The sequence below is a fragment of the Pseudomonas sp. BP11-1-1 genome, assembly GCF_052112105.1.
Lineage (GTDB): Bacteria > Pseudomonadota > Gammaproteobacteria > Pseudomonadales > Pseudomonadaceae > Aquipseudomonas > Aquipseudomonas alvandae.
The window spans coordinates 1-57,132 of record NZ_JAUTYU010000008.1 but is presented as its reverse complement, the minus strand read 5'-3'; the positions used below and the strand labels follow the sequence as shown (position 1 = coordinate 57,132).

At 59.3% G+C, this 57,132-nt stretch carries 54 protein-coding genes (1 of these 54 only partly in view); 17 read left to right on the top strand and 37 right to left on the bottom strand.

Going from position 1 to position 57,132, the window contains the following annotated elements; all coding sequences use genetic code 11:
- The 8 genes from Q7C33_RS17115 to Q7C33_RS17080 form a co-directional block, all read right to left on the bottom strand.
- Positions 1-169: the start of an AI-2E family transporter gene (locus Q7C33_RS17115; protein WP_030138355.1), read on the bottom strand. The gene continues 869 nt to the left of window position 1, outside the view; 169 of the gene's 1,038 nt are visible here — the first part of the coding sequence; the start codon lies at positions 167-169; its stop codon lies off the left edge, out of view.
- 62 nt (positions 170-231) lie between these two features.
- Positions 232-1,050 carry a DUF4892 domain-containing protein gene (locus tag Q7C33_RS17110; RefSeq protein WP_323154576.1) on the bottom strand — a complete coding sequence of 273 codons (819 nt, stop codon included), beginning with the start codon at positions 1,048-1,050 and terminating at the stop codon, positions 232-234.
- A 129-nt stretch (positions 1,051-1,179) separates the two neighbouring features.
- A complete protein-coding gene (locus tag Q7C33_RS17105) occupies positions 1,180-2,031 on the bottom strand; it encodes an alpha/beta hydrolase (protein ID WP_258649976.1) in 852 nt (283 codons plus the stop codon).
- On the bottom strand, positions 2,028-2,822 hold the full coding sequence (locus tag Q7C33_RS17100; RefSeq protein WP_030138352.1) for an alpha/beta fold hydrolase: 795 nt from the start codon (positions 2,820-2,822) through the stop codon (positions 2,028-2,030). Before Q7C33_RS17100 ends, Q7C33_RS17105 begins: the two co-directional genes overlap by 4 nt.
- Before the next feature lie 279 nt (positions 2,823-3,101).
- Positions 3,102-3,545, bottom strand: coding sequence for a hotdog fold thioesterase (locus tag Q7C33_RS17095; RefSeq protein ID WP_407683834.1), 444 nt, complete (start codon positions 3,543-3,545; stop codon positions 3,102-3,104).
- A 46-nt stretch (positions 3,546-3,591) separates the two neighbouring features.
- Positions 3,592-4,044, bottom strand: a complete 453-nt coding sequence (gene sixA, locus Q7C33_RS17090; protein ID WP_217861465.1) for a phosphohistidine phosphatase SixA — start codon at positions 4,042-4,044, stop codon at positions 3,592-3,594.
- Entirely contained in the window at positions 4,041-4,388 is a 348-nt protein-coding gene (locus tag Q7C33_RS17085; protein WP_030138349.1) for a DUF4389 domain-containing protein, read from the bottom strand. The genes sixA and Q7C33_RS17085 overlap by 4 nt, the downstream gene beginning before the upstream one ends.
- 29 nt (positions 4,389-4,417) lie before the next feature.
- A complete protein-coding gene (locus Q7C33_RS17080) occupies positions 4,418-5,443 on the bottom strand; it encodes an NAD(P)H-dependent glycerol-3-phosphate dehydrogenase (RefSeq protein ID WP_030138348.1) in 1,026 nt (341 codons plus the stop codon).
- 199 nt (positions 5,444-5,642) lie between these two features.
- On the opposite strand from Q7C33_RS17080, the gene Q7C33_RS17075 reads away from it, so the two are divergent.
- The 5 genes from Q7C33_RS17075 (at position 5,643) to fabB (ending at position 12,594) form a co-directional block, all read left to right on the top strand.
- On the top strand, positions 5,643-7,766 hold the full coding sequence (locus Q7C33_RS17075) for a TonB-dependent receptor plug domain-containing protein (RefSeq protein WP_407683833.1): 2,124 nt from the start codon (positions 5,643-5,645) through the stop codon (positions 7,764-7,766).
- On the top strand, positions 7,767-8,699 hold the full coding sequence (locus Q7C33_RS17070; protein WP_407683832.1) for an ABC transporter substrate-binding protein: 933 nt from the start codon (positions 7,767-7,769) through the stop codon (positions 8,697-8,699). It abuts the gene before it with no gap.
- Positions 8,696-10,597 carry an ATP-binding protein gene (locus Q7C33_RS17065; protein ID WP_407683831.1) on the top strand — a complete coding sequence of 634 codons (1,902 nt, stop codon included), beginning with the start codon at positions 8,696-8,698 and terminating at the stop codon, positions 10,595-10,597. Before Q7C33_RS17070 ends, Q7C33_RS17065 begins: the two co-directional genes overlap by 4 nt.
- 249 nt (positions 10,598-10,846) lie before the next feature.
- Positions 10,847-11,362 carry a 3-hydroxyacyl-[acyl-carrier-protein] dehydratase FabA gene (gene fabA / locus Q7C33_RS17060; protein WP_030138344.1) on the top strand — a complete coding sequence of 172 codons (516 nt, stop codon included), beginning with the start codon at positions 10,847-10,849 and terminating at the stop codon, positions 11,360-11,362.
- Between the two features lie 11 nt (positions 11,363-11,373).
- Positions 11,374-12,594, top strand: coding sequence for a beta-ketoacyl-ACP synthase I (fabB, locus tag Q7C33_RS17055; protein WP_030138343.1), 1,221 nt, complete (start codon positions 11,374-11,376; stop codon positions 12,592-12,594).
- Positions 12,595-12,823: 229 nt separating this feature from the next.
- On the opposite strand, the gene Q7C33_RS17050 is transcribed toward fabB, so the two are convergent.
- Both Q7C33_RS17050 and Q7C33_RS17045 read right to left on the bottom strand, forming a co-directional pair.
- Entirely contained in the window at positions 12,824-13,288 is a 465-nt protein-coding gene (locus tag Q7C33_RS17050) for a DUF3859 domain-containing protein (protein WP_030138342.1), read from the bottom strand.
- A 226-nt stretch (positions 13,289-13,514) separates the two neighbouring features.
- A complete protein-coding gene (locus Q7C33_RS17045) occupies positions 13,515-14,510 on the bottom strand; it encodes an amidohydrolase family protein (protein ID WP_407683876.1) in 996 nt (331 codons plus the stop codon).
- Between the two features lie 144 nt (positions 14,511-14,654).
- Here Q7C33_RS17045 and Q7C33_RS17040 point away from each other — a divergent pair, with 144 nt between their 5' ends.
- Entirely contained in the window at positions 14,655-15,515 is an 861-nt protein-coding gene (locus Q7C33_RS17040; RefSeq protein ID WP_217861463.1) for a pirin family protein, read from the top strand.
- 126 nt (positions 15,516-15,641) lie between these two features.
- On the opposite strand, the gene Q7C33_RS17035 is transcribed toward Q7C33_RS17040, so the two are convergent.
- Together Q7C33_RS17035 and htpG are read right to left on the bottom strand one after the other, a co-directional pair.
- Positions 15,642-16,370, bottom strand: coding sequence for a dienelactone hydrolase family protein (locus Q7C33_RS17035; protein WP_030138339.1), 729 nt, complete (start codon positions 16,368-16,370; stop codon positions 15,642-15,644).
- A 70-nt stretch (positions 16,371-16,440) separates the two neighbouring features.
- Positions 16,441-18,345 (bottom strand): molecular chaperone HtpG, encoded by a 1,905-nt coding sequence (gene htpG / locus Q7C33_RS17030; protein WP_030138338.1) that lies wholly within the window; start codon positions 18,343-18,345, stop codon positions 16,441-16,443.
- A 537-nt stretch (positions 18,346-18,882) separates the two neighbouring features.
- Here htpG and Q7C33_RS17025 point away from each other — a divergent pair.
- Both Q7C33_RS17025 and Q7C33_RS17020 read left to right on the top strand, forming a co-directional pair.
- Positions 18,883-19,794: a LysR family transcriptional regulator gene (locus Q7C33_RS17025; RefSeq protein WP_407683830.1), complete on the top strand. Its 912-nt coding sequence runs from the start codon at positions 18,883-18,885 to the stop codon at positions 19,792-19,794.
- A gap of 20 nt (positions 19,795-19,814) precedes the next feature.
- Entirely contained in the window at positions 19,815-20,672 is an 858-nt protein-coding gene (locus Q7C33_RS17020; RefSeq protein WP_407683829.1) for a DMT family transporter, read from the top strand.
- Between the two features lie 42 nt (positions 20,673-20,714).
- On the opposite strand, the gene Q7C33_RS17015 is transcribed toward Q7C33_RS17020, so the two are convergent.
- The 7 genes from Q7C33_RS17015 to Q7C33_RS16985 form a co-directional block, all read right to left on the bottom strand.
- On the bottom strand, positions 20,715-22,169 hold the full coding sequence (locus Q7C33_RS17015; protein WP_407683828.1) for a glutamine synthetase family protein: 1,455 nt from the start codon (positions 22,167-22,169) through the stop codon (positions 20,715-20,717).
- A 26-nt stretch (positions 22,170-22,195) separates the two neighbouring features.
- The gene (locus Q7C33_RS17010; protein WP_407683827.1) at positions 22,196-23,374 is read right to left on the bottom strand and encodes an aminotransferase class V-fold PLP-dependent enzyme; all 1,179 of its coding nucleotides are present in this window, start codon (positions 23,372-23,374) and stop codon (positions 22,196-22,198) included.
- 14 nt (positions 23,375-23,388) lie between these two features.
- Positions 23,389-23,859, bottom strand: a complete 471-nt coding sequence (locus Q7C33_RS17005; protein WP_407683826.1) for an ester cyclase — start codon at positions 23,857-23,859, stop codon at positions 23,389-23,391.
- Positions 23,850-24,272: an adenosylmethionine decarboxylase gene (gene speD / locus Q7C33_RS17000; RefSeq protein WP_407683825.1), complete on the bottom strand. Its 423-nt coding sequence runs from the start codon at positions 24,270-24,272 to the stop codon at positions 23,850-23,852. The genes Q7C33_RS17005 and speD overlap by 10 nt, the downstream gene beginning before the upstream one ends.
- Positions 24,273-24,305: 33 nt before the next feature.
- The gene (locus Q7C33_RS16995) at positions 24,306-25,067 is read right to left on the bottom strand and encodes a 2OG-Fe dioxygenase family protein (protein ID WP_407683824.1); all 762 of its coding nucleotides are present in this window, start codon (positions 25,065-25,067) and stop codon (positions 24,306-24,308) included.
- 421 nt (positions 25,068-25,488) lie between these two features.
- Positions 25,489-25,950 (bottom strand): PaaI family thioesterase, encoded by a 462-nt coding sequence (locus tag Q7C33_RS16990; RefSeq protein ID WP_407683823.1) that lies wholly within the window; start codon positions 25,948-25,950, stop codon positions 25,489-25,491.
- Positions 25,947-26,423 (bottom strand): PaaI family thioesterase, encoded by a 477-nt coding sequence (locus tag Q7C33_RS16985; RefSeq protein WP_407683822.1) that lies wholly within the window; start codon positions 26,421-26,423, stop codon positions 25,947-25,949. The genes Q7C33_RS16990 and Q7C33_RS16985 overlap by 4 nt, the downstream gene beginning before the upstream one ends.
- Before the next feature lie 158 nt (positions 26,424-26,581).
- On the opposite strand from Q7C33_RS16985, the gene Q7C33_RS16980 reads away from it, so the two are divergent.
- Complete coding sequence (locus Q7C33_RS16980; protein WP_030138335.1) at positions 26,582-26,833, top strand: hypothetical protein; 252 nt, start codon at positions 26,582-26,584, stop codon at positions 26,831-26,833.
- A gap of 77 nt (positions 26,834-26,910) precedes the next feature.
- Here Q7C33_RS16980 and Q7C33_RS16975 read toward each other — a convergent pair whose 3' ends face one another.
- From Q7C33_RS16975 to sdhC, 11 genes are all read right to left on the bottom strand, one after another.
- Complete coding sequence (locus Q7C33_RS16975) at positions 26,911-27,648, bottom strand: DUF599 domain-containing protein (protein WP_030138334.1); 738 nt, start codon at positions 27,646-27,648, stop codon at positions 26,911-26,913.
- Between the two features lie 277 nt (positions 27,649-27,925).
- The gene (gene brnQ / locus Q7C33_RS16970; RefSeq protein ID WP_030138333.1) at positions 27,926-29,239 is read right to left on the bottom strand and encodes a branched-chain amino acid transport system II carrier protein; all 1,314 of its coding nucleotides are present in this window, start codon (positions 29,237-29,239) and stop codon (positions 27,926-27,928) included.
- A gap of 414 nt (positions 29,240-29,653) precedes the next feature.
- Positions 29,654-30,538 carry a succinate--CoA ligase subunit alpha gene (gene sucD, locus Q7C33_RS16965; RefSeq protein WP_003179236.1) on the bottom strand — a complete coding sequence of 295 codons (885 nt, stop codon included), beginning with the start codon at positions 30,536-30,538 and terminating at the stop codon, positions 29,654-29,656.
- Positions 30,538-31,704, bottom strand: coding sequence for an ADP-forming succinate--CoA ligase subunit beta (gene sucC / locus Q7C33_RS16960; RefSeq protein WP_003179235.1), 1,167 nt, complete (start codon positions 31,702-31,704; stop codon positions 30,538-30,540). Before sucC ends, sucD begins: the two co-directional genes overlap by 1 nt.
- Before the next feature lie 196 nt (positions 31,705-31,900).
- Complete coding sequence (gene lpdA / locus Q7C33_RS16955; protein ID WP_407683821.1) at positions 31,901-33,337, bottom strand: dihydrolipoyl dehydrogenase; 1,437 nt, start codon at positions 33,335-33,337, stop codon at positions 31,901-31,903.
- A gap of 107 nt (positions 33,338-33,444) precedes the next feature.
- Positions 33,445-34,668: a 2-oxoglutarate dehydrogenase complex dihydrolipoyllysine-residue succinyltransferase gene (odhB, locus tag Q7C33_RS16950; protein ID WP_030138331.1), complete on the bottom strand. Its 1,224-nt coding sequence runs from the start codon at positions 34,666-34,668 to the stop codon at positions 33,445-33,447.
- A 44-nt stretch (positions 34,669-34,712) separates the two neighbouring features.
- Entirely contained in the window at positions 34,713-37,544 is a 2,832-nt protein-coding gene (locus Q7C33_RS16945; protein ID WP_198798353.1) for a 2-oxoglutarate dehydrogenase E1 component, read from the bottom strand.
- 262 nt (positions 37,545-37,806) lie between these two features.
- Positions 37,807-38,511, bottom strand: coding sequence for a succinate dehydrogenase iron-sulfur subunit (locus tag Q7C33_RS16940; RefSeq protein WP_039594133.1), 705 nt, complete (start codon positions 38,509-38,511; stop codon positions 37,807-37,809).
- 11 nt (positions 38,512-38,522) lie between these two features.
- Positions 38,523-40,295 carry a succinate dehydrogenase flavoprotein subunit gene (gene sdhA / locus Q7C33_RS16935; protein ID WP_030138328.1) on the bottom strand — a complete coding sequence of 591 codons (1,773 nt, stop codon included), beginning with the start codon at positions 40,293-40,295 and terminating at the stop codon, positions 38,523-38,525.
- A 3-nt stretch (positions 40,296-40,298) separates the two neighbouring features.
- Entirely contained in the window at positions 40,299-40,667 is a 369-nt protein-coding gene (sdhD, locus tag Q7C33_RS16930; RefSeq protein WP_030138327.1) for a succinate dehydrogenase, hydrophobic membrane anchor protein, read from the bottom strand.
- Entirely contained in the window at positions 40,661-41,035 is a 375-nt protein-coding gene (gene sdhC / locus Q7C33_RS16925; protein ID WP_003179220.1) for a succinate dehydrogenase, cytochrome b556 subunit, read from the bottom strand. Before sdhC ends, sdhD begins: the two co-directional genes overlap by 7 nt.
- A gap of 365 nt (positions 41,036-41,400) precedes the next feature.
- On the opposite strand from sdhC, the gene gltA reads away from it, so the two are divergent.
- Positions 41,401-42,690, top strand: coding sequence for a citrate synthase (gene gltA / locus Q7C33_RS16920; protein ID WP_003172803.1), 1,290 nt, complete (start codon positions 41,401-41,403; stop codon positions 42,688-42,690).
- 304 nt (positions 42,691-42,994) lie between these two features.
- On the opposite strand, the gene Q7C33_RS16915 is transcribed toward gltA, so the two are convergent.
- The 3 genes from Q7C33_RS16915 to Q7C33_RS16905 form a co-directional block, all read right to left on the bottom strand.
- Positions 42,995-44,653, bottom strand: coding sequence for a cation acetate symporter (locus Q7C33_RS16915; protein WP_030138325.1), 1,659 nt, complete (start codon positions 44,651-44,653; stop codon positions 42,995-42,997).
- Complete coding sequence (locus Q7C33_RS16910; protein ID WP_030138324.1) at positions 44,650-44,961, bottom strand: DUF485 domain-containing protein; 312 nt, start codon at positions 44,959-44,961, stop codon at positions 44,650-44,652. Before Q7C33_RS16910 ends, Q7C33_RS16915 begins: the two co-directional genes overlap by 4 nt.
- A 315-nt stretch (positions 44,962-45,276) precedes the next feature.
- Positions 45,277-46,131, bottom strand: a complete 855-nt coding sequence (locus tag Q7C33_RS16905) for a glycine betaine ABC transporter substrate-binding protein (protein WP_030142304.1) — start codon at positions 46,129-46,131, stop codon at positions 45,277-45,279.
- 427 nt (positions 46,132-46,558) lie between these two features.
- Between Q7C33_RS16905 and Q7C33_RS16900 the strand changes: the two genes are divergently transcribed.
- Positions 46,559-47,857, top strand: coding sequence for a serine/threonine protein kinase (locus tag Q7C33_RS16900; RefSeq protein WP_030142305.1), 1,299 nt, complete (start codon positions 46,559-46,561; stop codon positions 47,855-47,857).
- Positions 47,850-48,638 carry an MlaA family lipoprotein gene (locus Q7C33_RS16895; protein WP_407683820.1) on the top strand — a complete coding sequence of 263 codons (789 nt, stop codon included), beginning with the start codon at positions 47,850-47,852 and terminating at the stop codon, positions 48,636-48,638. Before Q7C33_RS16900 ends, Q7C33_RS16895 begins: the two co-directional genes overlap by 8 nt.
- Positions 48,639-48,720: 82 nt before the next feature.
- Here the strand turns inward: Q7C33_RS16895 and Q7C33_RS16890 are convergent, their stop codons facing one another.
- Positions 48,721-49,077: a DUF805 domain-containing protein gene (locus tag Q7C33_RS16890; protein WP_225936115.1), complete on the bottom strand. Its 357-nt coding sequence runs from the start codon at positions 49,075-49,077 to the stop codon at positions 48,721-48,723.
- Between the two features lie 151 nt (positions 49,078-49,228).
- Positions 49,229-50,143 (bottom strand): DUF808 domain-containing protein, encoded by a 915-nt coding sequence (locus Q7C33_RS16885; protein ID WP_407683819.1) that lies wholly within the window; start codon positions 50,141-50,143, stop codon positions 49,229-49,231.
- 131 nt (positions 50,144-50,274) lie between these two features.
- On the opposite strand from Q7C33_RS16885, the gene Q7C33_RS16880 reads away from it, so the two are divergent.
- Positions 50,275-50,880, top strand: coding sequence for a TetR/AcrR family transcriptional regulator (locus Q7C33_RS16880; RefSeq protein WP_407683818.1), 606 nt, complete (start codon positions 50,275-50,277; stop codon positions 50,878-50,880).
- Positions 50,881-50,903: 23 nt separating this feature from the next.
- Here the strand turns inward: Q7C33_RS16880 and Q7C33_RS16875 are convergent, their stop codons facing one another.
- Both Q7C33_RS16875 and Q7C33_RS16870 read right to left on the bottom strand, forming a co-directional pair.
- Complete coding sequence (locus Q7C33_RS16875) at positions 50,904-51,974, bottom strand: alpha/beta hydrolase (protein ID WP_407683817.1); 1,071 nt, start codon at positions 51,972-51,974, stop codon at positions 50,904-50,906.
- A gap of 96 nt (positions 51,975-52,070) precedes the next feature.
- A complete protein-coding gene (locus Q7C33_RS16870; protein WP_407683816.1) occupies positions 52,071-52,511 on the bottom strand; it encodes a GlcG/HbpS family heme-binding protein in 441 nt (146 codons plus the stop codon).
- A gap of 268 nt (positions 52,512-52,779) precedes the next feature.
- Between Q7C33_RS16870 and gcl the strand changes: the two genes are divergently transcribed.
- The 4 genes from gcl to Q7C33_RS16850 form a co-directional block, all read left to right on the top strand.
- Positions 52,780-54,555 carry a glyoxylate carboligase gene (gcl, locus tag Q7C33_RS16865; RefSeq protein ID WP_030142311.1) on the top strand — a complete coding sequence of 592 codons (1,776 nt, stop codon included), beginning with the start codon at positions 52,780-52,782 and terminating at the stop codon, positions 54,553-54,555.
- A 138-nt stretch (positions 54,556-54,693) separates the two neighbouring features.
- Positions 54,694-55,476 carry a hydroxypyruvate isomerase gene (gene hyi, locus Q7C33_RS16860; protein WP_198798358.1) on the top strand — a complete coding sequence of 261 codons (783 nt, stop codon included), beginning with the start codon at positions 54,694-54,696 and terminating at the stop codon, positions 55,474-55,476.
- A gap of 42 nt (positions 55,477-55,518) precedes the next feature.
- The gene (locus tag Q7C33_RS16855) at positions 55,519-56,409 is read left to right on the top strand and encodes a 2-hydroxy-3-oxopropionate reductase (RefSeq protein ID WP_217861457.1); all 891 of its coding nucleotides are present in this window, start codon (positions 55,519-55,521) and stop codon (positions 56,407-56,409) included.
- A 147-nt stretch (positions 56,410-56,556) separates the two neighbouring features.
- Positions 56,557-57,132 (top strand): glycerate kinase type-2 family protein (locus Q7C33_RS16850; RefSeq protein ID WP_407683815.1); only part of this gene is annotated, 576 nt, incomplete at its 3' end.

The window sequence follows — 57,132 nt, the reverse complement described above, 5'->3', positions numbered from 1 at the left end:
ATTCGCGCCCGTTGACCCAACGGGTCAGCAGGCGCATCAGTGGCCAACTGGCAAACGCCAGCACCGCGCCCCAGAACAGCGCCGACCAGAACGGAGCCATCACCCAGAGGCTTGCACCGAACAACACCAGGAGCAGGATCTGCACCAATAGCCGATCGTTATTGAGCATGAAAGATCTCGGAAAATGAAAGATACGGGGGTAACCAATTCAAGCGCCGCCCCCGCAACAGCTTATCGCAGCAATTCAAGATGCAGGCCCGCCGCCTCAGCGCTGGCCGCCTCCATTCGAGCGGCGCGCACACCCTGGCCGATCAAGCCCTGACGCCACGCCTCGGCTTGCGGCCCGGCGATGCTGACTCGCAGCCCAGTGTCCAGGTTCAACGCCCGGGACAGCAGGCGCAGCCAGGTATCGTCCGGTTCACCGGCCAGGCGCGGCAGGTCCAGCACGCCGGTGTCCTTGAGCTGGCGCAGCAGGGTCGCCGAGGTCGGCAAGACATCGCCCAGCGGCGCATTGGCTTCGAACTGTTCGACGTGCAGGTAGGCCTTGCGATTGCCACGGGTGATGGCATACAGCGCGATGAGCGTGTTGTCCGTTGGCGGCGCCAGGCGCAGCAGCAGATAGGCCTGGCCGTTGTCGGCGCCGTAGAGCTTGGCATTGCCGAACACTTCGTTGGCCCACAGGCTGCTTTCGCCGCAGTCGCGGGCCTGGCACCAGAACAGCAGCTCGGCGCCCTGTTTCTGCAGCGCTTCGCGGGCAGCGGTAAAGGCCTGTGTGGCGGAATGCTCGGGCGGCAGCTCGTAGGTCACCGAGGTGGCGTTGCCCCGGGCATCGATTTGTCCGTCGAAACGCAACTGGCCGCTGATCTTGCGGATCGAACCCATGGGGTAGATCCGCTCCAGGTCGCTGGTTTGCCGATAGTCGACGATTTGCGCGTCGGGCATGCGTGGCACACGCTCCAGGTCCTGGCTGCCAGGCACATCGGCGGCCAGCACTGCCGGCGCGAAACAGGCCAGCGTCAGCAGGACGAATGAGTGGACGGATGATTTCATTGGATCGGCTTCGCCTGGATCCGCGCGACGCAAAGGCGTTCGTCAATGCGCAGCAAGGCGAGTGGACGGTTATCAGTCATGGTTGGCTCCCTTTCAACCCGCCCAGCCTCGACACTTGCCCGGCGCAAGTCAAGAAACGCTGAAGAACCGATTGAAACAGTCTGCTACAAGCGCCGCCCCGGACTCATCGTTCAGGTGCAAATGATGGCCGCCGGGCAACTGTTCATGACTGAAGGGTAGACGTTCCAGCAATTCGGGGTGGTGGGCCAGCATACCGTCCGCCGCCACCACCAGATGAGCAGGACAAGCGATCCGCGCCACGAAGGCCATGGCCTGTTCGTCGGTCAGGCGCAGCGGTGAGGGCAAGGTCAGGCGATTGTCGGTGCGCCAGGTGTAGCCTCCCGGCACCGGCATCAAGCCGCGCTGGGCCAGCAACTCGGCGGCCTCGCGACTGACCGCCACCAGACCCTTCATGCGGGCTTCGATGGCCCGGTCAAGGGTTTTATAGACGGGTTTGCGTTTTTGCTGCAACTCCAACTGCGCCTGTAAGGCCATGCCCATGCGCTCCGCCGCATTATCGCCTTTCGCCGTAGGAGGAATCACACCATCGATCAGGCCCAGGTGCGTGATACGTTCCGGCAACGACCCGGCCAGCACCAGCGAGACAATGGCCCCCATGGAATGGCCCAGCAGGGCAAAACGCTTCAATCCCAGTTGCTCGGCCACTTGCAGCACATCGTGGGCATAGTCCCACAGGGCATAGCCGGCGCCAGGCGGACGATGCCCGGAATGACCGTGGCCGGCCATGTCCAGGGCGATCACCCGCACGCCCTGCAACCGGGGCGCCAGTCGGGCGAAACTGTTGGCGTTGTCCAGCCAGCCATGCAAGGCGATCACCGGTCGGCCGTCTTCCGGGCCAAACAGATGAGCCGCCAGTTCGATATGGGGCAGGCTCAGGCGGACTTCTTCAACGACGCTCATGGGCGGCGTCCTTCCCAGCGCTGGAAGAGGTCCTTGAGCAGATTGGCGGTGTCCAGTGGGCGCTCCAGAGGAAACATGTGGCCGCCCGGCATGCTCAGCGACTCGCCGAAGGGCATGCGTCCCACCGACCGGGCGTGATGACGCATCACCACCCGACTCTGCCGCCCCCGCACCACGGCCAGCGGGATTTCGAGTTTTCGAGCCCTTCCGGGGCTGGTGTGCGGCACACCTCGGTAGATGCTGATTTCCGTGGCCGGGTCGAAGCGCAGTCGCAACCGATCGCCGACCGGCTGCAAGCCATGTTGCAGGTACGCTTCGAAGCACTCTGGGTCGAAACCGCGAAACAGCGTCTTGCCAGCAAAATAAGTCCGCGCCGATTCCAGGTCGCTGAACTCCTCCCGCCGCCCCAGGGTTCGCCCCGCCGGCGTCAGGCGATCGATGAAGCCCAGGCGCTTGGCGGCCAGGATCAGCCAGCGATCCACACGGGTCAGCACCGGAGAATCGAGCATGACCACGCCCCGATACAACCAAGGGCTGCGCAACGCCGCGTGCAGATGCAGCACGCCCCCCAAGGAATGCCCCACTCCCCAGACCGGTTCCGGTTGCTGCTCCAGATGATGAATCAGCTCGTCCACCAGGTTGTTCCAGTTGTCATCGACGGGGAAGCGCGGGTCGTGCCCGTGCAATTCCAGATGCGCGACCTGGTACTGCGGCGCCAGCGCGGCGAACAGCTTGCCGTACGTGGCCGAGGGGAAACCATTGGCGTGAGCGAAAAACACCTGTTGCGACATGTTGGGCCGATCCATTGCGAGAACTGCGACCGATTCTGCGCAGAACCCGGCGGCGCGGCAATGACCGTAACTGACAGGAATGATGACAGTCGGGGTTGGGATATGGGCTCGTGCCACTGCCCCATGGCGAGGGAGCTTGCTCCCGGTGGGCTGCGCAGCAGACCCGAAGATGGGCAACACGGTGTGCCCGGTTGATCGAGTCACGAGACCGAGGGCCGCTTCGCGCCCCAGCGGGAGCAAGCTCCCTCGCCACAATGGACTGCTCCAACCCCGCAGGCATCAACGCGCCGATGGCTGCTCCCCCAACGGCACAACCGCCATGGTCAGGCGCGATACGCAGTTGACCTTGCCGTCATCATTGACCAGGCGGATGTCCCAGACCTGGGTGGTGCGGCCCAGGTGGATCGAGCGGGCCGTGGCCGTGACCCGGCCGCTGCGCACGCCACGCAAATGGTTGGCGTTGATCTCCAGCCCCACGCAGTAGAACTTGCTGGTGTCCACGCACAGGTAGGCGGCCATGGAGCCGACCGTTTCGGCCAGCACCACCGACGCGCCGCCGTGCAGCAGGCCGAACGGCTGGTGGGTGCGGTGATCAACAACCATGCTCGCAGTCAGGGACTCGTCGTCGAAGGACTCGAAACGAATGTCCAGCACTTCGCTGATGGTGTTTTTACCAGCGGCGTTCAGTTGTTCAATATTCGGGGTGGTGCGCCACAGACTCATCGTTGCCGTTCCTTGTGATTTTTATTTTGCCTTGGGACCGTTCGTTTCAGGGATGCTTGAGGCTCTTGAGCTTCATCGCACCGGCCAGCGGCAGATCACCTTCCAGCTCGGCCAAGCCAGCCGTCGAAACCTGTTCCGGTTGCTGCAAGTGACCGTGCTGCAAAAAGCCCAGCAGGCTGCCCACCAATGGGTTATGGCTGACCAGCAGAACGTTGCCCTGATCGTCCAGGTGTTTCAACACTTCAGCCGGGCGAGTCTCCGGCGTCAACCAGTTCACGGTGATCAACTCAGGCTCGAATCCGAGGGCCTCGCGTACCAGTTGCGCGGTCTGCTGGGCGCGCACGTAAGGGCTGGCATAAATGGCCCGCAACGGCTCGCCTATCAATCGACCGGCGCTGAGCAGCACTTCCTCGCGCCCATGAATCGTCAACACCCGCTCCGGATCGGGACGGGCTCCGTGGGGCTCGGCCTCGCCATGACGCAATACCCACAGTTTCATAGCTTCGGCTCCTCGTCCCGGACCGGGTGCGGTGCCGGCGCCACGGTGTGGGGCGCTTCGCCTTCCGGCGTGCGTGGGGTCGGCCAGTCGGCGAATGGCCAAGGCTTCTGGTCACTGTGAAAGGTGCCAAAACGGCCGATCTGCGCGAGGAACTGGCTCAGGCTGTCGCCAAAATTCATCAGGCTGGCGCTCGGTGCGCCGTAGATCAGCCGGTAGATCAACTGCACCAGCACCACGGCGCCGAGGATGAATTGCGCCACCTGCCAGACCAGCAGGTAAATCACCATCCACAGCACGCGCAGCAGGATGGATTCGTATTGAGGCTGCCCTTTCGGATCGTTCATGGTTCGCTCCTGCTTGCGGTCAAAGGGAATCAGTTGAAACCGCTGGTGGAAATAAAATCGACGTCGGTCTTGGGTTCGCCACGCATCAACAGTTCGATCACCTGTTCCAGCGTGCGCCCTTCGAACAGGATCGCATGCAGACCGGCGACCAGCGGCATGTACACGCCGGCCTCCTGGGACTTGGCCTTGAGCACCTTGAGGGTGTTGACCCCTTCCGCCACTTCACCCAGGCGCGACACGGCCTCGTCCAGGCTCAGGCCTTGGCCGAGGGCGAAGCCGACCTGGTAGTTGCGGCTCTTGGGCGAAGAGCAGGTAACGATCAGGTCGCCCACCCCGGCCAGCCCGAGGAAAGTCATCGGATTGGCGCCCTGGCTGACGGCGAATCGGGTCATTTCCGCCAGCGCCCGGGTGATCAGCATGCTCTTGGTGTTCTCGCCCATGCCCAAGGCGACCGCCATGCCGGCGATGATCGCGTAGACATTCTTCAGCGCCCCGCCCAGCTCCACGCCGAAACGATCCGCGCTGGCATAGACGCGGAAAGTGCGGCCATGCAGCGCGGCCTGGACCCGTTGGCACAACTCTTCATCTTCGCTGGCGACCACGGTGGCGGTCAGGGCATGCTCGGCAATCTCGCGCGCCAGGTTCGGCCCGGAGATCACGCCGATTCGCGCCTTGGGGGCGATGTCTTCGAGGATCTCGCTCATCAGCTTGAAGGTTTGCGCCTCGATACCTTTGGTCAGGCTCACCAGCAGTTTGCCGCTCAAGCGTTCGGCATGGGGCGCCAATACCGAGCGCAAGGCGCTGGAAGGCAAGGCCACGAAGAACAGGTCGCTGCCTTCAAGTGTGGCCTGCAAGTCAGTGACCGGCTCCACTTCAGGCCGGACCTTGATGCCCTTGAGGTAACGCGGATTCTCCCGGTTGACCCGGATGGCCTCGGCCTGTTCGGGGTCACGCATCCATTGGCGCACCGCGTGGCCGTTTTCCGCCAGCAGGTTAGCCACGGCAGTGCCGAAACTCCCGCCTCCCAGGACCGCAATCGGGCGCTGTTCAGTCATATGCAATCCGCTCTTCCGTACCAAGTGGCAATGCGGGGCATTATACGGAGCAGCCGGACCGCGACCAGCCCCGTCAGTAATTACCCATAGCTGTAGGAAGCTGACCATCAATTCCTAGGAAAATGCTGTCAACGTGAATGGAAAAGTCGTTCGGCTCGGTTAACATGCCTGCCATCCTTCCATTATCCAAGGCTGTGCCGTGTTCGTTGGCCCCTCCCGTCCAGGTTCTTCACTGCTATTGGCGCTGATCATCAGTCCGCCGGTAGTGGCCGACGACTTGTTCGTGGACAGCCAGGCCGTGCCCCAGGTGTTGACCGCCACGCGCCTGAAACAGTCGCCCGCCGCAGTGCCGGGCAGCATGACCGTGCTCGATCGTGAATTGATCAAGGCCAGCGGCGCCCGGGACATCAGCGAACTGTTGCGCCTGGTGCCGGGCATGATGGTCGGCAATCTCAGCGGCAACCAGGCCACCGTCAATTACCACGGGACCAACGCCAGCGAAGCGCGGCGCATGCAGGTGTTGATCGATGGCCGTTCGGTGTATCGCGCCGGCCTGGCGACCGTGGATTGGAGCGATATTCCGGTCGCCATGGAAGACATCGACCGAATCGAAGTCTTCCGGGGCCCGAACACCGTCAGCTACGGTGCCAACGCGTTGATGGCGGTGGTCAACATCATTACCCGCGCCCCGGCCAACAGCCACGGCACCCGACTGAAGATCACCCGGGGCCAGCGAGGGATTGGCGACTGGTATGCCAGCCAGGGCAGCGGTTGGGAAAACGGCGATTTCCGACTCTCGCTGTCCGGCCAGGAAGACGACGGTTTCGACAGTGACCGCAACGGCGCCGATTACCGCGACAGCCGGCGACTGGACCGCTTCAACCTGTCCGTCAGCCAAACCCTGGACGAATCCCAGAGCATCGATTGGCAATTGAACGCCAAGGACGGGACCAATCAGCGGCCCTACACCTATCGCCCTGTGTTCGCCGGGATTACAGCGGCTGGGGATAATTCTGACGTCATCGCCAAGGATTACGCCGGTTCGCTGCGCTGGAACCTGGACCTGAACCCCAATCACAGCCTCTATGTACAAGGCTCGATCCAGCATTGGGATCGCCAGCAAACCTGGCGCGCCTGTGATGCCGAGGTGTCCTTCAGCCCGCAATTGACCGACCTCTGGCAGCTCAACCCCAACTACGCCGAGAAGCTGGCCCGCAACATTCCGAGCTTCCTCGGCTCGGGCGCGCCGCCCGGTACCGCACAGGAACAGGCACTGGCCAATCAGGTGCTCGATCAGTGGCGCAACGGCGCTTCCCAGACACTGTGCGGCGACATCGACCAAAGCGCCCGGGAGTCGCGCTATGACCTGGAGATCCAGGACACCCTCAGCCTGTCCGACAGCCTGCGGCTGGTCACCGGGGCGAATTATCGCTACGACCGGGCCGACTCGGAGACCTACTTCAACGGTACGCTGGACGACACCACCTACCGTTTGTTCGGCCAGCTCGAATGGCGAGCCAGCGAACACTGGCTGCTGCAGGGCGGCGCGATGTTCGAGGACACGCGCCTGACCGGCAGTTCGCTGACACCGCGGATGGCGGTGAACTACCTGATCACCCCGCGACATGGCCTGCGGGCGGTGTATTCCGAGGCGGTGCGTTCGCCGGACATGTTCGAGAACAACGTCAATTGGAGCTATCAAGTCTCCAACCTGCAGCCGTCCGCGTTCGGCCAGGACAGTGCACGCTATTTCGTACGCACGCGCGGCCCGGGGAACCTGGATCAAGAGCACATGCGCTCCCGAGAGCTCGGTTACAACGGCTATTTCATGGACCTTGGCCTGACGATGGATGTGAAGCTGTTCCATGACGAAATCACCGGCATGATCAGCGAGCCGCTGCGCAACAACCAATACATCGCCAGCAACAGCAACGAATCGCAATTCACCGGTGCCGAGACCCAATTGGACTGGCGCGTGGCCCTTGCCGATCGGCTGCGCCTGACTTACGCCTACGTCGATGCTCTGGCGAGCAACCCCCTCGACGAACAACTGACCGCCCGCAACAGTGGTTCCGCCGGCTGGCTGCGCGATTGGGGCCAGGGTTGGAACAGCGCGGTCTTCTATTACGCCGCCGATGCCCTCAATGGTTATCGCTACGAGCGGGTCGACACCCGCCTCGCCCGGCGAATCCCCTTGGGCAAGGCCAGCCTGGAGCTGGCGGGGGTGATGCAACAGCGCCTCGACGATCAACCGACCACCTACGTCGATAATCGCTACGACTCCCGTCACGTCCTGTATTTCAGCGCAGAGTTGTCCTTCTAGATGTCTCGGCGCCAACCACACAAGACGCCATCCCGTGGCCGCCTGTCGCTGCTGCTGTGGGTGGCTTTTGCCAGTCTGCTGAGCGTCGTTGAGGCCCGCGCTGCGGAGATCCTACTGACCGGCGCCCAGGACAGTCCCGGCGTGCAGTCGTTTACCCAGGCCTTGCAGGCCCGACGCCCCTACGACAATGTTCGGTTTGCCCCCGTGGCCGGCCTGCCGGCGCCGGACCGGTTACCCGGCGACCTGCGCCTGGTGCTGCTGGATTTGCCGAGCCTTGACTGGCGGCTGCAAAAGATCCGCGGACCGGCGACCCTGGTGCTACGGATCAGTCGCCAGCAAGCCCGCGATCGCCTGGGCGATGCAACGCCCGAGCACCTGAGCCTGCTCTGGAGCGATCCGCCGATGGCGCGGCAATTGCGCCTGATTCGCCAGATCCTGCCGCAAGTGCGACGGGTCGGCATATTGTTCGACAAGCACAGCGAGTTCCTGCTCAAGGATGCTCATCAGGCGGCGCTTGCCCTGGGCCTGGAAATTGTCGGCGAGCGCTGGGACGACAGCAGCGACAGCCGCCCGTTACAGAACCTGCTGGGCCAGAGCGACGTGTTGCTCGGCCTGGATGATCCCGACCTGTACAACCCCAAGACGGTGAAGAATCTGTTGCTCAGCAGTTATGCCCGGCAACGCGCGCTGATCGGCCCGAGCCCGGCCTTCGTCAAGGCGGGCAGCCTGGCCAGTACATACAGCGACCAGGAAGACTGGCTGGCGATTCTCGATGATCTGCTCGACCGCCCCGCCACCACCTGGCCGCGCACCCTGTACCCGCCCCGCTTCAAAGTCCTGAGCAATCAACAGGTCGCCCGTTCCCTGGGGATCGAACCGATCGATGCCGAATCCGTCGCTGCGCAGTTGGCAGAAGGAGAACACCGCCCATGACCTTGCGTCGTCGTTGGGATATCCACACCCGCACCCAGCTCATCGCCCTCGGCCCGGCCTTGTTGTTGACCGTGTTGCTGATCGGCTTCTTCACCTTCGTGCGGATCCAGGACTTGCGCCAGGAACTCAACCACACCGGGCAACTGATCGCCAACCAACTGGCGCCGGCAGCGGAATACGGGGTCATTTCCGGCAACAACGAAGTGCTGGAAAGCCTGCTCACCGCGACCCTGGCCACGCCCCACGTGCGTTTCCTCGAGGTCCAGGACCGCACGGAGCGAGTCCTGGTGTACGTCGAGCAACCGGCCCAGGCCCGCAACCATTCACAACAGGTGGAAGTGTTCCAGGCCCCGGTTCGCCTGCAGCGCATTGCCCTGAACAATGACTTCCTGCAAGGCAATAATCCGACCACCGAAACGCCCGGCGAGGATTACCTGGGCCGGGTGATCGTCGGCATGTCCAGCGACGCCTTCAGCCAGCGTCAGCAGGAAATCCTGCTCAAGGCCGCGATCCTGGCGTTGTTCGCCCTGCTGTTCACGTTCCTGGTGGCGCGGCGCCTGGCGGCCGACCTGTCACGGCCGATCCGCGACATCGGCAACGCGGTCAAGGCGATCCAGCAAGGCGACTACAACGCCCCGCTGCCGATCGTCGACGACGGCGAACTGGGGGCATTGTCGCGGCACATCAACAACCTCGCCGACGGCCTCGAGCAGGCCAGCCGTGAACAGCACCAGGCCATGGCCCAGTTGATCAAGACCCGGGAAGAAGCGGAAAAGGCCAACAGCGCCAAGTCCGAATTCCTGGCGATGATGAGCCATGAGCTGCGCACGCCGATGAACGGCGTGCTGGGCATGCTGCAACTGCTGGAAACCACCCACATGACCGACGAGCAGCACGAGTACACCGCGCTGGCCTCGGAGTCCACCGAGCACCTGTTGAAGGTGATCAACGACATCCTCGATTTCTCGCGTATCGAACGCTCCGCACTGGAGTTGGAACACATTGCGTTCAACCTGGCGGAGCTGGTGGGCAGTTGCGCCCAGTCGTTCCAACACAGCGCCGCGCAACGCAAGCTGGGCCTGGACCTACTTATCCCCGACGACCTGAAGCCGCTGCGGGTACAAGGCGACCCGACGCGGATCCGGCAGATCCTGGTGAACCTGATCGGCAACGCGCTGAAGTTCACCGACCAGGGCCGCGTTACCGTGCAATGCCAATGGCAAGCCCTGGACCACGAACTACTCTGGTTCACCTGCACGGTACGTGACAGCGGCATCGGTATCCCGGCCGAGAGCCTGGAGCGGATGTTCGACGCGTTCCAGCAGGCCGACAGTTCGATTTCCCGGCGCTACGGCGGCACGGGCCTGGGCTTGCCGATCGCGCGCACCCTGGCCGAACGCATGGGCGGCACGCTGCGCGCCCAGAGCGAGGAAGGCCAGGGCTCGGTGTTTACCCTGGAGATCCCCCTGGCCCTGTCGCGCCTGGCCCCACCGCCGTTGCCTCCACGCCTGCCTGGCGGAAGCCGTGATGGAGAAGGCCGCAATGTCCTGCTGGTAGAAGACAACCCGGTGAACCAAACGGTGATCGAAGCCATGCTGCGCAGCCTGGGTTTCAAGGTCAGCGTCGCCACCGATGGCGCCCAGGCCGTACGCAGCGCCGAGAGCCTGATTTTCGAAGCGATCCTGATGGACTGCCGGTTGCCGGTCATCGATGGCTACGAAGCCACCCGGCAGATCCGCCAATTGCCGGGCTGTACCGAGGTGCCCATCATCGCCCTGACAGCCAATGCATTGCAGGGCGACCGGGAAGCCTGCCTGGCGGCAGGCATGAACGATTACTTGGCCAAACCCTTCAAGCGAATTGACTTGCAGCAGACTCTCCAACGCTGGGTAGGGTAAATACGGGGCGTTGGACTATCTGCGACTGGCGTGAAAGGCGAAAGTGCGGCAGTCTTAAGCACCCGGACACGCCTCGAGCGGGACAGGAATAACAATTTCAGTGCACAGGTGTACATTCATTTCCCGTGTGCTGTGACTTTCACTACAACGCAATAGTCTATGAGTAGGCTGCCGACTCGAGGCATGAACGCTTCGATCGGCCGGGAAGATTTGCCCCACCCTGCCGCATGGGACTATTGAGGAGCTCGCATGACCAAACAAAACGCCTTTACTCGGGAAGATCTGCTGCGCTGCAGTCGCGGTGAGCTGTTCGGCCCAGGTAACGCGCAACTGCCCGCCCCGAACATGCTGATGGTGGATCGCATCACCCATATCAGCGATGAGGGTGGCAAGTACGGCAAAGGTGAATTGGTCGCCGAGCTGGATATCACTCCGGACCTGTGGTTCTTCGCCTGTCACTTCGAAGGTGACCCGGTGATGCCCGGCTGCCTGGGCCTCGACGCCATGTGGCAACTGGTCGGCTTTTTCCTCGGCTGGCAGGGCCTGCCAGGCCGCGGTCGCGCCCTGGGTTCGGGCGAAGTGAAGTTCTTCGGTCAGGTACTGCCGACTGCGAAGAAGATCACCTATAACATTCATATCAAACGCGTCCTCAAGGGCAAGCTGAACATGGCCATTGCCGATGGTTCGGTTGCCGTGGATGGTCGCGAGATCTACACCGCCGAAGGCCTTCGGGTCGGCGTTTTCACCTCCACTGACAACTTCTAAGGGTTATCCGCATGCGCCGCGTCGTTATCACTGGTCTGGGCATCGTTTCGTGCCTGGGCAATGACAAAGAGACCGTCTCCGCTAACCTGCGTGCAAGTCGCCCTGGCATCCGGTACAACCCGGAATATGCCGAAATGGGTCTGCGTAGCCAGGTTTCCGGCTCCATTGACCTGAACCTCGAAGAGCTGATCGATCGCAAGATCTACCGTTTCGTCGGCCACGCGGCGGCTTATGCCTACCTGGCCATGAAAGACGCCATTGCTGACTCCGGCCTGACCGACGAGCAGGTGTCCAACGTGCGCACCGGCCTGATCGCCGGTTCCGGCGGTGCGTCGACCTTGAACCAGATGGAAGCGCTGGACATCCTGCGCGAAAAAGGCGTCAAGCGTGTCGGCCCGTACCGCGTCACGCGGACCATGGGTAGCACCGTTTCGGCTTGCCTGGCCACCCCTTTCAAGATCAAGGGCCTGAACTACTCGATCTCCTCCGCTTGCGCCACCAGTGCCCACTGCATTGGCACCGCGGTCGAGCAGATCCAGATGGGCAAGCAGGACATCGTGTTCGCCGGCGGCGGTGAAGAAGAACATTGGAGCCAGTCGTTCCTGTTCGATGCGATGGGCGCCCTGTCCAGCAAACGCAACGACACACCGCAAACCGCTTCACGCGCCTACGACGCCGACCGTGACGGTTTCGTCATCGCCGGCGGTGGTGGCATGGTCGTGGTCGAGGAGCTGGAACACGCCCTCGCCCGTGGTGCGAAGATCTACGCGGAAATCGTCGGCTACGGCGCCACTTCCGACGGCTACGACATGGTCGCGCCGAGCGGTGAAGGTGCCGTGCGCTGCATGCAGATGGCCATGTCCACTGTCGACACACCGATCGACTACCTGAACACCCACGGCACCTCGACCCCGGTCGGCGACGTCGCGGAGATGAAAGGTGTGCGTGAAGTGTTCGGCGACAAGGCCCCGGCCATCAGCTCCACCAAGAGCCTCTCGGGTCACTCCCTGGGTGCCGCCGGCGTCCACGAAGCGATCTATTGCATGCTGATGATGGAAGGCAACTTCATGGCCGGTTCGGCCAACATCGACGAGCTGGACCCGGAAGTGGCCGACCTGCCAATCCTGACCAAGACTCGCGAAAATGCCACCATCAACACCGTGATGAGCAACAGCTTCGGCTTCGGTGGCACCAACGCCACCCTGGTGATGAAGCGCTGGCAGGGCGCGTAGGAGCTGCCGCAGGCTGCGATCTTTTAATGCGAAAAGATCGCAGGCTTCGCCAGCGCCTACAGGAGCCAACAAAAACGCCCCGACTGGTTCGGGGCGTTTTTTTGTCCGTTCAAAAGCGATGGAAATCTTTGTGGGAGCGAGCTTGCTCGCGATAGCGGTGGATCAGCCAACCTTGATACTGACTGATCCGACGCCATCGCGAGCAAGCTCGCACACAGTTAATTTCAACTTAGCGCACGACAAACCGCTGCTGCGTCAGCAGCCGATCGCCTTGGAACACCATGAACCGCCACTCCCCCGGTACCACTTCGTGGCTTTCGGTGAATTCGTAGGCCATGACATCCTGCGGCGCGCCGGGCACCAGTTTCTGGATAACTTCGAACTTGTCGTGGCGCACGCCATCGGGCGTACGGATGCCCGGCGTGAAATACAGCAAGGTCAGCGGCTGGTCATTCTCGATCTTGCCCGCCAACTGGTAGCGCATGCCGAACTTTGTGCCCAGCTTGGCCGGAACACTTTCGGTCTGGCGGATCTGCTCATTGCTGCGACGCAGGACCCGCTCGCCCGACTGCAACTCGGCCTTCGGCCCTTCGAAGACCCCATATTCCACCGGGCCTTCGACACGGACTTCCGCCTGGGCCAGGCCGCAGGTCAACAACAACGCGAGCAGTGCGCTTGAACGGGTGAGGTGCATGGTGCGCTCCTTGATTGAGATGAGCGCGAGGGTATGACGCGGGGGTGACAGGCTGATGACAAAGCCAATGCACCCTGATGCTCTTGTGGCGAGGGGATTTATCCCCGCTGGGTCGCGAAGCGGCCCCTAAAACCTGTCACTTCGGTGTGTCAGACCGAACATGCTCGTCAGTTTTGGGCCTGCTGCGCAGTCCAGCGGGGATAAATCCCCTCGCCACACAGAATGGCTATTCCATTGCCACTGAGCGAGGCAATATCGCCAAAAAGTTATCCCGCGCCACCTTCCTCGCTACGTCCTCAGGCAAGGCATCGAGGAACGGATCGAAGCTGTGCAGTTCCTTACCCAACTTGTTGAATCGCCCTACTACGTCCGACCCCACCATGAAGCGCTCCGGGAAGCGCTCTACCAGCTTCAACCATTCATCCCGGGGCTTGCCCGCCTCATCCAGCAAATACGGCGTGAGCAGGCTCCAGGACAGGTCGATGAAAAGATTGGGGTATGACTCGAGCATCCGCGTCAGAGTAGGCAGCAGAAAATCCAGCTGGGTCTGGTGCCGGTGAATCTCCAGGCTCGTGCCAGCATGAGCCCAGATGAACCGTGTGTGTGGATGATTACGCAACGGCTCTTCGATTTCCGCCAGGTACAGCGGATTTTTCTCACGCTTGGAAGTGATGTTGGAATGCAGCATCACCGGCAGGTCGTTCTCTGCCGCCAGGTGATAGATCCGCGTCATGGCCTCGTTGTTGGCGCGGGGCGTGTCGCCCGAGGTCAGCGCCGTCAGGTCGTCGTGGCGCGTGAATACTTCGCCAATGCCTTGCCACAGCCCCGGATAGAGATCGAGCATGCGCTGGATATGGGCGTCGGAGTTCTTGTCGTTGGGGTTGAAGCCTGACAGGAACGGATGGAAGTGCTGGCGTTGTTCGGCGGGGAGCTTGGAGACCGCCGCAGCGACAATCACATCGGTGGCGCTGTACCAGTAGGCGTCCGCATCGTCACCGGCGTAATAACGCGGGCGCTTGGGTTCGTCTTCGTGCCATTTCTTCGCCACGGGCACGCCGGAAATCATGACGTGCTCAATGCGATTTTCCGCCATCGCCTTGAGCAGCTTGGGCATGCCGGCGGTTTCCTGGAAGAAATCGACGTAATGCAGGTGTGCATCACTGTAGGCATATTCGCGGGCCACGGCGGCGCTGCTCGCAACGGCCAGCAGACAAGCGAACATCAGACGGATCGACGACACGGGCACTCTCCAGAAGCCATGAGCAGCATAGACCCCCGCCGTCCCGCCTGGGTTCAAGCCGTCGCTGCCGTCCGTTGCAACCTCGGGTTATGCTTTGCCGATTCGTCGTTCAACCTGGAAGACACCATGACCGCTCCCCTGATCGTTCGCCCCCGTGCAGAAGACGTGGAAGGCCAGCCGATTCTTCGGCCGTTGCCGTCCGCCAAATGTCGCAGCGTCGGACCTTTCGTGTTTTTCGACCATATGCTGCAAACGTCCTACCCGGCGGGTAAAGGCATGAACATCCGCCAGCACCCACATATCGGCCTATCCACCCTCACCTACCTGTTCGAGGGCCAGATCCAGCATAAGGACAGCCTCGGTTCCGATCAGGTGGTCAACGCCGGGGACGTCAGTTGGATGACCGCCGGCAGCGCCATTGCCCATGTCGAGCGCACTCCACAGGCATTGGTGGAACGAGGTTTTGTCATGCATGGGCTGCAAGTCTGGCTGGCCTCACCCCTATCGCACGAAGAAGGACCTGGGCACTACAGTCATCATCCCGCGAAAAGTCTACCGGTCAGCGAGAACCTGGGCGTCAGCATCCGCATGATCGCCGGGTCAGGCTTTTGCCTAGAATCGCCGGTGCCGGTGCTGTCGCCTACGTTGTATGCCGAACTGCACCTGCAGACCGCGACGACCTTGTTGATCCCCACTGAGCATGAAGAGCGCGCACTGTATGTCCTGGAGGGTGAAGCACAATTGGACGGTGAGCCGCTGGAGCCTCATGCGCTGGTCATATTGCCAGCCGGAGAAGAGATGACGCTGTCGGCCGACAGCGATTGCCATGCCATGCTGTTCGGCGGCGCCCCCCTGGACGGACCTCGGCGGATGAACTGGAACTTCGTCTCGAGCGACCCGGCCCGGATAGACGAAGCCCGCCGGCGCTGGGCGGCCGGGGACTGGCCGAGCGTACCTGGGGAAAGCGAACGGATCGAACTGCCCTAGAGTTATACACATCCCGTGGCGAGGGAGCTTGCTCCCGCTCGGTTGCGCAGCAACCGCAGAAAAAAGCGGGGCCGCTGCGCAGCCCAGCGGGAGCAAGCTCCCTCGCCACGGGGCTATGTCAGACCATCAGCCCTTGAACACTTCATCGAGCAAGTTGTGCATCGAGCGGAACGCCCGCCCGGCGACCTTGGCGTTGTACATCATCTTGCCCGGCACATTGGCCTGCGGGTCGGTGAACGAATGTACCGCGCCGCCGTAGCTCAGCAGTTGCCAATCCACCCCGGCCGCGTTCATCTCATCTTCGAAGGCCGGCAGTTGTTCTTTCGGCACCAATGGGTCGGAGGCGCCGTGCATGACCAGGACGGCGCCCTGGATGTTCTGCGCATCGGCCGGGTTGGGCGTATCCAGGGTGCCGTGGAACGAAATCGCGGCCTTGAGCGGCGCCCCGGTGCGAGCCAGTTCCAGGGAACAGCAACCGCCAAAGCAAAAGCCAAACGTGGCCAGTTTCGAAACGTCGACCTGCGCTTCGCCCTGGCTTTGCAACTGCTCGAACGCGGCCTGCATGCGCTTGCGCAACAAGGCTCGGTCATTCTTGAGCGGCATCATCGCCGCACCGGCCTCGTCGGCATTGGACGGGCGCACGGTTTGCCCATACAGATCGGCAATCAGCACCACGTAACCGTTCGCCGCCACTGACCTGGCGATTTCCTCGGCTCCTGCCCCTACGCCCATCCAATTCGGTGCCATCAGCAAACCCGGGCGCGGCCCCTGCTGGTGGGTATCGAAGGCCAGGCGGCTTTCATAGGTTTGGCCATCGAGCTGATACACCACCGAACGAACCGTAATCTGACTCATAGTTGACTTCCCCTTGGCGGAACAATGGAAATGAAAAAACCCGCCGAAGCGGGTTTTTCCTACAACGTGATTAAGCTGACAATTCAACCAACAGCTTGTTCAGGCGACGGACATAGGCCGCCGGGTCTTTCAGGCTGTCGCCGGCCGCCAGGGCCGCCTGGTCAAAGAGGATGTGCGACAGGTCGCCAAAACGCTCTTCGCTCTGCTCGTTGTCGAGCTTCTCCACCAGCGGGTGAGCCGGGTTGAATTCGAAGATCGGCTTGGAATCCGGGACTTTCTGGCCGCTGGCTTCGAGGATCTGGCGCATTTGCAGACCCAGGTCCTGCTCGCCGATGGCCAGGATCGCCGGGGAATCGGTCAGGCGGTGGGAAACGCGTACTTCGCTGACGGCATCGCCCAACGCAGTCTTGATCCGCTCCACCAGGCCTTCCTTGCTCTTGGCCACTTCCTCGGCGGCCTTCTTGTCTTCTTCCGAATCCAGGTTGCCAAGGTCCAGGTCGCCACGGGCCACGTCGACGAAGCTCTTGCCGTCGAATTCGTTGAGGTAGCTCATCAGCCACTCGTCGATGCGATCGGTGAGCAGCAGCACTTCGATGCCTTTCTTGCGGAAGACTTCCAGGTGCGGACTGTTCTTGACCTGTGCATAAGTCTCGCCGGTCAGGTAATAGATCTTGTCCTGGCCTTCCTTGGCGCGGGCCAGGTAATCGGCCAGGCCAACGATCTGCTCGCCGTCGTCGCCCTGGGTCGAGGCAAAGCGCAGCAGGCCGGCAATCTTCTCCTTGTTGGCGAAGTCTTCGGCCGGACCTTCCTTCATTACCTGGCCGAAGTTCTTCCAGAAGCCCTTGTACTGCTCAGGCTCGTTCTTCGCCAGTTTTTCCAGCATGTCCAAGACGCGCTTGGTCAGCGCCGACTTCATGGAATCGATGATCGGATCTTTCTGCAGGATTTCCCGCGAAACGTTCAGCGACAGGTCGTTGGAGTCCACCACACCCTTGATGAAGCGCAGGTACAGCGGCAGGAACGATTCGGCCTGGTCCATCACGAACACACGCTGCACGTACAGCTTCAGGCCGCGTGGCGCTTCGCGCTGGTACAGATCGAACGGCGCACGGGCCGGCACGTACAGCAGCGAGCTGTATTCCAGCTTGCCTTCGACCTTGTTATGGCTCCAGCTCAGCGGATTCTCGTAGTCATGACCGATGTGCTTGTAGAACTCCTGGTATTCCTCGTCCTTGATCTCGGTGCGAGGACGGGTCCAGAGGGCACTGGCGCGGTTGACGGTTTCCCATTCCACTTCAGGCTTTTCTTCGCCTTCGGCCGCGGTGACTTCCTTCGGCAGCTCGATTGGCAGCGCGATGTGGTCTGAGTACTTCTTGATGATGTTGCGCAGGCGCCAGCCATCGGCGAACTCTTCTTCGCCAGACTTGAGGTGCAGGACGATGCGGGTGCCGCGATCAGCCTTGTCGAGGGTCGCGACTTCAAACTCGCCCTCGCCCTTGGACGACCAGTGCACGCCTTCGCTCGCTGCGAGGCCGGCACGGCGGCTGAACACTTCGACGTGGTCGGCGACGATGAACGCGGAATAGAAACCGACGCCAAACTGGCCGATCAGGTGCGAATCCTTCTTCTGGTCGCCGGACAGGTTCTTCATGAAATCGGCGGTGCCGGACTTGGCGATGGTGCCCAGGTGCGTGATCACCTCGTCGCGGCTCATGCCGATACCGTTGTCTTCGAGGGTGACGGTTTTCGCGTCCTTGTCGAAGCTCACACGGATTTTCAGCTCGGCGCCGCCTTCCAGCAGTTCTGGCTTGGACAGCGCTTCGAAACGTAATTTGTCGACAGCGTCGGAGGCGTTCGAAATCAGCTCGCGGAGGAAAATTTCCTTATTCGAATACAGCGAGTGAATCATCAGGTGCAGCAGTTGCTTCACCTCGGTCTGGAAGCCCAGGGTTTCCTTTTGAGTTTCCACGCTCATGGTCATCAAACTCCAAGTGGATGGTGGTGTCCGCCTCGCAGAGATTGGCGGCGGGATGTCCTCAAGGTGGGGGCAACGGTGATGATTTCAAGGGCGATCCGGTTTTGAAGGTTTCTGGATATTGAAATGGGGCGGTGGCGATGGGCTGGGCGGGGCTTCGTCAGCGACAACATCACGAGACCAACAAGAACCCCATCATGGATTGCAGGGAATAAAGGTTACCAATGTTGTCCCTGCTGACCAGCGGGCATCTCTTGTCACATCGTCAATATTTATAGGACATCGTATCAATGGCATATAAAAAACATACATAACAACCCTTTAATTTTTACGATTTAATATCTGAACCATGATTCGCGACGCTCGCCTGTCAGAACTAACCACCTGCATCTGTCAGAAATTTCAGACATCACCTCCATCCTCGGCACAAATTTTCAGACACCATTGCCACAGCTACTATCGCGTTGTATCGTACGCCCCACCACGCCGAGCATAGTTAATTATTTAAGCTCAGCAACCCAAGGGGCTGGAACGATAATGGACTTCAACTACAACAGGATCCTTGCTTATCTAAAAGTTGCTGAACTCAGGTCGTTCTCCCGTGCAGCAGCACAGCTCAATCTTAGTACTGGCATGGTCAGCATCCACATCAAAGAACTTGAACGCTCTTTGGGCACAACCCTAATCAGTAGAACTACCCGAACATTAGTTCTAACAGAAGCCGGGCAACGTTTCTACGATGACTTTATCGACATCAAACAGCGAATTGACTGTTCTCTTGAAACCTTAAAAGACAACTCGAAACACGTCTGCGGCGTACTGCGGGTCGTATCACCCCGGGATTACGGGTCGCGCTTCATTTTGCCGATCGTCGTTGAATTCTCAAAGCTACACCCCCAGCTAAAAATCATCCATGATGTCGGCGCACCTCTTTCCAACTTAGCCAGCGGCAGACACGACCTTGCTATCTATTTTGGCAACCTTCAAAATTCGTCATTCAAATGCCGAAAAATATCTGAATTCCAGAGTTATCTGATCGCAACTCCGGAGTTCACCAAACGACACTCATTGAAAGACATCAACTGTCTTAACACCCTACCATGGATCGCCAATGAACAACTCTACAAAGAAGGGAAGTGGATTCTAAGAAAAGGTCAGACAGAGCAATTCGTCATAAAGCCCGCTATTCGCTATGGCTCGAACTCGCTGACCTTGATCCACAGAATGGCCCTTTCTTCGCTTGGAATAGCCGCCTTGCCTGCCTGGATGCTCAAAGATGACATTCAAGCCAACAAACTTATTCGGTTGTTTCCAAATTATGAGTTCTCTGCCCTTCCCGTCAACGTTCTTTACCCCAACTGCATCAGGTTGCCGCTAAAGGCTCGCCGCTTTATTGATTATTTAGTCGCGAGGCTGGGGACGACCCATTTTCACTTACACGAGCAATGATCGGATAAAGAGGATCATAGATGCATCAAGTAAAGCTGCCCCTAAGTGGAGCACTGTGGATGATAGCGAGCCTGCTGTCATTCATTGGCATGGCCGTCGCATCCCGAGAACTTTCCACGTTCATGTCGATCTTCGAAATTCTGTTTTTCAGGTCATTCATAGGGCTGATTATTATTTCGCCGGTTATTTACAAACAGCGTGCCCAACTCCAACAAACACTAAATCTGGGCATGCAAATCGGTAGGAATGCGGTTCATTTCGCAGGGCAATATGCCTGGACTGTTGGTGTGGCCTCACTTCCACTGGTTAAGGTCTTCGCCCTGGAGTTCACCACGCCAATATGGGTTTCCCTGTTGGCGTTTTTATTTTTGAAGGAAAGAATTTCCTCCGCCAGAGTGCTTGCGGCCATTGGCGGTTTCGTGGGTGTTTTGGTAGTTCTAAGACCTGGCATAGACAGTATTGATGTCGCCGCACTTATCGTTTTGCTCGCCGCCATGGGTTATGCAACATCCATCATAATGGTTAAAAAACTGACATTGACCAGCAGCCCGACGATTATCGTGATTTGGATGGTACTTCTACAACTACCCCTGGGTTTTGGTCTATCCCTCGCACAATGGCGAACGCCGAATCTCGAATGCATCCCGTGGATTTTATTGTTAGGTGTAACGGGATTAAGCGCACACTTCGCCATGGCCAAGGCATTGAGCGTTATGGACGCGTCCATTGCCATACCCATTGATTTTTTCAGGGTACCGCTCATTGCGGTGGTTGGATTTTTTCTCTACAACGAGAGCCTTGAAATCTGGGTATTAGTCGGCGCACTGATTATCTTCGTCTCAAACTATCTGACTTTCCGGGTCGAACAAAAGAACTAAAACCTCCCAGCATGGCCACTGCCCCTTGCCGGGGCAAGTCTGCTAGGGCGTGTGATTTAGGTAGGTATCGAAATCCCAATGGGTGACGGTGGCCAAGAACGTCTCCCACTCATTCATTTTGATCTTTCGGAACAAATCACTCATGTCGCCAGGAAGCGCCGATAGCACAACGGGGTCGTTATCCAGTGCTTCTAGCGCTTGTCCGAGGCTTCGGGGGACAAAGGCAGTGGAAGCAGAAAGATCCGAATAGCTGTCGGCGTCCGTTGCCGGGCCCGGTTCATATTGGTTGGACAAGCCATCATCCATTGCCTTTAACAACGAAGCAGCCATCAGGTACGGGTTGACCAGGGAGTCGGCGGTTCGGTATTCCACTCGATCCGGCGCGGAAACCCGGATCGCGCAGGTACGATTCTGGTAACCCCAATTAGCCCGTACTGGCGCCCAGAAACCGGTTTCCCACAGACGCTTGTATGAGTTGACCGTGGGTGCAGCAATCGCGGTCAGAGCCTTAAGGTGTTTCTGAATGCCGCCAATTGCGTACTTTCCAATATCGGTGAGACCCGAATCGCTTGCGCTCGGCAGGAACACATTATTGCCGCCTTCATAATGGCAATAAACCTCCTCCATTCCACACCTCCGGGGAAACACATCTTCGCGAAACACCGCCCGCCCACCGTCCCATAACGACAAGTTAAAGTGGCATCCGGAGCCGGATACGCCAGCAAACGGCTTGGGTAAAAAGCAGGCCACCAGGTTGAACTCTTGCGCAACCTGATGACAGATTTGCCGGTAAGTCATCAGTCGGTCACAACTGGCAAGCACATCGTCGAAAGCAAAATTAAGCTCCAGTTGACCCGGTGCATCTTCATGATCACCTTGAATCATGTCCAAGCCCATGGCCTGCGCGTACTCCAGGACTTTCATATACACCGGACGCAACGTCTCGAACTGACCAATGTGATAGCAGCACGGATCGGTCACACCCACATACTGGTGCTTCCCCTCCAGTTTGCGCAGCCACATCATTTCCGGCTCCATCCCAGCTCGCAGTTGCAGACCATGCTTGGCTTGGAAAGCCTGGTGGATGGTCCGCAGGCTACCCCGACAATCGGCATCGAGTCGCTGGCCCGGAAATTCCCGGTCCTTGGGGTTGCGAAACAGGGTGCAGAACACCCGTGCGACGCGCTTATCCCACGGTAACTGAACCAACGTTTCAGGTTCAGCGTAAGCCAGCAGTTCCGAGGCGTTGGACGGATAGCCCAGGTACTGGCCGAATCGATCCTGCGCCACATTCACTGTGGCTCCGTACACCATTGAGAAGCCCTTCTCGCACATGTCGACAAAATGCTTGGCCGGAATCCCCTTACCCTGCAGACGGCCGGTGAGAGAGGGAAACTGCATATAAACGTACTCGATTCCACTTTTCTCAATGTATTCCCAGGCCTTGAGCAGTTTGTCTTTTCGCTCGGGCGAGTCCCTGAATATTTCATGCTCCATTGATCCATTCTCCCCTTGCTGAATTTTCAGTGCTGGCCCAGCAAATGCTTTAGTTTTGCAGCAGTTCGCTTGATCTCATCCACGGTCGTGTAGAGCGGGTTGAAGGCAATACGTAGCAAGTCCGGATAGCGATATTCGGTCACAATATTTTCCGCCATCAAGCGATGGTGCAGCGCCTCGGCGTCATTGACTTTAAAACCTATATGGCCGCTGACGTTGCCGCGTTGGACATCATGCATGAAGTGGACGTGTCCTTTGCGCACAAGGGGTTCGAGTCCTGCCATAAAGGCATCAAACAATTCCCGGCTGTCGTGCTCGACAAGCTGTATTCCAGCTTCCAGAAGCAAATCCACACCCTCCTCCAAGGCGGCCAGGGAAAAGGTCGTGGGCGTTCCAACCTGCAAACGTTTGATCCCACTGGCCGGCACGTAATTGTCACTGAACACAAAGGGTTCAGCATGCCCTAACCACCCCTGAATCGGATTGCTCAGCGTGTTCTGAAGATCAGCTTTAACGTAAACGAAGGCCGGGGCGCCCGGACCGCCATTCAAGTATTTATACCCACAACCCACCGCCATATCGACGCCACTTACGTTGAAGTCCAAGGCCATAATGCCCACGCTGTGGGACACGTCCCAGAGCGTCAACGCCCCCACAGACCTGGCTTTTTCATTGAATGAGGCCATGTCATGGGCCTGTCCCGAGCGATAGTCGACATGGGATAGCATCAACACGGCAACAGACGGGTCGAGGCTTTCGACCAGCGTTGAACGTGGCACGATACGAACCGTGACATCCCGATGGATCAGCCCGACACTCTTGGCGATGTAGAGATCGGTGGAGAAGTTGCCTTGATCCGTCAGTATCACCTTGCGTTGAGGATCGACGGCCAGCGCCGCATTCAAGAGTTTGAATAAATTGATGGAGGTGCTATCGCACACCAGGGTCGTGCCTTGGTCTGCACCCAATAACAAGGAAATCTTGTCCCCAATTTCCTCCGGCGCGCTTAACCACCCGTTTTTCTTCCAGGCACCTGCCAAGTGCTGTCCCCATTGATCGTTACTGATGCGCGCCAGGCGATCCGCGACTGAGGCGACCGCGGGGCCCAATGAATTGCCGGCCAAATAAGTGAGCTCCCTGGGCATGACGAACTTCTCACGTCGATAAGCCTTTTCGATTGCGTGATTCCTGCCTTCATTACCCATGACATTTCCCCTGCTCAGAGACCTCTGCGGCCTAAATTGCTTTCTTTCTTTCGTTCGGCGTCGGCTGTCAGGATCGGTTTGATAAACGTGTCGAAATCTTCTTCATGCCACCAATGGCGCACCAGACCGTTCTCGAAACCAAAGATGTCGATCCCGGTCAAGCTCACCGGAACGCCCGTGCCCTGGATCCCAAGAATCACCCCTGTGTGGGTACCTTCTGCGACATAACGTGCGGCAAGGAGATTCCCTTGAATAATGACGTCTTCGATGTTGAAGACCACGTCAGGGAAGGCCTGATGCCAGTCAGCAGCCATCAACTTATGGCCCTCTACATTGCCGGGAAACTGAGGAATGGGACGATGATCCTCAAAGTCAGGGTGAAAAATCGAATCCACAAAATTAACATTCCCCTTATTCCACACTTCACCAATCCAAATATTTACATAAGCGTTACGCATTTTTTCCTGGATCAGATCTATGGACATATTGCAACTCCTTGAATAATGTTTTTACCGCGACGAATCTCATCAACGAGCACGCCCGACGGTGAGAATGATTGTTTAAGCACCTCCACGGCCCGGTGGGGATCGGCATCACCACACATAAAAATATCCACCGCCGCATAGTTGAACTCCGGCCAGCTATGGATAGAAATATGGGACTCCGCAAGTACACACACGCCGGACACCCCACCGTTGGGCGTGAAGTAATGAAAGTACTGATGAAGCAAAGTCGCGCCGGCAGCCTTGACCCCGGCAACCAATGCTTGACTGACACGCTCGACACTGTCGATATTTTTCGCACCGTAGAAATCAACCAACAGATGTTTACCCGCATAGGCCCCCTGTTGATCCGACAACACATACACGTTCGCGGCGACACACTCGGTATTCTGCATAACGTCTCCCGAAACAATAATTAAAGGCCAACGTTATTCCATGACCGGATTTAGGGAAAAGCCACAAACATCCCTGTACCCATCCCTCGCAGGGTCCTGACAATAAATGGGCGTAACATCGTGCAAGCCTTGCGCGTCATCAAACAGCGCAGTTTCAAGTGGTTGCTTCAAGGTGTGCCGTAACCGCACGGTGGACGTCGGGTCGCAAAACAGACTTTCGCCACCCTCTACATTGTGCCGGTTGACTAAGGTAATGGAGGTGAACTCGTGACCGTCACGGTGCGGTCCCTCCGGTACAGGGTGGCCCGGCACATGGGGCTGCGCGGTAATCCGGTAGAGGTGGATACCGATATCCCATAGCCGCGAAATGCCTCGGCGTTCGGCAGGTAAAAGCAAATACATATCGACGATCAGTTGATGCAAAAACGGATTACTCAGCGTCGAAGGTTCTAGAGGTTGGTAGACCCGATTGATCCCACCCGAATAGCCATTGACGGTAGCGGCTTGATAAAAACCTCTTGACGGTTTCAAGGTCAGTGAAATGCACTCACCCTCGTCCCGAAGGAGCATTTCGTTAAAACGACGCCGGCGATAGGTATCGCCCTCTTTCATATATTCGTCGAGGGGCAAGTTACTGAACGCCGTTTGAAACCTTATAAAATCCTGGTACAGCGAGTCCCGTTTATCCAGGGCATGCTGTTTCAGTGCAACTTGCGAATGAAGGAACGAAATCGACGAATCATATATACCAAGGCGAGCGGGCACGACAACCTTATCAAATGCCTTAAGGTCCATTCTTAAGTCCTTTTGCCAGTTTTTATCAATTGGTGGGCGTCAGGCGGCGTAGAAACCCAGTCCACAACTAATGTTCAACGCCCCGAAAATAGACACCTGAACAGAAACAATCCTGACCAACCGACAACCACCCGGTCAATACCCACAAACAAGAAAGCGTTTGAAACACAATCACATCGACCAAAACCCTCATAAAAACAATGAACTATAATTTTTTAATAGCATTAAATTGAGTTTTTAATCTTTGTTCCGTGCAATGACTTATTTATCTGCTAATGAACACCCCAGGCCGAGCATTTTTGCGCCCTCTGTTTTCCATGCAGCAGCGTCAAACCGCGAGCACCCTGTATCGACCAAAGCCTTTAAGGAAGTCTTGAGAGAACACGCTGTAGCCGTTGTGGCATACCATGCGGAGGATGACTCAAGGGCGATCCGGTTTTGGAGAATCCTGGATCTTGAAATGCGCCCGGGCGGTGGCGATGGGTTCGGCCTCGACATCTTGCCAGGCGGTGATCGCGACGTTGGCCACCCGCCGCCCCTGGCGCCAGACCTGGCATTTGGCATAGGTGTCGCGAAACTGACCGGTGCGCAGGTAATCCAGGGAAAAGTCGACGATCTTTGGCACACCCGGCGTGCCGGTGGCGATCAACAGATGAACGGCGCCTGCCAGCTCCATGAAGCCGGCGATGACCCCGCCGTGGATGGCCGGCAGCAAAGGGTTACCAATGTTGTCTTTGTTGGCCGGCAGGCGAAACAACAAGTCGTCGCCCTGGCGCGCGCATTCGACACCGATGAGTTGGGCATAGGGGATCGAGGCAAGCAGCAGCGCGTAGTCACCCTGCTCGCAGGCGCGGCGCAGTTGTTCCTGGGTGGTATCGGTCATGGTTGGCCCACGGTGGTTATCGGACTGGCCTTGCCCATTCCCCTGGCATGCTGGCCCAGGCGCATGAACGTGCCCACCACATGGGCGATGGGTTGCTCGGGATCGTCTTGATAGGCGAACCCCCGGGTGAAAATCACGTCCGGGGTCACCCGATAACATCGAGCGAAGCCGTAGACGTCCTTGTGGGGCTCGGCGGCGTGCATGTAGTCGATGCGCAGGTCGAGGGTGGGGCAGACTTCGAATTGCGGCAGCACGCATAAGGTCGACATGCCGCACGCGGTGTCCATCAATGAGGTCAGCGCGCCGCCGTGGATGATGCCCGTCAGAGGGTTGCCGACGATTTTCGGGCTGAACGGCAGGACGAGCGTCAGCCCGTCACGATTGGCGCCGTGCAACTTCAAGCCCAGCACCTGGCAATGTCGCAGGGCCGATAAAAAGCGCGTCGCACGCTCAAAAATGGGATCTTCAGCCATGTCCATCAATGCCCTCGGTTGTGCAGAGGCCCGGCAACGGGCGTGTTCGCTAAAGTTCCGCGAGCGTGCAAAGTTATATATCTGTAGCAAAAGAGGAACTTAACCTGAAGGGGCGCGCTCAAACGGCCAGTAGTTATATCCATAAGGAGAAACACCCCATGCGTAAGACTTTTGCTATTGCCTTGATGTTGGCCGCCTCCCTCGGTCTCGCCGCCTGCGATAAAAAATCCGAGGACAAAGCTCAAGATGCCAACCAACACGCTGAACAAGCTCAGCAAGACATGAACAAAGCACAGGATAAAGTGAACGACGCGGCGAAAGAAAACGCCGAAGCTGCCAAAGCTCAGTCTGAATCGAACAGCGCCGCCCAGCAGGAACAAGCACCTGCCACCGCGCCTAAAACCAACTGATACGGTTTTGGCAGCAAAAGAAAACCCGCCTGGTGCGGGTTTTCTTGTATCTGGCATCCAGGAAAGTTGCTGCGCCGTCAGGCCGCTTCCTTGCCCGCCTCGGGCGCTGGCGCTTCGGTAGGCGTATAGACCATCACATCCAGTACATCCGAATGAAACTCGCGCTGATACAACACGAAGACCACGCCGGCACTCATCAACATGAATAACCAGGGGCTGACGAACCAGGCCAACATGGTCATGCCGAAATAATACGAACGCAGGCCGAAGTTGAACTGGTTGGCCGCCATTGAAATAACCCGCGCGGCTCTTGAAGCAAAAGCCTTGCGCTCCTGCTCGGACACATGCCGCTCACCGATCATCGGCGCCGACCCCACCAGGACCGCCGCGAAGTTGTATTGGCGCATGCACCAACTGAACGTGAAGAACGCGTAGACGAACACCAGCGCTAGGCAAAGAAGCTTCAGTTCCGCCATGCCTTGGGAGGCCTGCTGCACCAGTGGCAGGTCCGCCAGCAACGACACCGCCCGGTCGGACGCCCCGAGTACCGTCAGGATGCCCGCCAGGATAATCAACGTACTGGAGGCAAAAAACGATGCGTTGCGCTCCAGGTTGCCGATCACGCTGGCATCGGCGATGCGGTTGTCGCGCAGCAGCATGCGGCGCATCCAGTCTTCGCGGTACAGGTGCATGACACTGGCCAGGCAGGCCGTGTCGCGGGCTTTCCATGAGGCGTAACGGGTGTAGCCGGCCCAGCAGATGATGAACCAGATCGCGGCCAGGAGATGGATCAGGTTGGCTTGGATGAATGACATTCGATTTCCTGTGTGTCTAAAAACATGACGTCTAAAGCCAGACTGCCTTGCGGACCTGTGGGAGCGAGCTTGCTCGCGATGGCGTCGGATCAGTCAGAGATGAGGTGGCTGATAGACCGCTATCGCGAGCAAGCTCGCTCCCACAGGGTTCCATGCAGGCTTTCAGGACACTGCTTCGACGTTAGCCCACGAAAAAAGACACCGCACTCAAAAAAAAATGCCCCGTATCGATCGACACGGGGCATTTCGTTTTGTCGGCGAACTGACGGCGAGCGGCTTATGCCAAGGCCTCGCTGCGCTTGCCCAGCAGGCGGTCACACACCACCGCGACCGCCAGGGTCATGACCGAAGGCACCAGCCACGCCAGGCCTTGCTCGCTGAGCGGCAGGTGAGCGAGTTGCGCTGGCATCCAGTCCGCCAGGCCCGCGCCCTTGAGCGCATCGATCAGGCCAAACAGGAACGACACCAGCATCACCGGGCCGACGATGCGCCCTTGCTCGTGCCAGAAATCCTTGCAGAAGCTCAGGGCCACCAGGGCGATACATGGCGGGTAGATCGCGGTGAGGACCGGAATCGAGAACGCGATCAGCTTGGTCAGGCCCAGGTTGGATACCAACAGCGAGAACGCCGCCAGGATCACCACCAGGGTCTTGTAGGACAGCGGCAGGACGCGGCTGAAGTATTCCGCGCAGGCGCAGGTCAGGCCGACCGCCGTTACCAGGCATGCGAGGGAGATCAGTACCGCAAGGAAACCGCTGCCCAGGCTGCCGAACGTGTGCTGCACGTAGGCATGCAGCACGGCGGCGCCGTTGGTCGCGCCCACAGCCACTTCATGACTGCCGGAGCCCAGGCGGAACAGGCTGACGTAGACCAGGGCCAGCCCTACCCCGGCGATCAGCCCGGCGATGATCGCGTAACGGGTGATCAAGGCCGGCGACTCGACGCCCCGGGAGCGGATGGCGTTGACGATGACGATGCCGAAGACCAAGGCGCCCAGGGTATCCATAGTCAGGTAGCCATTGATGAAGCCTTGGGAGAACGGTGCCGCCACGTATTCGGGAGTCGCCACGCCGATATCGCCGGCTGGCAAGGCAAAAGCGGCAATACCGAGCACGGCCAGGGCGATGATTTTCAGCGGCGCGAGAAAACGTCCGACGGTATCCAGCAAGCGGCCCGGGTAGAGCGAGATGAAGAACACCAGGAGGAAGTACACCGCGCTGTAGAGGAACAGCGCCAGCGGGCTTTCGCCGGTCAATGGCGCCAGGCCGACTTCGAACGATACGGTGGCGGTTCGAGGCGTGGCGAACAGCGGGCCGACCGCCAGGTAGCACACGGCGGCCAGCAAGCCACCGGCAATCTTGCCGATCGGGCTGCTCAAGGCGTCCATCGCACCACCGACCTTGGCCAGTGCGACGACCGTGATCACCGGCAACCCTACCGCTGTGATCAAGAAGCCCAGCGCCGCCATCCAGACATGAGGCCCGGACTGCAAACCGACGATAGGCGGGAAGATGATGTTGCCGGCCCCGACGAACAGGGCAAATGTCATGAAACCAAGCGCCAGGATGTCCTGGCCTTTCAACACTTTCATTAAGGAAACCACACTACTGAATCGGAATTTAGAGAGGGATTTCCCTTATGGGTGAGGGAAATGCTGCCGATCCGTATGGGGCCGGCCCGTTTAGCGCGTCGCTGCCTTGTGGGCCGCGGTCGCAAAATTGGCCGCCAGACTAACGAATTTGCGCGCAAAACGCACTGTTACAGGGCGAACTATCCGATACACGACGTATCTGTGTCGCGTTTTTGCATGTAAATGGTTGGCGACTGTCATTCCGTCATCGCGAGCAAGCTCGCTCCCACAATGAAATGCATTCATGCCCTTGTGGCGAGGGAGCTTGCTCCCTCGCCACAAAAGCCCTCGGCGGCTGCACAGGCATAGGGCCAGGAACGACAAAGGCCACCCGAAGGTGGCCTTTGTTGCTGGAACAAAAAAGTCAGCCGAAGCTTACTTCTTCATTTCCCAGCCAGTCAGCTCGGCCAGGGCCTTGCCGATGTCTGCCAGCGAACGCACGGTTTTCACGCCTGCGTCTTGCAGTGCAGCGAATTTCTCGTCTGCAGTGCCTTTGCCGCCGGAGATGATTGCGCCAGCATGGCCCATGCGCTTGCCCGGAGGAGCAGTCACACCTGCAATGTAGGAAACAACCGGCTTGGTCACGTTTGCCTTGATGTAGGCAGCGGCTTCTTCTTCAGCGGAACCGCCGATCTCACCGATCATGACGATCGCTTCGGTCTTCGGGTCTTCCTGGAACAGCTTCAGGATGTCGATGAAGTTCGAGCCCGGGATCGGGTCACCGCCGATGCCGACGCAAGTCGACTGACCGAAACCGGCGTCAGTGGTCTGCTTGACAGCTTCGTAGGTCAGGGTGCCGGAACGGGAAACGATACCGACCTTGCCTGGCAAGTGAATGTGACCTGGCATGATGCCGATCTTGCATTCGCCTGGAGTGATCACGCCTGGGCAGTTAGGGCCGATCAGGGTGATACCCAGCTCGTCGCACTTGACCTTGGCTTCCAGCATGTCGATGGTCGGGATGCCTTCGGTGATGCAAACGATCAGCTTGATGCCGCCGAACGCTGCTTCAAGGATGGAGTCCTTGCAGAACGGAGCTGGAACGTAGATCACGCTGGCGGTGGCGCCAGTGGCAGCTACAGCGTCTTTCACGGTGTTGAAGACAGGCAGGCCCAGGTGCTCGGTGCCGCCTTTGCCTGGCGTTACGCCGCCAACCATCTTGGTGCCGTATTCGATGGCTTGCTGGGTGTGGAAACTACCTTGCGAACCGGTAATACCCTGGCAGATAACCTTGGTGTCTTTGTTGATCAGGACGCTCATTATTTGCCCTCCGCAGCTTTAACGACTTGTTGAGCAGCGTCGGTCAGGCTGGTAGCAGCGATGATGTTCAAACCGCTTTCTGCCAGTACTTTAGCGCCCAGCTCAGCGTTGTTGCCTTCGAGGCGAACAACAACCGGGATTTTCACGCCGACTTCTTTCACGGCGCCGATGATGCCTTCGGCAATCATGTCGCAGCGAACGATGCCGCCGAAGATGTTGACCAGTACTGCAGCGACGTTGGTGTCGGACAGGATGATCTTGAACGCTTCGGTAACGCGTTCCTTGGTAGCACCGCCACCCACGTCGAGGAAGTTGGCTGGCTTGCCGCCGTGCAGGTTGACGATGTCCATGGTACCCATGGCCAGGCCAGCGCCGTTGACCATGCAACCGATGTTGCCTTCCAGGGCTACGTAGTTCAGTTCGAACTTGGCAGCGTGCGCTTCGCGCGGATCGTCTTGCGACGGATCGTGGAAAGTCTTCAGCTTAGGCTGACGGTACATGGCGTTGGCGTCGATGTTGATCTTGGCATCGAGGCAGTGCAGGTCGCCGTCGGCCTTGATCACCAGCGGGTTCACTTCCAGCAGTGCCAGGTCGTGGTCCTGGAACAGCTTGGCCAGACCTACGAAGATCTTGGCGAATTGAGTGACCTGCTTGCCTTCCAGGCCCAGCTGGAATGCCAGCTCGCGGCCCTGGAATGGCTGTGCGCCAACCAGTGGATCGATGGTGGCCTTGAGGATTTTCTCAGGGGTGTCGTGAGCGATTTTCTCGATGTCCACGCCACCTTCGGTGGAAGCCATGAACACGATGCGGCGGCTCGAACGGTCAACGACAGCGCCCAGGTACAGCTCTTTAGCGATATCAGTGCACGATTCAACCAGGATCTTGGTGACTGGCTGACCGTTGGCGTCGGTCTGGTAAGTCACCAGACGCTTGCCCAGCCACTGCTGTGCGAAGGCTTTGGCGTCTTCTTTGCTGCGAACCAGCTTGACGCCGCCCGCTTTACCGCGACCACCGGCGTGAACCTGGGCTTTGACAACCCATTCGCTGCCGCCGATTTTGTCGCAAGCTTCTGCTGCCGCTTCCGGGGTGTCTACAGCGTAGCCGGTGGATACTGGCAGGCCGTACTCAGCGAACAGCTGCTTACCCTGATACTCGTGAAGATTCATGCTTATTACCGTCTTCGTTAGGTACTGCGCATTCGGTGCTGCACCGTTGTGGTGCCGCACCACCTGTGACTGCTGCTTGCGTAGCGTTCCGGTGTACCGGTACCACTACGCAAGGCTGCGTCCAGCGGATATTCCGCGGTGAGTCTTGCTCGCAAGGCTCACGACGGGCCATACCGCCGTGGTTTCTTATTATCTGTTAACGCTTCTTGCGGTTGGCCACGTGGATGGCGCCGCCATTCACGGCCAGGGCCGCTTCGTGCAAGGCTTCGGACAGGGTCGGATGGGAGAAGACCATCATGCCCAGGTCTTCAGCGCTGGTGCCGAATTCCATACCGATCGCGCCTTGCTGTACCAGCTCGGCAGCGCTTGGGCCGATAACGTGAACGCCCAATACGCGATCCGTCTTGGCGTCGGCGATGACTTTCACGAAACCACCGGTATCGTTGGCTGCCATGGCACGGCCGGAGGCGGCGAACGGGAAGGTGCCGACGTTAACTTCAACGCCTTCGGCTTTCAAGGCCTGCTCGGTTTTACCAACCCATGCGATTTCCGGGTGGGTATAGATAACCGATGGGATCAGGTCATAGTTCATCTGGGCCTTGTGGCCCTTGATGCGCTCGACAACCATGATGCCTTCTTCGGAAGCCTTGTGGGCCAGCATCATGCCGCGAACCACGTCACCGATGGCGAACACGCCCGGTACGGCGGTTGCGCAATGGTCATCGACCGCGATGAAACCACGCTCGTCGATTTCCACGCCGCAATCGGCGGACAGCAGGTCAGTGGTCACTGGACGACGGCCAACCGCAACGATCAACTTGTCGAAGGTGATGGTCTGTTCGCCGTTGGCGTCGGTGTAGTTCACCACGACTTCTTCGCCGTTGACCTTGGAGCCGGTCACACGGGCACCCAGCTTGATGTCCAGGCCTTGCTTGGTCAGGGTCTTCAGCGCTTCCTTGGAAACCGCGGTGTCAGCGGCCATCAGGAATGTGTCGAGGGCTTCGAGCACGGTCACTTGCGAACCCAGGCGCGACCATACCGAACCCAGCTCGAGACCGATCACGCCAGCGCCGATCACGCCCAGGCGTTTTGGCACGGCCTGGAATTCCAGGGCGCCAGTGGAGTCGACGATGACGTTCTGGTCGACAGGAGCAGGCGGGATGTCGATCGGACGCGAGCCCGGTGCCAGGATGACGTTCTCGGCTTCGATCACTTCGACCGAGCCGTCAGGCTTGGTCACTTCGACTTTCTTGCCCAGCAGCAGCTTGCCGTGGCCTTCGATGGAGGTGACGCCGTTGGCCTTGAACAGGGTGGCAACACCGCTGGTCAGGTTCTTGACGATGCCAGCCTTGCGGCCAACCATCGCGGCTACGTCCATCTTCACTTCACCGGTAGAGATACCGTGAACGTTGAAGCTTTCCTTGGCTTCCTTGTACTTCCAGGAGCTGTCCAGCAGCGCCTTGGATGGAATGCAACCGACGTTCAGGCAAGTACCGCCCAAGGCCTGTTTGCCTTCCTTGTCGGTGTATTTCTCGATGCAGGCAGTGGAAAGGCCCAGTTGCGCAGCCTTGATGGCCGCTACGTAGCCGCCAGGGCCCGCACCAATCACTACCACGTCGAATTTCTGAGTCATAAAAGATTCCTTTTAGCTGCAAGCTTCAAGCCGCAAGCTGCAAGTTGAAAGCCGTACTCGCTCGCTCTGAGCTCGCGGCTTGCCACTTGCAGCTTGCAGCTGCTTTTTTAAATATCCAGGAGCAGACGAGCCGGATCTTCCAGCAGGTTCTTGATGGTGACCAGGAACGTCACGGCTTCTTTGCCGTCGATCAGGCGGTGATCGTAGGACAGTGCCAGGTACATCATCGGACGAATCACGACCTGACCGTTGATCGCCATCGGACGCTGCAGGATGTTGTGCATGCCCAGGATAGCCGCTTGTGGCGGGTTGACGATCGGGGTCGACATCATCGAACCGAATGTACCACCGTTGGTGATGGTGAACGTACCGCCGGTCATCTCTTCGATGGACAGCTTGCCGTCACGGGCTTTCTTGCCGAAGGTGGCGATGCCGCCTTCGATTTCGGCCAGGCTCATCAGCTCGGCGTTGCGCAGGACCGGAACCACCAGGCCACGGTCGCTGGAAACCGCGACACCGATGTCGGCGTAGCCGTGGTAGACGATGTCGGAACCGTCGATCGACGCGTTGACCGCCGGGAAGCGTTTCAGCGCTTCGGTGGCAGCCTTGACGAAGAACGACATGAAGCCCAGGCGTACGCCGTTGTGGGACTTCTCGAACAGGTCCTTGTACTTCGAACGCAGGGCCATGACTTCAGTCATGTCGACTTCGTTGAACGTGGTCAGCATCGCCATGTTCGACTGGGCTTCAACCAGACGCTCGGCAACCTTGGCACGCAGGCGGGTCATCGGAACGCGTTTCTCGACGCGGTCACCGGCAGCGAACACCGGCGCGGAAGCGGCAGGCGCGGCTGGCTTGGCCGGTGCGGCGGCTGGAGCGGCTTTCTTGGCGGCAACGGCTGCAACCACGTCTTCCTTGGTCACACGACCACCCTTGCCGGTGCCGGCAACGGAAGCGATGTTGATGCCATTCTCTTCAGCCAGCTTGCGAGCAGCTGGAGCGGCGACTGGATCGTCTTCGCCCGAAGCAGCAGGCGCAGCGGCCTGAGCGGCAGCCGGTGCAGCAGCGGCGGCTGGAGCGGCAGCAGCAGCGCCGCCCTCTTCGATCGAGCCCAGGACCTGGTTCGACAGGACGGTAGCGCCTTCTTCGGCAACGATTGCGCCCAATACGCCGTCAGCTTCGGCCAATACTTCCAGCACGACCTTGTCGGTCTCGATGTCGACGATCAGGTCGTCACGCTTGACGGCCTCGCCTGGTTTCTTGTGCCAGGTGGCAACGGTGCCATCGGCAACCGATTCCGGGAATGACGGGGCTTTGATTTCGATAGCCATTATCTGTGGGTCCTTAAAATTCGGTTTCAGTCAGCGCGAAGGCGTTAAACAGTGAAAGCATCTTGCAGCAGTTTTTCCTGCTGCTCGGCGTGCATCGACGCATAACCACACGCAGGTGCAGCGGAAGCATCACGGCCGGCATATTCCAGGCCCAGGGCCTTGTTATGGTTGCCGATGCTGCGACGCAGGTGATGCTGGCTGCTGTACCACGCGCCTTGGTTCATCGGTTCTTCCTGACACCACACCACGTGGGTGAGGTTGGTGTAAGGCGCGATGGCCTCCATCAGGTCCTCTTCCGGGAACGGATAAAGCTGCTCGATACGCACGATGGCGATGTCTTCGCGGCCTTCGGCACGACGTTTTTCCAGCAAGTCGTAGTAGACCTTGCCGCTGCACAGGATCAGGCGAGTCACTTTCGCCGCTTCCAGGGTATCGATTTCCGAAATGACGGTCTGGAACGAGCCTTCGGCCAGGTCTTCGAGCGTGGAGATTGCCAGTTTGTGACGCAGCAGCGACTTCGGTGTCAGCACGATCAGCGGCTTGCGCAGCGGACGGATGACCTGGCGACGCAGCAGGTGGTAGATCTGCGCCGGGGTGGTCGGTACGCAAACCTGGACGTTGTGCTCGGCGCACAGCTGCAGGTAGCGTTCCAGACGTGCCGACGAGTGCTCCGGCCCCTGCCCTTCATAACCGTGTGGCAACAGCATGGTCAGACCGCAGAGACGACCCCACTTGTGCTCGCCGCTGGTGATGAACTGGTCGACAACCACCTGGGCACCGTTGGCGAAGTCGCCGAACTGGGCTTCCCAGATCACCAGCGCATTCGGCTCGGTGGTGGAGTAGCCATATTCGAACGCCAGGACGGCTTCCTCGGACAGCAGCGAATCGTACAGGTCGAAACGTGGCTGGCCTTTGTACAGGTGTTGCAGCGGGATGTAGGTGCTGGCGTCTTTCTGGTTGTGCAGCGCCGCGTGGCGGTGCGAGAAAGTGCCGCGGCCTACGTCCTGGCCGGTGATGCGGATCGGGTGACCTTCGAACGCCAGGGTCGCGTACGCCATGGTTTCGGCGTAACCCCAGTTGATCGGCAGGCCGCCGGCTTGCATCTTCTGACGGTCTTCGTAGATTTTCGCGACCTGGCGCTGGACCACGAAGCCTTCCGGGATTTCCAGCAGCTTGGCGGACAGTTCCTGCAAGGTCTTGAGGTCGAAGCGCGTGTCGTGACGAGCAGTCCAGGCGTGGCCCAGGTATGGACGCCAGTCCACGAACAGCTCTTTGTTCGGCTCTTTGACCAGGCTTTTTACAACGTGCAGGCCGTTGTCCAGGGCGTTGCGATATTCATCGACTTTTTCCTGGACGCGCGCGGCATCCAGAACACCGCTCTGGGTCAGGCGATCGGCATACAGCTCACGGGTGGTGCGCTGCTTGGCGATCTGCTGGTACATCAGCGGCTGGGTGCCACTTGGCTCGTCGGCCTCGTTGTGGCCGCGACGACGGTAGCAGACCAGGTCGATGACCACGTCGCGCTTGTACTGCATGCGGTAGTCGATGGCCAACTGGGTCACGAACAGCACGGCTTCCGGGTCATCGCCATTCACATGGAGAATCGGCGCCTGGATCATTTTCGCGACGTCGGTTGCGTACTCGGTGGAACGCGAGTCCAGCGGGTTGCTGATGGTGAAGCCGACCTGGTTGTTGATCACGATGTGCACGGTACCGCCGGTCTTGAAACCGCGGGTCTGCGACATCTGGAAGGTTTCCATGACCACGCCTTGACCGGCGAATGCCGCGTCACCGTGGATGGAGATCGGCAGCACCTTCTCGCCGGTCGGATCGTTGCGACGATCCTGGCGGGCACGGACGGAACCCTCGACCACCGGGGAAACGATTTCCAGGTGGGATGGGTTGAACGCCATGGCCAGGTGGACTTCGCCGCCAGTGGTCATCACGTTGGACGAGAAGCCCTGGTGGTACTTCACGTCACCGGAGCCCAGCTCGACCTTCTTCTTGCCTTCGAACTCGTCGAACAGCTCGCGCGGGTTCTTGCCGAAGGTGTTGACCAGTACGTTCAGGCGGCCACGGTGGGCCATGCCGATAACGACTTCCTTGGTGCCGTAGGAACCGGAACGCTGGATCAGCTCGTCGAGCATCGGAATCAGGCTTTCGCCGCCTTCCAGGCCGAAACGCTTGGTGCCCGGGTATTTGGTACCCAGGTATTTCTCCAGGCCTTCACCGGCAGTGACGCGCTCGAGCAAGTGGCTCTTGATGTCGGCGGAGTACGTCGGACGGCCACGAACGCTTTCCAGACGCTGCTGGAACCACTGGCGCTGCTCGGAATCGGTGATGTGCGTGAATTCAGCGCCGATGGTGCGGCAATATGTCTGCTGCAACGCTTCGTGAATTTCGCGTAGGCTCGCTTCCTCTTTGCCGATGAACAGGTCGCCGGCACGGAAGGTCGTATCAAGGTCGGCATTGGTCAAGCCGTAATGAGTGATCGACAGGTCTGCAGGTGCAGGACGCTGCCACAGCCCCAGCGGGTCAAGCTGGGCTGCCTGGTGGCCACGCATCCGGTAGGCCTGGATCAGTCGCAGCACTTCAACTTGCTTCTTCTCATGCTCGGAGCTCACGCTGCCGGCAGACACCGGTTGAGCGCGGCGCTGGTTCTTTGCCAGCAGCACGAAATGATCGCGAATCGTCGAGTGCGAAACATCGGTGGCAGAGTTACCGTCAGCCGGCAACTTCTGAAAGTAGGTGCGCCATTCTTCTGGCACAGCGTTAGGGTCGTGCAGGTAGAGCTCGTAGAGCTCTTCCACATAGGCAGCGTTACCACCGGAGAGGTGGGCACTGTTCCACATGCGCTGCATCACGCTTTCTTGCATGCTTGGTCACCCTCGATTAGGGGAACACCACCGGCGAAAACACCGAGCAAACTTGCAGAAGTCCGAGTGCAGCGACTAAAACAAGCCACTTAGGATCACGCTGATAGTCCGGGTACCAGCCCGGATGCCCCTGCTTGTCTCATTTCTTCAAAATAAGAACCGCCGCTTTGTAAGCGGCTGTTCTGGTTATAGCCAGGACGTGGGTTGAAGCCCACGCCCTCGCCTCTACGGGTACAGCGGTTCTACGGGTACAGCAGCTGAATCACACGCCGTTTTGCAGCAGCATGTTACGTACGTGACCGATGGCCTTAGTCGGGTTCAGGCCTTTCGGGCAGACGTTGACGCAGTTCATGATCCCGCGGCAGCGGAATACGCTGAACGGGTCATCCAGTGCGGCCAGACGCTCGGACGTCTTGGTATCACGGCTGTCTGCCAGGAAGCGGTACGCTTGCAGCAGGGCGGCCGGGCCCAGGAACTTGTCCGGGTTCCACCAGAACGATGGGCACGAGGTCGAGCAGCAGGCGCACAGGATGCACTCGTACAGACCGTCGAGCTTTTCACGCTCTTCAGGGGACTGCAGACGCTCGATGGCCGGAGCCGGCGTGTCGTTCTGCAGGAATGGCTTCACCTTCTCGTATTGCTTGTAGAAGATGCTCATATCGACGACCAGGTCACGGATGACCGGCAAACCTGGCAGCGGGCGAACGATCAGCTTGTTGCCCTTGACCACGGCCGACAGCGGCGTGATGCAGGCCAGGCCGTTCTTGCCGTTGATGTTCATGCCGTCGGAGCCGCAAACGCCCTCGCGGCACGAGCGACGATAGGAGAAACCTTCGTCCTGCTCTTTGATCAAGGCCAGCACGTCCAGCACCATCAGGTCTTTACCACCGGTATCGACCTGGAAGTCCTGCATGAACGGCGCGGCGTCCTGATCAGGGTTGTAGCGATAAACACTGACTTGCAACATAGCGGTCACCCTTAATAAGTCCGGACTTTTGGTTCGAAAGTCGGAACAGTCTTCGGCGAGAAGTTCACGGCACGCTTGGCGACGCGTTTTTCACCCGGGAAGTACAAGGTGTGGCACAGCCAGTTTTCGTCGTCACGGTCTTCGAAGTCTTCGCGGGCGTGGGCACCACGGGACTCTTTGCGCACTTCTGCGGCGATGGCGGTGGCTTCGGCCACTTCCAGCAGGTTCTGCAATTCCAGCGCTTCGATACGGGCAGTGTTGAACGCCTGCGACTTATCGTTGATCTTCACGTTGGCGATTCGTTCACGCAATTGTGCGAGCTGGGCAATACCCTTCTGCATGTATTCGCCGGTACGGAACACACCGAAGTAGTTCTGCATGCAGTTTTGCAACTCGCGACGCAGGGTTGCCACGTCTTCGCCTTCGGTACGCTCGTTCAGAGCAGACAGGCGCGCCAGGGCGGTTTCGATGTTGGCGTCGGTGGCATCGTCGTATTCGATACCGTCGGACAGCGCTTTCTCCAGGTGCAGGCCGGCGGCGCGACCGAAGACCACCAGGTCGAGCAGCGAGTTGCCGCCCAGGCGGTTGGCACCGTGGACCGATACGCAAGCCACTTCACCCACCGCGAACAGGCCAGGGATGATTTCGTCCACGCCTTCGGCGTTCTGGGTCATTGCCTGGCCATGAATGTTGGTGGCAACGCCGCCCATCATATAGTGGCAGGTTGGAACCACTGGAACCGGCGCGACAACAGGGTCGACGTGAGCGAAGGTCTTGGACAGTTCGCAGATACCTGGCAGGCGGCTGTGCAGCACTTCCTCGCCAAGGTGATCGAGCTTGAGCATCACGTGGTCGCCATTCGGGCCACAGCCGTTGCCGGCGATGATCTCTTTAACCATCGAACGAGCCACGACGTCACGACCAGCAAGGTCCTTGGCGTTCGGCGCATAACGTTCCATGAAACGCTCGCCGTGCTTGTTGATCAGGTAACCGCCTTCACCACGGCAACCTTCGGTGACCAGTACACCGGCGCCGGCGATGCCGGTCGGGTGGAACTGCCACATTTCGATGTCTTGTACCGGCACGCCAGCACGCAGGGCCATGCCGACGCCGTCACCGGTGTTGATCAGGGCATTGGTGGTGGATGCGTAGATACGGCCCGCACCGCCGGTCGCCAGTACGGTGGCCTTGGCGCGGATGTAGGTGGTTTCGCCAGTTTCGATGCAGATCGCGATCACACCGACGAACGCGCCGTCCTGGTTCTTCACCAGGTCAACGGCGTAGTACTCGTTCAGGAACGTGGTACCGGCTTTCAGGTTGCCCTGATAAAGGGTGTGCAGCAGGGCGTGACCGGTACGGTCGGACGCCGCGCAAGTACGCGCAGCCTGGCCGCCCTTGCCGTAGTCCTTGGACTGGCCACCGAACGGACGCTGGTAGATGCGACCTTGCTCGGTACGGGAGAATGGCATGCCCATGTGGTCCAACTCGAACACCGCGGCCGGGCCTTCCTGACACATGTATTCGATAGCGTCCTGGTCACCGATGTAGTCGGAACCCTTGACGGTATCGTACATGTGCCAGCGCCAGTCATCGTTCGGGTCGGCCGAAGCGATGGCGCAGGTGATGCCACCCTGGGCGGAAACCGTGTGCGAACGCGTCGGGAAAACCTTGGTGATCACGGCAGTCTTGTGACCGCCCTGTGCCAGTTGCAGCGCAGCGCGCATGCCGGCACCGCCACCACCAATAATGATGGCGTCGAAAGAAATCGTTGGAATGTTAGCCATGGATCAGATACCCCAGAGAATCTGCACACCCCAGACGAAGTAAGCGAACATCGCAACGCCGCATACCGCCTGGAAAAGGAAACGTACGGCAGTCGCCGACTTGCCGAACGCCATTTGCGTCAGGTAGTCGGTCGCGATGGTCCACATGCCGACCCAGGCGTGAGCGCCCAGTGCGACAAGTGCCAGCAGACTGAAGATACGCATCCAGTTGTTTGCGAACAGTTCATGCCATTGGGCGTAGCCAATGCCAGGGTTTGCCACGACATATCCGATCAGGAAAATGAAGTAAGCCGCGAGAACGACCGCAGACACACGCTGGGCCATCCAGTCGTAGAGGCCCGAACGCGAAAGGTTCGTGACGTTGGTTACCATATCCAGACTCCTGCCAGAACGATCAGCACCGCAGACACGGCGATAATGATTTTCGAGCCCAGCTTGCCGCCTTCCAGCGTCTCACCGATGCCCATGTCCATGATCAAGTGGCGCACACCGGCAACCAGGTGATACAGCAAGGCGGACAGGATGCCCCAAATCACTAGCTTGGCTAGCGGACTGGTCAGACACGCTTTCACCTGACCGAAGCCTTCTTCCGAATCGAGCGACTTGTCCAATGCATAAAGCATGATGGCCAGGCTGACGAAGAGGATGACACCGGAAATACGGTGAAGAATGGACGTGTAAGCAGTGACTGGGAGTTTGATGGTCCTTAGGTCTAGGTTTACAGGTCGTTGGCTTTTCACGGCTTTTTTTTCACACTGAAGAGCCCCTAACAATCAGGGCAAAGTTGTTGGGGCGCGCACTGGTCAGGTACTCACCACCCAGGGAGTGACGACCCCCAAGAAAGCAGGCCCAAAAGCCCCTGGCGGTCGGTGGCCGAGTATAGACAGTTAGGCTACTAATGACAACGCGTTCACCTTCCCCTAATAGCGCATTGCACATATGGCGCAAAAGGCGTAAACGGCAGGCAATTTCGCGGAAAAAGTCCGGTTAAAGCCTTCTGGAGCAAGACTTTAGGCAAATTGACATTCGGATTTATCTCACTATAGTGGTGCGGGCCCTGCGTGGGGGGTCTGTCTGATGATTCCAAGCATTAATAGGAGGCCACATGGCTGACAAAAAAGCGCAGTTGATCATCGAGGGCGCAGCCCCCGTCGAGCTGCCCATTTTAACCGGCACCGTTGGTCCCGATGTAATCGACGTACGGGGCCTGACGGCCACGGGCCGTTTCACCTTTGACCCGGGTTTCATGTCGACCGCCTCGTGCGAATCGAAAATCACCTATATCGACGGCGACAACGGCATCCTGCTGCACCGCGGCTACCCGATCGAGCAACTGGCTGAAAAATCGGACTACCTGGAAACCTGCTACCTGCTGCTCAACGGCGAACTGCCGACCGCAGAGCAGAAGGCCCAGTTCGTCAGCACCGTGAAGAACCACACCATGGTTCACGAACAGTTGAAGACCTTCTTCAACGGCTTCCGTCGCGATGCCCACCCGATGGCCGTCATGTGCGGCGTTGTCGGCGCTCTCTCGGCCTTCTACCACGACTCCCTGGACATCAATAATCCCCAGCATCGCGAAATCTCCGCGATCCGCCTGGTGGCGAAGATGCCGACCCTGGCAGCCATGGTCTACAAGTACTCCATGGGCCAGCCCATGATGTACCCGCGCAACGACCTGACCTATGCAGAGAACTTCCTGCATATGATGTTCAACACCCCGTGCGAGATCAAACCGATCAGCCCGGTGCTCGCCAAGGCCATGGACCGGATCTTCATCCTCCACGCCGACCACGAGCAGAATGCCTCTACCTCCACCGTGCGCCTGGCCGGCTCGTCGGGTGCCAACCCGTTCGCCTGTATCGCCGCCGGTATCGCCGCGCTCTGGGGCCCTGCCCACGGCGGTGCGAACGAAGCGGTGCTGACCATGCTCGATGAAATCGGCGATGTCTCGAACATCGACAAGTTCATCGCCAAGGCCAAGGACAAGAACGATCCGTTCAAGTTGATGGGCTTCGGTCACCGGGTCTACAAGAACCGCGACCCGCGCGCCACCGTCATGAAGCAGACCTGCGACGAAGTGCTCAAGGAACTGGGGATCAAGAACGATCCGCAACTCGAACTGGCCATGCGCCTGGAAGAGATCGCCCTGACCGATCCGTACTTCATCGAGCGCTCGCTGTACCCGAACGTCGACTTCTACTCGGGGATCATCCTCAAGGCGATCGGTATTCCAACCAGCATGTTCACCGTGATCTTCGCCCTGGCGCGGACCGTCGGCTGGATCTCCCACTGGAAGGAAATGCTCTCCAGCCCGTACAAGATCGGCCGTCCACGCCAGCTGTACACCGGCTACGAGTCGCGCGACATCACCAAGCTGGAAGACCGCAAGTAAGGCTTGCCTTGCGCTAGGCTCCTGACTGCACCGAAACAGCCCCCGCTTCTTATATAAGAGCAGGGGCTGTTTTGTTTATGCCTCTTTTATCCGATCCAGAAGCTGCATTGGCAGAACCGACGCCATCGCGAGCAAGCTCGCTCCCACAGTTGGCCCGTTGTGAAACCCAAACTTGTGCTCACTGGAGATCCCCTGTGGGAGCGAGCTTGCTCGCGATGGCGGCAGGCCTGCCACCCACGAACCCGGCACAAAAAAATACCCCGGCCTCTCGACCGGGGTATTTCTTCAAGCACTTATCGCTGCATTAGTGGTTAACCGCCCCACTCGCCCCAAGGCCAGTCTGCGAACGCACGAACTGCGGGAAGAACAGCGCCCGCTCGTTGGCACCTTCAGCCGACTTGTCAGTGACGGAGAAGAACCAGATGCCGGTAAACGCGATGATCATCGAGAACAGCGCCGGGTATTCATACGGGAAGATAGCCTTCTCGTGACCCAAGATCTGTACCCAAATGGTCGGGCCGAGGATCATCAGGCCCACGGCACTGACCAGGCCCAGCCAGCCGCCGATCATGGCGCCACGGGTGGTCAGCTTCTTCCAGTACATCGAAAGCAGCAGCACCGGGAAGTTGCAGCTCGCCGCGATGGAGAACGCCAGGCCCACCATGAACGCGATGTTCTGCTTCTCGAACAGGATGCCCAGGCCGATCGCCAGCACTGCCAGGGCAATGGTGGTGATCTTCGAGACGCGGATCTCATCCTTCTCGTTGGCCTTGCCTTTCTTGATCACGCTGGCATACAGGTCATGGGACACCGCTGAGGCACCGGCCAGGGTCAGGCCCGCTACCACCGCCAGGATGGTCGCGAACGCCACCGCCGAGATGAAGCCCAGGAAGATGCTGCCGCCCACCGCGTTGGCCAGGTGCACCGCCGCCATGTTGTTGCCGCCCAGCAAGGCACCTGCCGCGTCCTTGAAGGCGGGATTGGTGCTGACCAGCAGGATCGCGCCAAAGCCGATGATGAAGGTCAGAATGTAGAAATAGCCGATGAAGCCAGTGGCATACAGCACGCTCTTGCGAGCTTCCTTGGCGTCGCTCACGGTGAAGAAGCGCATCAGGATGTGTGGCAGGCCAGCGGTACCGAACATCAGGGCCAAGCCCAGGGAGAAGGCCGAGATAGGATCCTTCACCAGGCCGCCAGGGCTCATGATCGCCTCACCTTTAGGGTGGACCTTGACCGCTTCGGCGAACAGCATGTTGAAGTCGAAGTTGACGTGCTTCATCACCATCAGGGCCATGAACGACGCACCCGACAGCAACAACACAGCCTTGATGATCTGCACCCAAGTGGTGGCCAGCATGCCGCCGAACAGCACATAGAGGCACATCAGGATGCCGACCAGGATGACCGCAACGTGGTAGTCCAGGCCGAACAGCAGTTGGATCAGCTTGCCGGCGCCGACCATTTGCGCGATCAGGTAGAACGCCACCACCACCAATGAGCCGGAGGCGGACAGACTGCGGATCTGGGTTTGCCCGAGGCGATAGGACGCCACGTCGGCAAAGGTGTATTTACCCAGGTTGCGCAGGCGTTCGGCGATCAGGAACAGGATGATCGGCCAGCCCACCAGGAAGCCGATGGAGTAGATCAGGCCGTCATAGCCCGAAGTGAACACCAGCGCGGAAATCCCCAGGAAAGACGCCGCCGACATGTAGTCACCGGCAATTGCCAGGCCGTTCTGGAAGCCAGTGATCTTGCCGCCGGCCGCATAGTAGTCGGACGCCGAGTTGTTTTTCTTCGACGCCCAGTATGTGATGTACAGGGTCGCGCCAACGAAGGCCACGAACATCAGGATAGCGGCAACGTTGAGGGGTTGTTTCTGCACGGCACCGGTCAGCGCTTCAGCCGCCCAGGCGCCCGGTGCAAATGCTGCAATGCTCAGAAGAGCCAGTAGACGCCGGATCATTGCTGAGCCTCCTTGAGAATCGCATTGTTCAGGTCGTCGAACTCGCCGTTGGCACGTCGCACGTAAATGCCCGTCAGGACGAAGGCCGAGAGAATCAGGCCGACCCCGATAGGGATACCCCAAGTGATGGTGGATCCGGGGGACATTTTGGCCCCGAGAATATGCGGCCCGTAGGCGATCAGAAGGATGAAGCCGGAATACAGCCCAAGCATGATCGCCGAGAGAATCCAGGCGAATTTTTCTCGTTTCTTCACCAGCTCCTTGAAGCGCGGGCTGTTTTGAATCGAGAGGTAAATGCTGTCGTTCATTGTTTTTATCCTCGCAGCACAGATTTATTTGGAACAGCTCTACTCTATGCGGCTCGAGGCCAGGTTCCAGACGACCTTAGTATTAGAACGACATGACGGTTTTGCCAGTTTCCCGCAAAAAAACCCAAGCCCTCCCCTGTGGGAGCGAGCTTGCTCGCGATGGCGGTAGCACAGTCAGTGTAGATGCAAGCTGACACACCGCTATCGCGAGCAAGCTCGCTCCCACAGGGGTTTGCGTTGCGCGCAGAATTGCAGGCACAAAAAAGCCGCATGACACAACGTCATGCGGCTTTCGAAACAGCCAGACCAGGTCGATTACTTGCCGGTCCACTCCTTCACGCGGTCCGGGTGCTTGGCAACCCAATCCTTGGCAGCCGCTTCCGGCTTGGCACCTTCCTGGATCGCCAGCATGACTTCGCCGATCTCGTCTTTCGAAGCCCACTGGAACTTCTTCAGGAACTCGACCACTTCCGGCGCCTTGGCTTCCAGGCCCTTGCTGCCGATGCTGTTCACAGTCTCAGCCGCGCCATAGACGCCTTTCGGGTCTTCCAGGAAGCGCAGTTTCCATTTGGCGAACATCCAGTGCGGCACCCAACCGGTGACGGCGATGGATTCCTGTTTTTTCTCGGCACGGGTCAGCTCGGCGATCATGCCGGCGCCGGAACTGGCCTTGAGTTGGTAACCGGTCAGGTCGTAGTCCTTGATCGCCTGTTCGGTCTTGAGCATCACGCCTGAACCGGCGTCGATGCCGACGATGCGTTTCTTGAAGGAGTCATCGGTCTTCAGGTCTTCGAGCGACTTGGCCTTGACGTACTCCGGCACGATCAAGCCGATTTTCGCATCCTTGAAGTTAGGGCCATAGTCGACGACCTGGTCCTTGTTCTTGGTCCAGTAATCGCCATGGGTCACCGGCAACCAGGCCGATAGCATCGCATCGAGCTTGCCGGTCGCAACGCCCTGCCACATGATTCCGGTCGCGACGGCTTGCAGCTTCACGTCATAGCCGAGTTTCTGCTTGATCACCTCGGCAGCCACGTGGGTAGTCGCGACGCTGTCGGACCAGCCGTCAACGTAGCCAATGCTCAAGGTTTTGGTCTCGGCGCTTGCCAGGGTGGAGCTGATCGCCAGTACCAGTGCGGCACCTGCGCCCAAGATTCGTCGCATCTTCATCGTTACTTCCCCGAAAGTGCTGCGCCCGACGGATGCCGAGCGGCTTCAACGTATTGTTATGGTGCACAGCGCCCCCATCACGCTCGCCTGCAAACCGGTCGGAACGCCAGTGGAGTACTGACCGACTGATCATCAACCTGCGCCGATCTGGAACCTGCTCTGTCTGCGACGCCGAAGCAACGAGAAACGACATCAGAAAGCCAGCAAGCCATTCCCGGCGCCCGAGTCCGTAGATTTCGATCAAATCTTGCATGCACGACCCAGCCAAGCCGCCAGGTCACTAGCCGCCACCACGCCCCAACGTGTATTGTCCCGCTACTATTGCGCCCCATTCGCGCTTGTTTTGCAGCCGTCATGGCACTTGGCTTCGCTGCGGTGGTCATAGGCTGCGAACCTCATTCGGCACCTTCCTCTAAGGGATCCAGTCATGCTCCGTTCCTTGCGCTTCGCTGCCCTACTCGGCGGCCTTATCTTGAGTGCGTCCGCGCTGGCGGCAGATATTGACGCCGCCAGCTATGGCTACCCTTTGACCAACCCGTTCGAGGCGACCATCGCCACCACGCCGCCGGACCTGCGTCCGGAGCTGCCGCTGATCGAGGACATCAATCAATCGGACCACAGCCTGACCCTGCGTCCGGAACGCGAATTCATCCTGCCAGACAATTTCTGGCCGGTGAAAAGCCTCACTTACCGCATGGCCACCCAAGACAAACCCGCACCGCTGATCTTCCTGATCGCGGGCACCGGTGCGCGCTACGACAGCACCCTCAACGAGTACCTCAAGCGCCTCTACTACAAGGCCGGATATCACGTGGTGCAGCTGTCTTCGCCCACCAGCTTCGACTTCATGAGCGCCGCCTCGCGCTTCGCCACCCCTGGCATCACCAAGGAAGACGCCGAAGACATGTACCGGGTGATGCAGGCCGTGCGCGCGCAAAATCCGAAAGTGCCCGTCACCGAGTACTACCTGACCGGCTACAGCCTCGGCGCACTGGACGCAGCCTTCGTCGCGCATCTGGACGAAACCCGGCGCAGCTTCAACTTCAAGAAAGTCCTGCTGCTGAACCCGCCGGTGAACCTCTACACCTCGATCACCAACCTGGACAAACTCGTCCAGACCGAGGTCAAGGGCATCAACAGCACCACCACTTTCTATGAATTGGTGCTGAACAAGCTGACCCGCTACTTCCAGCAAAAAGGCTACATCGACCTCAACGATGCCCTGCTCTATGACTTCCAACAGTCCAAGCAACACTTGAGCAACGAGCAGATGGCGATGCTGATCGGCACCTCGTTCCGTTTCTCGGCGGCCGACATCGCCTTCACCTCGGACCTGATCAACCGTCGCGGCTTGATCATCCCACCCAAGTTCCCGATCACCGAAAGCACCAGCCTGACACCGTTCCTCAAGCGTGCGCTGCAATGCGATTTCGACTGCTACCTCACCGAACAAGTAATCCCGATGTGGCGCGCGCGCACCGACGGCGGCAGCCTGCTGCAATTGGTCGACCAGGTCAGCCTGTACGCGCTGAAGGATTATCTGCAGGGCAGCTCCAAGATTGCAGTCATGCACAACGCCGACGATGTGATCCTGGGCCCGGGTGACCTGGGCTTCCTGCGCAAGACGTTTGGCGATCGCCTGACGGTCTATCCGCTGGGCGGCCACTGCGGCAACCTTAACTACCGCGTCAACAGCGACGCCATGCTGGAGTTCTTCCGTGGCTAAATACCTCCTGCTGATCGCCGCGTTAATGAGCGCGGGCATGGTCCACGCCGATAACAGCAAGGCCGATGCGCCTGTGGTGGTGGATGCTGATGGCTTCAAGCAACCGCTGACCAAGCTCAAGTTCAACCCGGGCCTGGACCAACGCGAATTCGAACGTTCGACGCTCAACGCGCTGAACGTCTACGACCCGCTGGAATCCTGGAACCGCCGCGTCTATCACTTCAACTACCGCTTCGACCAATGGGTATTCCTGCCCGTGGTCGATGGCTACCGCTACGTCACCCCGGGCTTCGTGCGCACCGGTGTGAGCAACTTTTTCAACAACCTGGGCGACGTGCCGAACCTGATGAACAGCCTGCTGCAATTCAAGGGCAAGCGTTCGATGGAAACCACCGCTCGGCTGCTGCTCAACACCACCGTCGGCATCGCCGGCTTGTGGGACCCGGCCACCGCCATGGGCCTGCCGCGCCAGAGCGAAGACTTCGGCCAGACCCTGGGCTTCTATGGCGTACCGGCCGGCGCGTATTTCGTACTGCCGATCTTCGGCCCGTCGAATCTGCGCGACACCTCGGGGCTGTTGGTGGACTACACCGCTGAATCGGCGATCAACTTCCTGAACGTCTCCGAAGTCAGCGCCAACCACCCGGAACTGCTGCTCCTGCGCGGCGTGGACAAGCGCTACCAGACCAGCTTCCGCTACGGCCAGCTGAACTCGCCGTTCGAGTATGAAAAGGTGCGCTACGTGTATACCGAGTCGCGCAAGTTGCAGATCGCCGAGTAGGCACACGCCCCGACAAAAAAAGGCCACTCGATGAAAAACGAATGGCCTTTTTTATTACCGCTGTCTAAGCGTCCAGCCTTATTCAGCTATCTGCTACCGGCTGGTTCAACGGGTCCAGGCCGTAATTGTTCGGACCTTTCGTACCGCTTGCCGCCAAGCTGATAAGTACGATGAACGGACCAACCACTGGCACTGCTCCCCAGAAAATATTCAGCCCGCTTTTATTCATGTCGTGATAACGCCGCCACGTAACAGCCAATCGAGGGCAAGCGGTCAGGAGGCAATAAGCCGGATACAACAATAGGAAATAAATCTCTTTGTTCAATCCGGTGGCGATACCAAACCCAAAGAAAAGCAGCCACAAGCAGAGCTCCAACAGGAAGAACATCCAATACTCCTCTCTGCTTGCACGCCCTCTAAACGTTGCGTACTGCCGCATCACTTGCCAATACCATTTCATCAAACGCTCCCTTAGCTGGCGGAAAATCTATTCGAGCCAATACCGGCCGAATAGCGCGGGGGAGTTTAAGGAAGCCCTCAATCGATAAAAGTAGGAAAAGCCTGAAAGCATTGTCTTAAAAAGCGACGCTTCAACTCCTCAGGGCCTTCCAGACCTTACCCACCGCCATCACACCCACCAACACCACCGCCCCCGCGACAATCCCCGCCACCGCATTGAGCAGCATCGGCACGATGAACCCAGCACCGCCGGCACTCGCCGCGACACCTTCGATCCAGTGGTGCACCGCCGGTACGCCATGGGTCAGGATGCCGCCGCCCACCAGAAACATCGCCGCCGTACCGATCACCGACAGGCTTTTCATCATGTAGGGCGCCGCGCGCAGGATGGCTCCGCCAATGCTTTTGGCGGCCTGCCCTGGCTTCTGGGTCAGCCACAAGCCCAGGTCATCAAGCTTGACGATTCCCGCCACCAAGCCGTACACACCGACGGTCATGACAATGGCGATGCCCGACAGCACGATCACCTGCTGAGTCAGCGGCGCATCGGCGACAGTGCCGAGGGTGATGGCGATGATTTCCGCCGAGAGGATAAAGTCGGTGCGCACCGCGCCCTTGATCTTGTCCTTCTCGAAGGCCACCAGATCGACCGCCGGATCCGCTACCGCCTCGACCAGTTGCGCGTGTTCGGCCTGGTCTTCAGCCTTGCTGTGAAGGAATTTGTGGGCAAGTTTTTCGAACCCTTCGAAACACAGGTAGGCGCCGCCGACCATCAACAACGGCGTCACCAGCCAAGAGACGAACGCGCTGATGGCAAGCGCCGATGGCACCAGGATCAGCTTGTTGATGAACGAGCCCTTGGCGACTGCCCAGACCACTGGCAATTCCCGCTCGGCACGCACGCCCGAGACTTGCTGGGCATTGAGCGCCAGGTCATCACCGAGCACACCGGCGGTTTTCTTGGCGGCCATCTTGGTCATCAACGCCACATCGTCGAGTACCGTGGCAATGTCGTCGATCAGAACCAGCAAACTGCTTCCAGCCATGGAGGGGCTCCTTGAACAATAATGCTGCGCAGCATAGCGCGAGCGACGCGTCCTTGGGGCATTCTTGAGCGCCGCGCGAGGCCGGTGCTACCATGCGCCACCGCCATAATCGGCAAGGAACCCCAGGGTTTATGAGCACTATCCGCGAGCGCAACAAAGAACTGATCCTGCGTGCCGCCAGCGAAGAATTTGCCGACAAGGGCTTCGCCGCGACCAAAACCAGCGACATCGCGGCCAAGGCGGGCTTGCCCAAACCCAACGTCTACTACTACTTCAAGTCGAAGGAAAACCTCTATCGCGAGGTGCTGGAAAGCATCATCGAACCGATTCTCCAGGCCTCCACCCCTTTCAACGCCGACGGCGAGCCGGGCGAAGTGCTGAGCCACTACATCCGTTCCAAGATCCGCATTTCCCGCGACCTGCCCTTCGCCTCGAAAGTCTTCGCCAGCGAAATCATGCACGGCGCCCCGCACCTGAGCGCCGACCTCGTCGAACAGCTCAACGCCCAGGCCCGGCACAACATCGACTGCATCCAGACCTGGATCGACCGCGGCCAGATCGCCCCCATCGACCCCAACCACCTGATGTTCAGCATCTGGGCCGCCACCCAGACCTATGCCGACTTCGACTGGCAGATCAGCGCCGTGACCGGCAAGGCCAAGCTGGATGAGGCGGATTACGAAGCGGCGGCGCAGACGATTATTCGGTTGGTTTTGAAGGGGTGTGAGGTGGACTGACGCAGCCTCCGGTCGCGTGAATGTCAGGCCTCGCTACCCATCAGCCAATGCAACGCCTGAGGCAACGAAGTTCTCCAGTCGTCAGGATAACGATGTCCTGCCTCATGTTCGACCGACCTGACCTTGTTGTCTCCAGCTTCACTAAACAGCTTGCGAAACTCTGCGCTCATTTCCTGGTTGCTGGCCGCCTCCATCTTGCCGTGGATCACAACCACTCTTTTCCCTTGAGCCAGGCTTGTAGTCGGGGTCGACTGCAACCCCCCGGGCGAAATCAGAAGCGCGCCAGCATAATCATCCGGGTGCTGCGCCAGCAAAGCCCCAGCGTGTAGAGCCCCTTGGGAGAAACCCATCAGGTAGATGTGCTTCCGGTCAATGCAATGTCGCGTGGCCAGTTTTTTCAATCCGGATTGAACAGCTTGATGCGTGCCTTCGAAACCCGGACCGATCCAACGGAAGCTGTCGACACTGTCGGTCATTTCAGTACCGTTGATGCCCAAGAGGATCGCGCCGGTGTCCGCCAGCGACTGATAATCCTCGCCAAGTTCACCGTTGCCGCCGTATCCATGCAGCCGAACCACTACCGGTCGGCATACTGAAGACGCTGGAGTACCGGAAGGATTGAGTACCGAAATCGCGCCTACTTTGTCGCCGGCGATTTGTTCATAGCGGTTCTGGGCGTTGGCTAATACTCGCTTGAATGTGGATATCTGGCGCAGACCGATCAAGTTCCGGTCATCGGCCATCAACGGACCGAACCACATGCCACGCTCATCGGCCACTTTCAAATAGCGCTCTGCCAGTTTGTAATCACCGCGGTAAGCAAACAGCGAGGCGACCTTGTAAGGCGCCAGCATTTGTTTGGGATCCTCACGAACCGCCGCCAGATAAACGGCGATGGCTTGCAAACTGTCGCGCTGCTCAAGCTGTTCACCCCTTGCGATCAGGTCTTCGGCGTCATCGGCATTCATCAGCGCAGCGACTATTGGTTTAAGCGCCTGATAGGCAACCTCATCGACATCCACCTCTGCGGCTTTCAAAAGGGGGGTACAGAGAGCCATTGTCATGGTCAAAATGATGCGAAATAGCGTATTCACGCAAATCTTCCTTGATACAAAACGAGAGGGCGGCAGCTTATCGATGCGCCCCCACTTCGTCATCGCCGCCCTGGCGAATGACTCCATTTTTTTACATCAAGACGTAACCCCCACATCCGCCCTCAACTGCACCGCCTCCACCGCCCTCACCGCCACCTGCTCATCCACATCCGAAACATCCCCACTCACCCCGATCGCCCCCAGGACCCTGCCCTCCTGATCCCGGATCAATACCCCGCCCGGCGCCGGCACGATGTTGCCTTGCCCCAGACCATTCAAAGCCGCAAAGAACGCCGGGCGCTGTTGGGCGTCCTGGGCGAGCAGGCGGGAGCCCTTGCCCAGGGCGATGGCGCCCCATGCCTTGCCCATGGCGATTTGTGGGCGCAGCAGGCTGGCGCCGTCTTCACGCTGCAAGGCCACCAGGTGCCCGCCGCTGTCCAGGACCGCGACGGTCAAGGGTGCCGCGCTGATTTCGCGACCTGCGGCGAGGGCCTGCCCCGCCAGGTTGATGGCAATTTTCAAGGTTAGAACGCTCATGGATGCTGTCCTTCTTTTGTTATGGGAAAGCCTTGGCGGCTTCACTTTCAGAAAAACCGAACGCCACAAATAGAACACAACAATATATGTTTTTGTATACAATAATTTACGCAAATCACCTTCGGCGACAAAAGGCCGCAGTAGAATCAGGTTCCAAACGAATTAAACGCGTGCTTGAGGAAAGGGATTGACCTGCGCCATTCGCCATGAATACACTCTGCCGCAAAGCCACTTGTATACAATTACAAAACGTAAGAGGCACAAAATAATGAGCAAAATGAGAGCAATCGAAGCCGCCGTCCTGGTGATGCGCCGTGAAGGCGTGGACACTGCCTTCGGCATCCCGGGTGCTGCGATCAACCCGCTGTACTCCGCCCTGCAAAAAGTTGGCGGCATCGATCATGTCCTCGCTCGGCACGTTGAAGGCGCCTCGCACATGGCCGAGGGCTACACCCGCACCAAGGCCGGCAATATCGGTGTGTGCATCGGTACTTCGGGGCCGGCCGGTACCGATATGGTGACCGGGCTCTACAGCGCTTCTGCCGATTCGATCCCGATCCTGTGCATCACCGGGCAAGCGCCCCGCGCCCGTATGCACAAGGAAGATTTCCAGGCCGTGGACATCACCAGCATCGTCAAGCCAGTGACCAAGTGGGCGACCACCGTCCTGGAACCGGGCCAGGTGCCGTATGCCTTCCAGAAAGCTTTCTACGAAATGCGCTCCGGCCGCCCCGGCCCGGTGCTGATCGACCTGCCGTTCGATGTGCAGATGGCCGAGATTGAATTCGACATCGATGCGTACCAGCCGCTGCCCCTGGCCAAACCCGCGGCCAACCGTGTGCAGATCGAGAAAGCCCTGGCGATGCTCAACCAGGCTGAACGCCCGTTGCTGGTGGCCGGCGGCGGCATCATCAATGCCGATGCCAGCGAACTGCTGGTGGAGTTCGCCGAGCTGACCGGTATCCCGGTCATCCCGACCTTGATGGGCTGGGGCACGATCCCCGACGATCACCCGTTGATGGTCGGCATGGTCGGTCTGCAAACCTCCCACCGCTATGGCAACGCAACGCTGCTTAAATCCGACGTGGTGCTGGGCGTTGGCAACCGTTGGGCCAACCGTCACACCGGTTCGGTGGACGTCTACACCGAAGGCCGCACGTTCATTCACGTGGACATCGAGCCGACGCAAATCGGCCGCGTGTTCACTCCAGACCTGGGCATCGTTTCCGACGCGGCTTCGGCCTTGACCGTGTTCATCGAAGTGGCCCGCGAATGGCAAGCCGCCGGTAAGCTGAAGGACCGCAGCGCCTGGCTCCAGGATTGCCAGCAACGCAAGGCCAGCCTGCAACGCAAGACCCACTTCGACAACGTGCCGGTCAAGCCGCAGCGCGTTTATGAGGAAATGAACCAGGTGTTCGGCAAGGACACCTGCTACGTCAGCACGATCGGCCTGTCGCAGATCGCCGGCGCGCAGTTCCTCCACGTCTACAAGCCACGCCACTGGATCAACTGCGGCCAGGCCGGTCCCCTGGGCTGGACCATTCCGGCCGCGCTCGGGGTGGTCAAGGCCGATCCGAGCCGCAAGGTCGTCGCGTTGTCGGGCGACTATGATTTCCAGTTCATGATCGAGGAATTGGCGGTGGGCGCGCAGTTCAAGCTGCCGTACATCCATGTCGTGGTGAACAACTCCTACCTGGGCTTGATCCGCCAGGCCCAGCGCGGCTTCGACATGGATTACTGCGTGCAGTTGTCATTCGACAACCTCAACGCACCGGAGCTCAACGGTTACGGCGTGGACCACATCGCCGTGGCCGAAGGCCTGGGCTGCAAGGCGTTGCGGGTGTTCGAACCGTCCGGCATCCAACCGGCGCTGCGCAAGGCCCAGGAGATGATCGAAGAGTTCAAGGTGCCGGTGATCGTCGAGATCATCCTCGAACGGGTGACCAATATTTCCATGGGCACCGAGATCAACGCCGTCAATGAATTTGAAGACCTGGCGCTGGTGGGCAACGATGCACCGACCGCCATTTCGTTACTCGACTGACCGACCGGCGTCCCTGTGGGAGCGAGCTTGCTCGCGATGACGGCGCTACATTCAATAGGAATGCAAGCAGGCACACCGCTATCGCGAGCAAGCTCGCTCCCACAAGGGAGGCCTGCCAACTATTTACAGGAGACCACCATGCCGCGTTTCGCCGCCAACCTGTCCATGCTGTTCACTGAGCAGGATTTCCTCGCCCGTTTCGAAGCGGCCGCCAAGGCCGGTTTCAGTGGCGTCGAATACCTGTTCCCCTACGACTACAGCTCCGCCGAACTCAAGGCCCTGCTCGACGCCAATGGCCTGACCCAGGTGCTGTTCAACCTGCCGGCCGGCGACTGGGCCAAGGGTGAGCGCGGCATCGCCTGCCTGCCGGATCGGGTCGAAGAATTCCGCGCCGGGGTCGACTTGGCGATTGCCTACGCAAAAGTGCTGGGCAATACCCAGGTCAATTGCCTGGCCGGGATTCGTCCGCAGAAGTGCGACGAGGCTCTGGCGGAAAAAACGTTCGTCGCCAACCTGAAGTATGCCGCCGAAAAGCTGCAAGGCGAAGGCATCAAGCTGGTGATGGAAGCCATCAATACCCGCGACATTCCTGGTTTCTACCTGAACAACACGGCCCAGGCCCTGTCGATCCGCGAGCAGGTGGGCAGCGCCAACCTGTTCCTGCAATACGACATCTATCACATGCAAATCATGGAAGGCGACCTGGCCCGGACCCTGTCGGCGCACCTGGGCGAGATCAACCATGTGCAACTGGCGGACAACCCGGGCCGCAACGAGCCGGGCACGGGCGAGATCAACTACCGCTTCCTGTTCGAACACCTGGACCGCATCGGCTACCAGGGCTGGATCGGCTGCGAATACAAGCCGCTGACCACCACTGAAGCGGGACTGGGCTGGCTGAAAACCCATAACGCGATCTGACCACAAGCGTCCGCGGGCACTTTAATAAGAGAGGATTTTTTCATGGCTAAAATCGGATTCATCGGCACCGGCATCATGGGCCACCCAATGGCACTGAACCTGCAAAAAGCCGGTCACAGCCTGTTCCTGTCCCAGCACCACGACCCGGCCCCGGCCGACCTGCTGGCCGGTGGCGCGGTGGCATTGGCCAATCCGAAGGAAGTGGCCCAGGAAGCCGAGTTCATCATCGTCATGGTCCCGGACACTCCGCAGGTCGAAGACGTGCTGTTCCGCGCCGACGGTGTCGCAGCTGGCGTGGGCAAGGGCAAAGTGGTGATCGACATGAGTTCGATCTCGCCGACCGCCACCAAAACCTTCGCGGCGAAAATCAACGAAAAAGGCGCCCAGTACCTCGACGCCCCGGTGTCCGGCGGTGAAGTCGGTGCCAAGGCCGCGACGCTGAGCATCATGGTCGGTGGCGACAGTGCCGCCTTCGAGCGCGCCTTGCCGCTGTTCCAGGCCATGGGCAAGAACATCACCCTGGTCGGCGGCAACGGCGATGGCCAGACCGCGAAAGTCGCGAATCAAATCATCGTTGCCCTGAACATCCAGGCGGTGGCCGAAGCGCTGCTGTTCGCCGCAAAAAATGGCGCTGACCCGGCGAAGGTTCGTGAAGCACTGATGGGTGGTTTCGCTTCGTCGAAGATTCTCGAAGTCCACGGCGAGCGCATGATCAAGGGCACCTTCGACCCCGGCTTCCGCATCAGCCTGCATCAGAAGGACCTGAACCTGGCCCTGCAAGGCGCCAAGGAACTGAACATCAACCTGCCCAACACCGCCAACGCCCAGCAAGTGTTCAGCACGTGCGCGGCCATCGGTGGCAGCAACTGGGATCACTCGGCGTTGATCAAGGGGTTGGAGCACATGGCCAATTTCTCGATCCGCGACAAATAAGCCCTGCACCGCCCCTTGTGGGAGCGAGCTTGCTCGCGATAGCAGTGGTCCAGCCAACATCGTTGTTGAATGTAAAACCGCTATCGCGAGCAAGCTCGCTCCCACAGGGGCTGCGACAACACCAATAATAAAAATCGGGAGCCCGCCATGTCGGTCGATCCGCAACAACTGCTGCGCGAGCTGTTTGCCACAGCCATCGACGCGGCGCATCCGCAGCACGTCCTCGAACAATACCTGCCCAGCGACCGCAGCGGCCGGGTAATCGTCATCGGTGCCGGCAAGGCGGCGGCCGCGATGGCGCAAGTGGTCGAGCGTTGCTGGCAGGGCGAGGTCAGCGGCCTGGTGGTGACCCGCTACGGCCATGGCGCGCCCTGCCAGAAAATCGAAGTAGTGGAAGCCGCTCACCCGGTGCCGGACGCCGCCGGCCTGGAAGTGGCTGGACGGGTGCTCCAACTCGTCAGCAACCTGAATGAAGACGACCGGGTGATTTTCCTGCTGTCCGGCGGGGGCTCGGCGTTGCTGGCCTTGCCGGCGGCCGGCATTACCCTGGCCGACAAACAATCGATCAACAAAGCCTTGCTCAAATCCGGCGCGACCATCGGCGAGATGAATTGCGTGCGCAAGCACCTCTCGGCGATCAAGGGCGGACGCCTGGGCAAAGCCTGCTGGCCGGCGACGGTCTACACCTATGCGATTTCCGACGTGCCCGGCGACCTGGCCACA

Excerpts from the sequence above, each read along its gene's own strand:
- Q7C33_RS17110 (WP_323154576.1), bottom strand. The coding sequence starts at position 1,050 with ATGAAATCATCCGTCCACTCATTCGTCCTGCTGACGCTGGCCTGTTTC.
- Q7C33_RS17105 (WP_258649976.1), bottom strand. The coding sequence starts at position 2,031 with ATGAGCGTCGTTGAAGAAGTCCGCCTGAGCCTGCCCCATATCGAACTG.
- Q7C33_RS17100 (WP_030138352.1), bottom strand. The coding sequence starts at position 2,822 with ATGTCGCAACAGGTGTTTTTCGCTCACGCCAATGGTTTCCCCTCGGCC.
- Q7C33_RS17095 (WP_407683834.1), bottom strand. The coding sequence starts at position 3,545 with ATGAGTCTGTGGCGCACCACCCCGAATATTGAACAACTGAACGCCGCT.
- sixA (WP_217861465.1), bottom strand. The coding sequence starts at position 4,044 with ATGAAACTGTGGGTATTGCGTCATGGCGAGGCCGAGCCCCACGGAGCC.
- Q7C33_RS17085 (WP_030138349.1), bottom strand. The coding sequence starts at position 4,388 with ATGAACGATCCGAAAGGGCAGCCTCAATACGAATCCATCCTGCTGCGC.
- Q7C33_RS17080 (WP_030138348.1), bottom strand. The coding sequence starts at position 5,443 with ATGACTGAACAGCGCCCGATTGCGGTCCTGGGAGGCGGGAGTTTCGGC.
- Q7C33_RS17070 (WP_407683832.1), top strand. The coding sequence starts at position 7,767 with ATGTCTCGGCGCCAACCACACAAGACGCCATCCCGTGGCCGCCTGTCG.
- Q7C33_RS17065 (WP_407683831.1), top strand. The coding sequence starts at position 8,696 with ATGACCTTGCGTCGTCGTTGGGATATCCACACCCGCACCCAGCTCATC.
- fabA (WP_030138344.1), top strand. The coding sequence starts at position 10,847 with ATGACCAAACAAAACGCCTTTACTCGGGAAGATCTGCTGCGCTGCAGT.
- fabB (WP_030138343.1), top strand. The coding sequence starts at position 11,374 with ATGCGCCGCGTCGTTATCACTGGTCTGGGCATCGTTTCGTGCCTGGGC.
- Q7C33_RS17050 (WP_030138342.1), bottom strand. The coding sequence starts at position 13,288 with ATGCACCTCACCCGTTCAAGCGCACTGCTCGCGTTGTTGTTGACCTGC.
- Q7C33_RS17045 (WP_407683876.1), bottom strand. The coding sequence starts at position 14,510 with ATGTTCGCTTGTCTGCTGGCCGTTGCGAGCAGCGCCGCCGTGGCCCGC.
- Q7C33_RS17040 (WP_217861463.1), top strand. The coding sequence starts at position 14,655 with ATGACCGCTCCCCTGATCGTTCGCCCCCGTGCAGAAGACGTGGAAGGC.
- Q7C33_RS17035 (WP_030138339.1), bottom strand. The coding sequence starts at position 16,370 with ATGAGTCAGATTACGGTTCGTTCGGTGGTGTATCAGCTCGATGGCCAA.
- htpG (WP_030138338.1), bottom strand. The coding sequence starts at position 18,345 with ATGAGCGTGGAAACTCAAAAGGAAACCCTGGGCTTCCAGACCGAGGTG.
- Q7C33_RS17025 (WP_407683830.1), top strand. The coding sequence starts at position 18,883 with ATGGACTTCAACTACAACAGGATCCTTGCTTATCTAAAAGTTGCTGAA.
- Q7C33_RS17020 (WP_407683829.1), top strand. The coding sequence starts at position 19,815 with ATGCATCAAGTAAAGCTGCCCCTAAGTGGAGCACTGTGGATGATAGCG.
- Q7C33_RS17015 (WP_407683828.1), bottom strand. The coding sequence starts at position 22,169 with ATGGAGCATGAAATATTCAGGGACTCGCCCGAGCGAAAAGACAAACTG.
- Q7C33_RS17010 (WP_407683827.1), bottom strand. The coding sequence starts at position 23,374 with ATGGGTAATGAAGGCAGGAATCACGCAATCGAAAAGGCTTATCGACGT.
- Q7C33_RS17005 (WP_407683826.1), bottom strand. The coding sequence starts at position 23,859 with ATGTCCATAGATCTGATCCAGGAAAAAATGCGTAACGCTTATGTAAAT.
- speD (WP_407683825.1), bottom strand. The coding sequence starts at position 24,272 with ATGCAGAATACCGAGTGTGTCGCCGCGAACGTGTATGTGTTGTCGGAT.
- Q7C33_RS16995 (WP_407683824.1), bottom strand. The coding sequence starts at position 25,067 with ATGGACCTTAAGGCATTTGATAAGGTTGTCGTGCCCGCTCGCCTTGGT.
- Q7C33_RS16990 (WP_407683823.1), bottom strand. The coding sequence starts at position 25,950 with ATGACCGATACCACCCAGGAACAACTGCGCCGCGCCTGCGAGCAGGGT.
- Q7C33_RS16985 (WP_407683822.1), bottom strand. The coding sequence starts at position 26,423 with ATGGCTGAAGATCCCATTTTTGAGCGTGCGACGCGCTTTTTATCGGCC.
- Q7C33_RS16980 (WP_030138335.1), top strand. The coding sequence starts at position 26,582 with ATGCGTAAGACTTTTGCTATTGCCTTGATGTTGGCCGCCTCCCTCGGT.
- Q7C33_RS16975 (WP_030138334.1), bottom strand. The coding sequence starts at position 27,648 with ATGTCATTCATCCAAGCCAACCTGATCCATCTCCTGGCCGCGATCTGG.
- brnQ (WP_030138333.1), bottom strand. The coding sequence starts at position 29,239 with ATGAAAGTGTTGAAAGGCCAGGACATCCTGGCGCTTGGTTTCATGACA.
- sucD (WP_003179236.1), bottom strand. The coding sequence starts at position 30,538 with ATGAGCGTCCTGATCAACAAAGACACCAAGGTTATCTGCCAGGGTATT.
- sucC (WP_003179235.1), bottom strand. The coding sequence starts at position 31,704 with ATGAATCTTCACGAGTATCAGGGTAAGCAGCTGTTCGCTGAGTACGGC.
- lpdA (WP_407683821.1), bottom strand. The coding sequence starts at position 33,337 with ATGACTCAGAAATTCGACGTGGTAGTGATTGGTGCGGGCCCTGGCGGC.
- odhB (WP_030138331.1), bottom strand. The coding sequence starts at position 34,668 with ATGGCTATCGAAATCAAAGCCCCGTCATTCCCGGAATCGGTTGCCGAT.
- Q7C33_RS16945 (WP_198798353.1), bottom strand. The coding sequence starts at position 37,544 with ATGCAAGAAAGCGTGATGCAGCGCATGTGGAACAGTGCCCACCTCTCC.
- Q7C33_RS16940 (WP_039594133.1), bottom strand. The coding sequence starts at position 38,511 with ATGTTGCAAGTCAGTGTTTATCGCTACAACCCTGATCAGGACGCCGCG.
- sdhA (WP_030138328.1), bottom strand. The coding sequence starts at position 40,295 with ATGGCTAACATTCCAACGATTTCTTTCGACGCCATCATTATTGGTGGT.
- sdhD (WP_030138327.1), bottom strand. The coding sequence starts at position 40,667 with ATGGTAACCAACGTCACGAACCTTTCGCGTTCGGGCCTCTACGACTGG.
- gltA (WP_003172803.1), top strand. The coding sequence starts at position 41,401 with ATGGCTGACAAAAAAGCGCAGTTGATCATCGAGGGCGCAGCCCCCGTC.
- Q7C33_RS16915 (WP_030138325.1), bottom strand. The coding sequence starts at position 44,653 with ATGATCCGGCGTCTACTGGCTCTTCTGAGCATTGCAGCATTTGCACCG.
- Q7C33_RS16910 (WP_030138324.1), bottom strand. The coding sequence starts at position 44,961 with ATGAACGACAGCATTTACCTCTCGATTCAAAACAGCCCGCGCTTCAAG.
- Q7C33_RS16905 (WP_030142304.1), bottom strand. The coding sequence starts at position 46,131 with ATGAAGATGCGACGAATCTTGGGCGCAGGTGCCGCACTGGTACTGGCG.
- Q7C33_RS16900 (WP_030142305.1), top strand. The coding sequence starts at position 46,559 with ATGCTCCGTTCCTTGCGCTTCGCTGCCCTACTCGGCGGCCTTATCTTG.
- Q7C33_RS16890 (WP_225936115.1), bottom strand. The coding sequence starts at position 49,077 with ATGCGGCAGTACGCAACGTTTAGAGGGCGTGCAAGCAGAGAGGAGTAT.
- Q7C33_RS16885 (WP_407683819.1), bottom strand. The coding sequence starts at position 50,143 with ATGGCTGGAAGCAGTTTGCTGGTTCTGATCGACGACATTGCCACGGTA.
- Q7C33_RS16880 (WP_407683818.1), top strand. The coding sequence starts at position 50,275 with ATGAGCACTATCCGCGAGCGCAACAAAGAACTGATCCTGCGTGCCGCC.
- Q7C33_RS16870 (WP_407683816.1), bottom strand. The coding sequence starts at position 52,511 with ATGAGCGTTCTAACCTTGAAAATTGCCATCAACCTGGCGGGGCAGGCC.
- gcl (WP_030142311.1), top strand. The coding sequence starts at position 52,780 with ATGAGCAAAATGAGAGCAATCGAAGCCGCCGTCCTGGTGATGCGCCGT.
- hyi (WP_198798358.1), top strand. The coding sequence starts at position 54,694 with ATGCCGCGTTTCGCCGCCAACCTGTCCATGCTGTTCACTGAGCAGGAT.
- Q7C33_RS16855 (WP_217861457.1), top strand. The coding sequence starts at position 55,519 with ATGGCTAAAATCGGATTCATCGGCACCGGCATCATGGGCCACCCAATG.